The sequence below is a fragment of the Aeromonas sp. SCS5 genome, assembly GCF_001887375.1.
In the GTDB taxonomy this organism is placed as follows: domain Bacteria; phylum Pseudomonadota; class Gammaproteobacteria; order Enterobacterales; family Aeromonadaceae; genus Aeromonas; species Aeromonas jandaei.
In genome coordinates this window covers 114,052-168,093 of record NZ_LFCS01000011.1, presented here as the reverse complement: position 1 = coordinate 168,093, position 54,042 = coordinate 114,052, and the positions used below count along the sequence as shown (strand labels likewise).

Genomic DNA, 54,042 nt, shown 5'->3' with positions numbered 1-54,042 from the left:
TTTATTACGCTCAAATTTTTCTTTAGACATGATCGTCCCTCTAAACTAACGCTGAGTACGCGGTGGCAAGCTAACCACAGAACAGTTTATATGATGGATTTGAATCTGGTGGGGAAGAGAGGCTGGTGCTGACAGACAGGTTCGACTGCCGACTTCACCCTGAGGGCGTAGCTCTTGGTATCGCCTGAGCCATATCAGCATCTTGGAGCGGGCAGCGGGAATCGAACCCGCATCATCAGCTTGGAAGGCTGAGGTAATAGCCATTATACGATGCCCGCATTTCTCTAACCCAAAGAACTCAAACCGCAGAGAAATATGGTGGAGGGAGAAGGATTCGAACCTTCGAAGGCAGAGCCGTCAGATTTACAGTCTGATCCCTTTGGCCGCTCGGGAACCCCTCCAGATGCCAGATTGTCACAGTGGTAATTCTGCTTGCACCCACTGTTTTTTATCGCTTTTGCCGAGCAAACAGGCGACAGACATCCAAGCGTCGCGCATTTTATTGTAAGGATTTGGGGGATGCAACCATTGCACCTTGCAAAATGTGGATTATTGCCGGGATCCGGGCAAAAAAGTGGAGGGATTCAGGCCAATCTGGATGCGTCCCTTGTCGCTCTCCACCCCTTGGTGTATGGTCGCCGTGCCAAAGAAACAGTGATGACACCATGACGACAGAGCATAACCCCTATCTGCAATTCACCCGCGAAAAATGGGCGTTATTGCGCGATTCGGTCCCCCTGACCCTGACCGAACACGATCTGCAAACCCTGCGCGGGATCAACGAAAAGGTGTCATTGAAGGAGGTAGAGGAGATCTATCTGCCCCTCTCCCGCCTGCTCAATCTCTATGTCAAAGCCAAGCAGCGCCGCAGCCGGGTACTGGAACAGTTCCTCGGCCAGTCACGCGGCAAGGGTACCTATATCATCAGCATCGCCGGCAGTGTGGCGGGGGGCAAAAGCACCACGGCTCGTATCCTGCAGGCGTTGCTGGAGCGCTGGCCGGAACACCCGCGGGTGGAGCTGGTCACCACCGATGGCTTCCTCTATCCCAACAAGGTGCTGGAGGAGCGTGGCCTGATGCGCCGCAAGGGGTTCCCGGAATCCTACGACATCCGCCATCTGGTGGAGTTTGTTGCCAATATCCGGGCTGGCCACGAGAAGGTGGAAGCGCCGGTCTACTCCCACCTTATCTACGACATCATCCCTGACGAGAAGAAGGTGGTGGAGCAGCCGGACATCCTGATCCTGGAAGGGCTCAATGTACTGCAGAGCGGTATGGATTATCCGCAGGAACCGCACCGGGTGTTTGTCTCCGATTTCGTCGACTTCTCCATCTATGTGGATGCCGAAGCCGATCTGCTGCGCACCTGGTATATCGAGCGCTTCCTCAAATTCCGCAGCGGTGCTTTCTCGGACCCGGACTCCTACTTCCACCACTACGCCAAGCTGACCGAGAGCGAAGCGACCCAGATCGCCAACAACATCTGGCAGGATATCAACTATCTCAATCTGCAGGAGAACATCCTGCCGACCCGGGAGCGGGCCAACCTGATCCTGACCAAGGGCAACGAGCACGCCATCGAACAGATCAAGCTGCGCAAATAAGCACGGCAGTTCGCACCGTTGCAGATAGCCGGATAACAGAGAGGGGACCCGCAGGTCCCCTCTCTTTTTTGTCGCTAACGATTATCGTCAGGCGCAACGCTCAATCACCCCGGCGCAGGGAGAGTTCGCCACCCAGATAGAACTTGGTCCCCTCCTCCGTCTCCAGCCGCAGGGCGCCGCGATCGTCGATACCACGGGCGATACCGCGGATCTCCTGCTCCCCCATCAAGAGACGGACGGGGCGACCGGCAAAGTGGTCGAGCCGGTTCCACTGATCGACAAAGCTCGCCAATCCACTCTGCTCGAAGGTCTGCATCGCCCGCTGCAGATAGGCGATCATCCGGGCAGCGAGCTCATTGCGATCAACCAGCTCGGGATTGATGTGGCGCAACTCGGCCCAGGCCTGATCGATCTTCTCCCCTTCACGGGCCGGCATCGCCAGATTGAGGCCGATCCCGATCACCAGATGGCAACTGGCACCGGCGCTGCCGCTCATCTCCACCAGAATGCCCGCCAGCTTGCGCCCCTGATAGTAGAGATCGTTGGGCCACTTCAACTCGACACCGTGATAACCGAGCGACTCCAGCGCCTCTACCACGGCAACACCAACCGCCAGACTCAGCCCCATGGCGGCAGCCATCCCCTGCTCCAGCCGCCAGTACATGCTGAGGATCAGCTGGCAACCGAACGGCGAGACCCAGGGCTTGCCACGGCGACCGCGCCCGGCAGTCTGGCACTCGGCAAGGCAACTCTCGCCAGAGCGCAGTTGATTGACCCTGTCCAGCAGATGCTGGTTGGTCGAACCGATCACCGGGAAGCAGTGCACCGGCGCCATCGGTGCCAGTGCCTGCAGCTTCGCCTCGTCATAGAGCGCCATCGGCACCGCCAGCCGGTAGCCCTTGCCGGTCAGGCTAAAGAGATCCAGCCCCAGCTCTTTGAGTGCAGCCATGTGCTTGCTCACTGCCGCCCGGCTGATACCGAGCTGCTCGCCCAGCTGTTCGCCGGAGTGAAACTGGCCATCGCTGAGCAGGGTGATCAGGGTCTGTCTGATGGGAGTCAACGTCATGAGAGCACCTCATCGAGCCAGGTTTCACCCTGCGCGCCCATGAAGCGCACCTCGTGTTCCAGCACCACACCAAACTTCTGCTCCACGCTGTCGCGCACGTGTGCCGCCAACGCGATCAGCTCCATGGCGCTGGCGCCCCCCAGATTGACCAGTACCAGCGCCTGCTCCTGATGAACGGCGGCGCGGCCGATGGCAAATCCCTTGAGACCGCACTGATCGATGAGCCAGCCAGCCGCCAGCTTGGCTTGCCCCTCCCCGGCCGGATAACAGGGCATCTGCGGATATGTCAGTTTGAGCGAATCGGCCAGCGCGGCGGGCACCACCGGATTCTTGAAGAAGCTGCCGGCGTTGCCGAGTACGGCGGGATCCGGCAGCTTGGCAATGCGGGTGGCGCAGACGGTGTCGAAGATGGCCTGCGCGCTCGGCTGGTCGCCAAGCGCAGCCAGCGGGCCATAGCCCAGCACCGGCTGCCATGCTTTGGGTAGCTTGAGGCCGACTGCGGTGATCAGATGGGAGCCCTGATACTCGTGCTTGAAGATACTGTCGCGATAGCCGAAGCGGCACTGCTGCGCCTCGATCCGCTCGATCTCACCGCTCTGCCAGTTGAAGGCCTCGACATAGGCACAGAAGTTCGCCAGCTCGACCCCGTAGGCGCCGATGTTCTGCACCGGGGCCGCACCGACCGTGCCGGGGATAAGCGCCAGATTCTCCAGTCCGTACCAGCCCTGTTGCAGGGTATGGCAGACCAGTTGATGCCAATCCTCACCCGCTGCGACATGGAGCAGCCAGTGATCGCCCTGATCCTGAGCGGTAATACCCTTGAGGCGGTTGAGCACCACCAGACCGTGGAAGTCGGTCGTAAACAGCACATTGCTGCCACCACCCAGGTTCAGACGGGGCAACGTGTTCAGCTCGGCATCACTTCGCAGGGCAGCCAGATCCGCGATCAGCTCCACCTCGGCCAACCAGAGGCAGTAAGCATCGAGGGCGAGGGTGTTGAGTTTCAACAAGGAGGCGTTGGCATTCAGTTTCATCTGTCTATCCCGGCTTGGTGCAAGGACGCAGTCTACCTCAAGTTGCCGGTGACGAAAAATCTGTGCTCTTTTCGGACGAATAACAGTGGTTTAGAGTAGTCAGCTTCAACTGTTGAGGAATAACTCATGAACAACCAGTTTGCCGTCATCGGCCTGGGCCTGTTTGGCAGCGCGCTGTGCGAAGAGCTGCAGCGGCAGGATGCCGAGGTGCTGGCTATCGATATCGACGAGAGCAAGACCCGCCAAATCGCCACCCTCTGCAACCACGTTGTCGTGGCTGATGCCACCGATGAGGCTACCGTCGCCGAGCTGGGGCTGGCCAACTTCGACATCGTCTTCGTCGCCATCGGTGACAACCTGGAAACCAGCATCCTCACCACCCTCGTATTGAAAGAGGCGGGTGTGAAGAAGGTGTGGGTCAAGGCACGCGACAAGTTCCACGCCAAGATCCTGCAGAAAGTGGGCGCCGACAAGGTGATCAACCCCGAGTGGGACATGGGCCGCCGGGTCGCGCAGAGCATGCTCGACAACCGCCTGTTCGACTATCTGGAGCTGGGTCACGACATGGTGCTGACCGAGTTCGTCATCGGCTTGCAGCAAAATGGCAAGGCGCTCAGCGACTTCCACCTGTTGCAGCAGAACGACTTCCAGCTGCTCGCCATCAAGCGCGGCGAGGTGCTGCACAACGTACTGACCGGCAAGATGGAGCTGCAACTGGGTGACATCCTCATCCTGGCAGGCAACAAACACGCGATCGACCACTGGCTGGAAACCCTATGACCCGTTGGCGCAACAGCTTTGCCTTCGCCCTTCACCGGGAGGATGACTCCCGCTGGAGCGAGGCCAAGCTGATCCTTGGCAGCTTTCTGATCATCCTGCTGATAGGCACTATCTTTCTGGTGCAGCCCTCCAGCCATAACGGCGAGGTGAGCTTCATCAACGCCCTGTTCACCGCCACCTCGGCCATCTGCGTGACAGGTCTTGGCGTGGTGGACACCGGCACCGCCTTCACCCTGCAGGGGCAGATCTTTCTGATCATGTTGATGGAGATTGGCGGGCTGGGGCAGATGACCATGACCCTGCTGCTCATCGCCATCTTCAGCAAGCGGGTCGGCCTGCGCCAGCAGGTACTCGCCAAGGAGGCGCTGGGACAGGAGGGCTCGGTCAACATCATCCAGCTGGTGAAGCGGATCGTGCTGTTCGCCTTCATCGCCCAGCTGATCGGCACCGGCCTGATGGCCATTCGCTGGGTGCCCGAAATGGGTTGGAGTCGCGGCCTCTATGTCAGCTTCTTCCACGCTGTCTCAGCCTTCAACAACGCAGGTTTCTCGCTGTTTGCCAACAACCTGATCAGCTACCGGGATGACCCCCTCATCTGTCTGACCATCGCCGGCCTGCTGATCCTCGGCGGTATCGGCTTTACCGTTATCGTCGATCTGGTGCGCAACCGTCGCTGGCGCAAACTGAAGCTGCACAGCAAGCTGATGATCCTGATGACGCCGGCCCTGCTGCTGCTGGGGACCGTGGTCTTCTGGCTGCTGGAGCGCAACAACCCGGGCACTTTTGGCAACGCCGGTATTGGCGGCCAGCTGCTGGCGGCCTTCTTCCAGTCGGCCAGCGCCCGTACCGCAGGTTTCAACTCCATCGACATCGGCCAGATGGTGCCCGCCTCGCTGCTGTTCATGATGATGCTGATGTTTATCGGTGCCGGCGCGACCTCCACCGGTGGCGGTATCAAGGTGACCACCTTTGCCGTGGTGCTGCTGGCGACCAAGGCGTTTTTGACCAAGCGCCCTCACGTCACCGCTTTCGGCCGTACCCTGTCGCCCCAGATCGTCACCCGCTCGCTGGCCATCATCATCGTCAGCACCATGGTGCTGATGCTGGCCATGTTCCTGCTGATGATCACCGACGCCCTGCCGTTCGACAAAATCATGTTCGAAACCATCTCGGCCTTTGCCACCGTCGGCCTCTCCACCGGCATCACCCCGAGCCTGAGCGGCCCGGGCAAGTTCATTCTGGTACTGGTGATGATCTGCGGCCGTCTCGGCCCGCTCACCCTCGCCTTTATGCTGGCCCGCCCGAGCGAGACCCGCATCAAGTATCCGGAAGAGAGCGTCTACACCGGCTAATGACCGCTGGCCGTTACGCCGACAAAAAGAGAGGGGCCATCATGGCCCCTCTCTTTTTTCCTGCAGACACCCCATGGTCAGGCCGCCTGGCTTTTGGTCGTCCGCTTGCCCGTGCTCCTGCCTGCACTTTTGCCTGAACTCTTGCGAGGCGCAGCGCCGCCAGCAGCCGGACTCTTGCGCTTGGCAAAGCGCCGCTTGCCGGCGCCCGGCGCCTCCTTGGGCAGGGCGCTGAAGCTGGCGCCAGAGTCCTGCCGCGCCCCCTCAATCAGACCGTGCAGCTGCTCGGTGAGCGGCCCCATAAACTGCTGGTAGCTGCCGTGACGCTCGGCGATCTGGCCGAGGCTCTGCTCCCACAGCGCCGTCATATCCGGCGTGGTGGCGGTGGCTGGCAGCGCCTGCACCAGTGCCCGCCCGGTCGGGGTCGCCTTGATGCTCTTGCCCTGACGCACCAGAAAGCGGCGCTTGAACAGCAGATCGATGATACCGGCCCGGGTCGCCTCGGTGCCGAGGCCGTCGGTGTCGCGCAGGGTTTTGCGGATCTCGGGATCCTGCACATAGCGGGCGATGCCGGTCATGGCCGCCAGCAGGGTGGCATCGGTGAACGACTTGGGAGGCTGGGTCATCTTCTCCTGCAGCTCGCCACGCTCGCACAGCAGTTGTTCGCCCTCCTTCAGAGCCGGCAGCGTGCCCGCCTTCTCTTCGTCGTCATCCTCCTCCACTCCGAGCAGCGCCTTCCAGCCCGCTTTCAGAATGCGCCGAGCCTTGGCCTGAAACAGGCCACCGGCGATGCGCAGCAACACCTTGCTGTCGTTGTATTCGAACGGGGGATAGAACTGCAGCAGGTACTGGCGGGCAATCAGGCCGTAAAGCTTCGCCTCGTCGGCCCCCAGCGTGGCGGGGTTGCCCTGCTTCTCGGTGGGAATGATGGCGTGGTGGGCATCCACCTTGCTGTCGTTCCACGCCTTGCTGCGGATCTTGCCGTCCGCCTCGGCAACTGCCCTGGCCAGCGCAGGAGCCGTAGTGGCGATGGCGCCGCGCACCTGCTCGGCCCGGTTGAAGTGATCGCTCGGCAGATAGCGGCTGTCGGAGCGCGGATAGGTAATGAGCTTGTGGCGCTCGTAGAGGCTCTGGCAAATATCGAGCACCCGCTTGGCATCCATGCCGAAGCGCTTGGCGGCATCGATCTGCAGGCTGGAGAGGTTGTAGGGCAGCGGCGCCGCCTGCTTGCGGGCCTGCTCCTCCACCGACTCAACCTGAGCGGGTTGGCCATTGATCCGGCTCACCACCTTGTCGGCCAGCGCCCGGTTGAGCACCCGCCCCTCCTCGTCCTGCCACGGCAGACAGGCTTCGGACGGCAGCCACTTGGCGGTGAAACGCTCGTTGCCGTCGGTCAGCAGATGGGCCAGCACCTCGTAGAAGGGTTTGGGGACAAAGGCCTCGATCTCGAGATCCCGCCGCACCACCAGCCCGAGCAGCGGGGTCTGCACCCGACCGACCGAGAGCAGCTCGCTGCAACCGGCCTTGCGCCCGAGCAGGGTGTAGGCGCGGGTCATGTTGATGCCGTAGAGCCAGTCGGCCCGACTGCGAGCCAGCGCCGAGACCGCCAGCGGCACGAACTCCTTGTTGTCTCTGAGCTTGTCGAGGGCGCGGCGCACCGCAGGCGGGTTGAGATCGCTGATGAGGCAGCGCTGCACCGGCCTGGTTTTCGGGTAGCCGAGAAAGTCGATCACCTCGTCCACCAGCAGTTGTCCTTCCCGGTCCGGGTCACCGGCGTTAACCACGCAGTCGGCCTGCTTGATCAGCCGCTTGATGACGGTGAGCTGGGTTTTGGTCTTGGGCTTGGCCACCAGCTGCCACTGGGTGGGGACGATGGGGAGATGCTCCATCCGCCACTGCTTGAAGGCGGCGTCATAGGCATCGGGCTCGGCCTGCTCCAGCAGGTGACCGATACACCAGGTGACCACATCCCCCTGGGCGGTCTCGATAAAACCGTCGCCCTTCTTGTGGGGCTTGGGCAGGGCATCGGCAATGGCGCGCCCCAGAGTGGGCTTCTCGGCGATGAAGAGTCGCATCGGTGACTACCTGAAACACTGTATATGCAGACAGTATACAGCGCCCACCGATAAAGCCCAACCGCGACTACTCGTCGAACGGATTGTCGTGAATGGCGGCAAACAGCCGCGCCTGATTGAGCACGGGGGCATAGTGGAAGGCGTTGTCGCCATCCTCCGCCAGCAGGTAGTCGGTCAGCTGCTCGCGCACCGCCTCTTGCAGGGTCTCCAGCTTCCACGGCTTGGCGAGGTAGTAGTGCAATCCGCCGCGGTTGACCGCCTCTATGGTCGCCTCCAGCCCCGCCTGCCCGGTCAGCAGCAGCTTGCGGCTGGCCCGGGTCGCGCTACGCCGGTTCAGCTCTACCAGAAAGTCGACCCCCAAGGTTCCCGGCATGATGTGATCGCAGAGGATCAGCGCCAGCCTGCCCCCCTCCCGCTCCCACTCGTGCACCACCTCGCGCGCCTCATCGACGCTCTCGGCGCCATCCAGCTCGAAATGGCTGCGAAACGGTGCGAGGTCGTGGAGCACCGCCTCCAGCACCTCCCGCTCATCGTCCACGCACAGGATCAGATAGTGTTTGTTCATTGCTCCTCCTTGGCGGCGCACCACGGCACGCCCTCTGTTGGCAGATGCGTCCGCTCAGGCCGCATGCTCGTTGTGGCGGGGCTCTCCCCCGTAGTCGGCCATCCCGATATCCCCCAGCGGCAGGCAGACCCGCATCCGGGTGTAACGCCCCGGCTCGGAGGCCACCTCGATCCGGCCGTGATGCTGCTGCACGATCTGCAACGAGACGCTCAGGCCAATGCCGAGGCCAAAGTGCCCCTCCCGCTTGGTGGTGAAGTTGAGATCAAAGATCCGCTGCCACAGCTCGGGCTCGATGCCACAGCCGCTATCCTCCACCTCCACCATCACCCAGCCGGGCTCCGGCAGGCCGGTGCGCACCGTCAATCTTCCCGGCTCGCTCATGGCATCCAGACTGTTGGCGATGAGGTTGGTCCACACCTGCTGCAGGGCGGCGGGATGGCAGCGCACCAGCGGCAGGGGTTGGTACTCCTTGCAGAGCTCATGCTGCTTGAGGCGGTTCTCGAACATCAGCAGGGTATCTTCCAGCCCCTCGTGCAAGTCCACCAGCGAGGGCTCGTCCCTGTCCTGCCGGGCATACTGCTTGAGACTCTTGACCAGATCGCCGATGCGACGGGCACACACCTCGATATTGCGCAGGAAGCTGCCGGTCTGCTGGAACAGCTCCAGCTGCACCAGCAGAGCTTCCCGCTCACTGGCGGTGCGCCCGGCAAACCAGCGTTGCCAGCTCAGCTCGTCATCCAGATTCATCTGCACCGCCAGCCGCGCCTGCTGACGCTCGCCAAAGCGCCGTTCGGCCTGCCGGGTCTTGTCGCGGATCTCGCTGGTCGAGACCGGCTGGGAGGAGAGCGCCTGACAGAGGGTCTGATTGCCCAGCCCCTTGAGGGCAGCGGGCAGTTCGAGGTTGATGAGATCAGGGATGGCGGCACGCAGGGTCTCGCTGCCGCGGATAATGGCCGCCACCGGGTTGTTGAGCTCGTGGGCGACACCAGCCACCAGCTGGCCCAGCATCGCCATCTTCTCGCTCTCCATCAGCTGGGCATGAGCCGCTTCGAGGGAATCGAGGGTCTGTTGCAACCGCATCTCGGTGCGGATGCTGTTCTGCAGGCGGCGGTTGAAGTGACGCAGCAGCAGGTTGGTAAAGGAGGGGAGCAGCTCGCTGCGCGCCTCCATGACGCGGGAGAACTGCAGCTTGTCGAGCTTGATCACCTCGGCGCCGGTCAGGGTCACTCCGGTGGTAAAGGCGGGTTCGCCGGTGACGAAAGACATGCCCCCCACCAGCGCGCCGGAGCGGTAGTGCACCACCTCCTGATCGACCCCGTGGGCGTCGCGCTTGCGCAGCACCACCTCCCCCTTGGCGATAAACCAGAGGAAGCTGTTGGGCTCCCCCTCGCGGGTCAGCACATGGCCCGGACTGTAGTGGCGGCAGACCCGCGCCTCGTCGTTGCCTTCGAAAAACTGGTAGAGGCCGTCGATCACCACCCGCGACAACTCCTCGTCGCTGCAGCGGGTGTAATCCATAAAGCCCTGACGATACTCGGCCAACTGGCGATCGACATGAGCCCGCAGCAGTCGCTGGTTGTCGAGCACGGTTGCATAGCTCAGCAGATCCGCCTCCGGGCAGTGCAGCACGAACTGGCTCGCCTGCTCGATGACGGCGCGGCGCAGGCTGCCATCGCGCCAGGGGCGCTGCAGGTAGTAGTCGAGGCGGCCGAGGTTGACCGCCTCGATGATCGATTTCATCTCGGGCTGGCTGCCCAGCAGGATCTTGCGGCACGCCTCGTGCTGGCTGCCGAGGCGGATCAGAAAGTCGGCCCCGCGACCATCCCCCAGATCGCTGTCGCACACCACCACGGCCGGCGGCTGCCCCTTGCGCTCCAGCTCCTCAAGCGCCAGCTCGGCCGACTCCTGCCCGGTGGCGACCACCAGCACAAAGCGGCTGAGCAGCGGAGCCAGCTCCTGTTCGAACTCGGCCAGCAGCTGAACATCGGCGGCGACACACAGCAGGGAGAAAGGGCTCATCAGCGACACTCCGTTGAGGCTCGATCCCGACTATATCAACGAATCCGTCAGGGTTTTGCGAGGGGGCTAACAGCGGCAGAAGAAAGTAAAATAATCATTAAATCGACAATTTACAGAACTAAATTCGATAAATCAGTCAATAACAAAACATTAATCACAATGTGACGCACATCTTAAAATTCAAACCATGATTGAGGTCAACGCCCCCTGCGCCTCCGATGACTACCATGTACCTACTACTATGTTGGTATTCATCGACCACAGGACACAGCCCCCATGATTGGAAAACTGATAAGAAAAACCTGGTTCTGGCTCCTGCTGCTGGGCGCCATGTTGGGTATCGCCGCCCTCGGCGTCACCGTGACCGTGCTGCACAAGACCAGCTCCACCGAATTCTGCGTCTCCTGCCACTCCATGCAGACCCCGCTGGCCGAGTATCAGGGCAGCGTCCACTTCCAGAACACCAAGGGGATCCGCGCCGAGTGTGCCGACTGCCACATCCCGGGCGACCCCACCTCCTATCTTTGGACCAAGATCCGCGCCGTTAAGGATATCTATCACGAGGCGATCGGCACCCTCGACACGCCGGAGAAATACGAGGCCCACAAGCTGCGGATGGCCCAGACCGTGTGGGACGAGCTGAAAGCCAATGACTCCGCCACCTGCCGCAGCTGCCACAGCTACGCGGCCATGGACATTCTGGCCCAGCGCCCCAACGCCCGCGCCGAGCACCCCATCGCCATCAAGGATGGCCAGACCTGCATCGACTGCCACCGCGGCGTCGCCCACATCATGCCCGACATGAGCGGTCTGGCTGCCGCCGGTGCCAGCGAGCTGGCGCAAGCCGCTGCCCAGACCCCGGCCAGCGTCACCACCCGCTACGCCATCGCCACCACCCCGCTCTATCTGGATGCCAACGCCAAGACCGATGAAGGCACCCTGATGCCCTCCACTCAGGTTGAGATGATGGGCAAGGAGAATGGCCGCGCCCGGGTGCGCATCGATGGCTGGCAGCAGGATGGCGTGAGCGAAGTGTTCTACGCCGCTCCCGGCAAACGGATCCTCAGCGTGCTGGTCGGCGATGCCGCCAAGAAAGCGCTGGTCACCGGCAAAAGCGAAACCGACAGCGCCACCAACCTCACCTGGCATCAGGTCAGCCTGACCGCCTGGGTAGACGAGAGCCAGCTCATCGGCGATCAGGGCAAGCTGTGGCAGTACGCCTCCACCCTGATGTCCAACAACTGCACCGGTTGCCACGGCCTTACCGCGCTGGATCACTTCAACGCCAACCAGTGGATCGGCGTCATCAAGGGGATGGAGTCTCGTACCTCCCTCACCCCGGAACAGGCACGCATGCTGACCCAGTATGTCCAGAAACACGCCAGCGACATGAGCGCGGCCCACTGAGGCTGGTAGAGGAGAATCCCAATGACCCGTTTTAACGACAAGAAGACCAATCTCTCCCGCCGCAACCTGCTCAAGGGGCTCGGTGCCTGCGCCGCCCTGCCCCTGCTCGGCGGCATTTTCCCGAAAAGCGCGCTGGCGCAAGCCATCAGCACCGCACTGAGCCAGTTCCCGACCCTTGTTCAAGCCCAGAAGGGCATTCTGACCGGCGCCCACTGGGGTGCCTTCGAGGCGATCGTCGAGGATGGCCGCATGGTGCGCGTCCAGCCGGTGGCCGATGATCCGGCGCCGAACGATCTTATCGATATGGCTCCGTTTCAGGTGCACGCCAAAAACCGCATCAAGTACCCCATGGTACGCAAGAGCTGGCTGGAGCACGGCCCGGGCGCCAAGCCAGAGCTGCGCGGCGCCGACGAGTGGGTGCGGGTGAGCTGGGAGAAAGCCATCGAACTGGTGGCCGGCGAGATCCAGCGCGTCCAGTCTGATTTCGGCCCGCAGGCGATCCACGCCGGTTCCTACGGCTGGAAGAGTGTCGGCATGTTCCACAACAGCCGCACCCTGCTGCACCGCCTGATGAACCTCTCCGGCGGCTTCACCGGTTATGCCGGTGACTACTCCACCGGCGCGGCTCAGGTGATCATGTCCCACGTGATGGGCTCCATCGAGGTGTACGAGCAGCAGACCGCCTGGCCCAACGTGGTGGAGAACGCCGAACTGGTGGTGCTGTGGGGGGTCAATGCTCAGGTGACCCTGAAGAACAGCTGGAACATGCCGGATCACGAAGGCCAGGCTGGCTTCAAGGCGCTGAAAGAGAAAGGCACCCGCGTCATCAGCATCGATCCGGTCTACAACGAGACAGCCAAGCTGGTCGGCGCCGAGTGGATTGCCCCGAACGCCTACACCGACGTGGCCATGATGCTGGGTGTGGCTCACACCCTCTACAGCGAGAAGAAGCACGATCAGGCCTTCCTCGATCGCTACACCGTCGGCTTCGACAAGTTCCTGAACTACCTGCTGGGCAAGGATGACGGTCAGCCGAAGAGCGCCGAGTGGGCGAGCAGCGTCTGCGGCGTCGATGCCAGGGTGATCCGCCAGCTGGCCCTCGACATGGCCGCCAAGCGCACCATGATCATGGCCGGTTGGGGCATGCAGCGTCAGCAGCATGGCGAACAGCCGAACTGGATGCTGGTCACTCTGGCCTCCATGCTGGGCCAGATCGGCCTGCCGGGCGGCGGCTACGGCTTCAGCTACCATTACTCCTCCGGTGGCAGCCCCACCGCCAAGGGCGGCATTCTGGCGGGCATCTCCGCCGGCAACGCACCGAAGAACAGCCCGGCCCCGATCCCGGTGGCCCGCATCGCCGACTGTCTCGCCAACCCGGGCAAGACCATCGACTTCAACGGCCGCAAGGTGACCTATCCGGACATCAAGCTGGTCTACGTGGCGGGCGGCAACCCCTTCCACCACCATCAGGACACCAACAACCTGCTGCAGGCGTGGCGCAAGCCGCAGACCGTGATCGTCCACGAGCCCTACTGGACGGCGACTGCCAAGCACGCCGATATCGTGCTGCCGGTCACCACCAGCTACGAGCGCAACGATCTGGAGATGGGCGGCGACTACTCCCAGCGCTATGTGTTCCCGATGCACCAGTGCGTGCCGCCCCAGTTCGAGGCCCGCAATGACTTCGACATCTTCAGCGCCATCGCCGCCAAGCTGGGCGTGCAGGAGCAGTACACCGAAGGGAAGGACGAGATGCTGTGGCTCAAGCAGATGTACGACGGCATGGCGGCGCAGGCCCGCGGCGCCCGGGTGGCACTGCCGCCGTTCAACATGTTCTGGGAGTCCAACAACTACATCCGCTTCCCGATCCCGGAGGCCAACCGCCAGTGGATCCGTCACGCCGATTTTCGCGAGAACCCGCTGCTCAACCCGCTCGGCACCCCGTCCGGCAAGATCGAGATCTTCTCCAACACGGTGGCGGGGATGGGTTATGCCGACTGCGCCGGTCATCCCAAGTGGTATGAGCCCAGGGAGTGGGTGAAGAGTGAAGTGGCGGCGCGCTATCCGCTGTCGCTCAACACCTCCCACCCGACCCAGCGGCTGCACTCCCAGCTCGACAACACCCCGCTGCGGGACAAGTTTGCCATCGCCGACCGCGAGGCGATCATGATCCATCCCGCCGACGCCAAGGCCCGTGGCATCGCTCAGGGGGATCTGGTGCGTGCCTTCAACGAGCGCGGCCAGATCCTGGTGGGCGCCCTGCTCTCCGAGGATGTGCGCCAGGGGGTAGTGCGGATCTGCGAAGGGGCCTGGTACGACCCGGCCAAGCCGGGCGAAGCGGGCAGCATCTGCAAGAACGGCAACGTCAACTGCCTCACCTTCGACGAGGGCTCGTCCAGTCTGGCGCAGGGCAACTGCGGCCACATGGCCCAGCTGCAGATCGAGAAGTACACAGGCCCGATGCTGGCCAACACCGCCCACGCGGTACCGGCCAACGGCTAAGGCGGTTGCTACCGGACAAAACGGCGCCATGATGGCGCCGTTTTTTTATCCCGGTTGTGGCGGGGAGATCCCTTGTCGGGATAAGTGCCAGCGCCAATAGCGAAGATCGGCAGATCCCCTCGCACAGCGCTGGCGGCGCGCGCAGGCACCGTGAGGGGCCTGATTATCCTGCATAAATTTAATTTATGACTTTTCCGATAATGACCCGATTTTTACTTATACCAATGACCAAGCGCCCCATGGCGGCCCTGCCCGGCTCTTATGCCGCCCCACAGGGCACCGCCCGATCACCATAAGGACGCGCCATCCGCGCCAATAAAAACGGCGCCCGAAGGCGCCGATTCTTTATCGCTGCGATGACAGGAGAGAGGGAAATCAGAACTCGCCCTCTTCCATATACTCCTGCGCGCACTCTACCAGTTGCGGCCAGAGCTCTTCCGGCACCCAGGCATCCGGGTCATCTTCGTCGCCATCGTACTGGCTCCAGAAGTAGCGGCGCAGGCCGGAGGCAAAGTCGTCGCTGATCTCGGCAAGCTCCGAGAGCGGCCCCAGCCAGGCGATGCGACGCAGGCCGGAGGCGAGATCGTTGATGGCATCCATCAGGGTGCGATCGTCGAAGCTCTGCTCCACCAGCAGGGTGAAGCGGTCGCGCGCCTGCTCGGTCTGCTCCTCTTCCAGCTCGCCCACGTCGGCCAGCAGATCGACATAATCCTCCAGCAGGTAGGCAATCAGGCCATCCCGATCTTCAAACCACTGGATCTGGGCACCATTGATCCCCAGAACCGAAGCATCGAATGAGTCGTCGAGGTGACACAGTGCCCATGGATCATCAGTCATGGTTCTCTTCCTCAGGCTAAAACAGGTGCCATATCTTATGCCTAGCTCTCCACTCTTGCCACCTTGGGCAGCGAGAGAGAGGCCGCCAGCCCGCCCAGCTCGGCGCGCCCCATGATGAAGCTGCCGCGGTAGGCTTCCGCCAGATCGGAGACGATGTTGAGGCCAAGGCCGGAGCCCGGCACCTTCTCGTCGAGCCGCACCCCGCGCAGCACCGCCTTGGCGATCTGATCCTCGCTCATGCCGGGGCCATCATCCTCGATGCGCAAGGTGATCCAGCCCCCCAGCTCGGCGCTGGAGATGCGCAGCTCGCTGGCAGACCACTTGAAGGCGTTCTCCAGCAGGTTGCCCACCATCTCGTCGAAGTCCTGCTCCTCCACCCCGACCGCCAGTTCGGCCGGCACCTGCAAGTCCACCGTCTTGCCCGGATAGAGGCGGGAGAAGGCGCGGCAGATGTACTCCACCCGCGCCCGCACCGGGGTCGAGACCCCGAGGATCTTGGCGGCGCCGGTCACCCGCGCCTTGCCGAGGTGGTAATCGATATGGCGCTGGATCTGGTCGAGCTGCTCGCCGATTGCGGCCTGATCCTCGGGCGAGAGCTGGGCCACCTGATTGCGCATGATGCTGAGCGGCGTCTTGAGGGCGTGAGCCAGATTGCCGGTGTGGGAGCGGGCCCGCTGCAACAGCTCGCCGTAGTGGTGCAGCAGCCGGTTGATATCCTCCACCAGCGGCTGGATCTCCAGCGGATAGCGCAGCCGGAACCCCTCCTGATGGCCCTGATGCACCCGCCCCAGCTCCCGCCGCAGCAGGTTTAAGGGGCGCAGGCCGTAGACAATCTGGAACATGAAGCCCAGCACCAGACCGGTCGCGGCAAAGCCAAGGCCGAGGAACAGGCTGATGCGGGTCTTGTTGAGGGTCTGGGTCAAGGCACTGCTGTCTTTCGCCATCACCAGGGTAAACAGCCGATCCGAGCCGGGCAGCAGCACGGCGCGGGTCATGATCAGCAGCGGCTCCTTGTTGGGTCCCTTGCCAAAGAAGAGGTCGGGGTCGCCAAAGGCGGACTTGAGGCCGCGGCTCTCCAGATGGGTATCCCACAGGGAACGGGAGCGCCCCACTACCTTGTGATCCAGCTCCAGCTGCCAGTAGTAGCCGGAGTAAGGCTGGCTGAAACGGGGATCTGACATCGGCTCGGTCACTACCGGCAAGCCGGTTTTCGCCACTTCCAGCCGGGAGAGCAGGTCATAGAGCTGCAACCGCAGGCCGTCGGCTTCCGCCTCCTGCCAGTAGTTGCGCATCATGGTCTGCAGGCTGAAACCGGTGGCGAACAGAAACAGCCCGCACCACACCAGCGCGATGGCGAGCAGTCGCCCCCGCAGGGTTCTCACCAGCCTCATTCGTTGATCCGGTACCCGAGGCCGCGCACTGTCTCAATCAGATCGGGGTTGGTCTTCTTGCGGATCCGGCCGATGAACACCTCAACGGTGTTGGAGTCGCGGTCAAAATCCTGAGCGTAGATGTGGTCGATCAGCTCGCTGCGCGACACCACCTTGCCCCGATGCTGCATCAGGTAACCGAGCACCCGGAACTCGTGGGCGGTCAGCTTGATGGGGGTCCCTTCGTACCACACCTGCGACGCCGCCATGTCGAGGCGCACCCCGCCAATCTCCAGAATGGAGCTGGCGTTGCCCGCCGCCCGGCGCACCAGCGCATGCACCCGCGCCACCAGCTCGGCCACCTGAAACGGCTTGGTGAGGTAGTCGTCGGCACCGGCGTTGAGCCCCTCGATCTTCTCGTGCAACTGGCCACGAGCGGTCAGTACCAGCACCGGAGTATCGATCCCCTTGCTGCGCCACTCCTTCAGCACACTCAGGCCATCGCGCCCCGGCAGACCGAGGTCGAGAATGATGGCGTCGTAGGGCTCGGTCTCGCCGAGAAAACCGGCCTCGTTGCCATCGTGGCAGAGGTCGGTGACAAAGCCGGAGAGGCGCAGCTGTTCAGCCAGCTGGCCAGCCAGAATTTTTTCGTCTTCAACAATCAGAATTCGCATGAACAGGCTTCCACAAAGAGGTTACTCATCATCCTCGACCAGGGGCTTGGGTGGCTCGAACAGCCGCTCCAGATGGTGGCCCTTGGCCCACACCATCTCCAGGTTGTCGGCCCGATAGGCCACCTTGAGCACGCTGTTCTCCCGATCGATCACGCGCAGTTCATAGAGCCAGATACCATCCTCTTCCCCCAGATCGACCCGCAACACCCGCACCGGCAATCTGGATGCCACCTCCATCATTTCGTGGAAGGGCCGAACCCGTCCCTCATGGACAGCTTGCTGCAACAGGGCTTCGTCAGGCGTCAGCGCCTGCGCCAGCACTGGCAACAACAACCCGATCAGAGGGAGCGCTCTATTCATGGATGATTCATCTCCAAAAACCTAACATAATGGCGTTTATAGTCTGCCAGCCATGAATCCGGAATGAATATGATCCCGCGCAGTTTCCTGCTGATCCTCTGCCTGCTGAGCGCCTCAAGCTGGGCTGCCCAGAGCCGCCTCGACATGGCCGGGCTGGTCAAACTGTTGCTGGCGCAAGGGTATCACGACATTCGCGAAGTGGAGCTGGAAGGGGACAAATTCGAGGTCAAAACCCTCGACCGCCAGAATGAAAAGGTACATCTCATCGTTGATGCCTACACTGGCGAGATCAAAAAACAAGAGGCCGACTAGGCCTCTTTTGCTTTCCAGCGCAGCCGCCACGGGCGCAGCAGCTTCTCCCGCCGCGGCCAGAGCAGGGCGCAGGCCAGCAGCAGGTAGATGAGCGGCTCCAGCCAGCCACTCTTGAGCGACCACCAGTAGTGCACCGGCACCAGCAGGGCTACCGCATAAACCCAGTTGTGCAGCTTCTGCCACGCCGGCCCCAACCGCCGCTGCAACGCAGGCAGCGAGGTGATTCCCAGCACCAGCAACAGCAGCAGCGCCACCATCCCCACCACGATATAGCGGCGCTTGACCAGTTCGCCACCAATCAGCCCCCAGTCAAACTGCAGATCCAGCCCCAGCCACACCATGAAGTGGAGCAGCGCCCAGACCATGCACCAGAGCCCGAGGGGGCGGCGCAGCTTGATGAGCTGCCCCTGCCGCCAGCGTTTGGCCAGCGGCGAGACCAGCAGGGTGAGCAGCAGCAGGTTGAGCGCCCCCTTGCCAAGGTAGTGGATAAGCTCGGGCACGGGGTCACCCCCCAGCAGACCGGCCGGCAGGGCGTAGCCCAGCCAGAGCAGAAAGCCGAGGGAACCCAGATGCACCAGCGCCCGCAAGCCGCTGATATGTGAAGCTTTCAGTACCATTGGCGCAGATCCATCCCCTGATAGAGCGAGGCGACCTCATCGCCATAGCCGTTGAACATCAGGGTCGGCTGGCGCTTGGCACCGAACAACCCGCCCTCGCCGATGAAGCGCTCGCTCGCCTGACTCCAGCGCGGGTGATCCACCTGCGGGTTGACGTTGGCGTAGAAGCCATATTCGTTGGGGGCCAGCAGATTCCAGGTGGTGGGCGGCATCTCCTCCACCAAGCGGATGGAGACGATGCTCTTGATGCTCTTGAAGCCGTACTTCCACGGCACCACCAGCCGGATTGGCGCCCCGTTCTGGGCGGGCAGAGTATTGCCGTAGAGCCCCATGGCGAGGAAGGAGAGCGGGTGCATCGCCTCGTCGATGCGCAGCCCCTCGACATAGGGATAGTCGATACCACCGCCCAGCGAGGCTGAGGCCTGACCGGGCAGCTGTTTCGGATCGAACAGGGTTTCGAAGGCAACAAACTTGGCGCGGCTGGTCGGTTCGGCACGGCGGATGATCTCGGCCAGCGAGATGCCGTTCCACGGCAGTACCATGGACCAGGCTTCGACGCAGCGCAGCCGGTAGATCCGCTCCTCCAGCTCGGTTTTGTTGATGAGATCCCACACATCCAGAGTGAAGGGTTTGGCGACCTCCCCCTCCACCTTCAACGTCCAGGGTTCGGGTTTGAGGTAATGGCCGTTGCGGGCCGGATCCGTCTTGTCGGTACCGAGCTCGTAGAAGTTGTTGTAACTGGTCGCCTTCTCTTCCGGTGTCAGCACCAGATCGGCTGGCCGCGGGGCCTGCTTGCTGTTGAGCGGCTTGGTGGCTAGCTGGGGCGCATCCTCTTTACCGCGCAGCAGGTCGAGCACACCGGCCTGAGTGGGGAAAGCGAGGGTGGCGGCGCCCAGACCCAGCCCCTTGAGAATGAGGCGGCGATCCTGATAGACGGCTTCCGGGGTGACATCCTGTTCGGTGAGATGATGGGGGGCACGACGTTTGATCAACATGAAAAACTCCCGGGGCAGTTAGAGGCGACAGAGATAAGACCCGCCCCGGCAGATTTTTATTTCACACCGGATTACATCAGGTGGTACAGGGGCAGCGCCTTGGCCATGGTTCCGACCAGAAACAGCACTACGAATACCAACAGGGGAACGATCACATTTGGCACCATCAGACTCACTCCATGAGCAGGACAGGGCCTCTAACTATGGTCGAGGGTTTGGCCGGTCACCAATGAATTTTTTTCGCGAGCGCAAGCGTATTCCTGAGTTGAAAAAGGTGATGGAGATCACACACAATTCCGCCCCCGCTTGCCGCCCCGATTGCCAGGGGTAGGCTGCCCGTTTTCGTGAAGCCAACTGAAGAGTCACGCCATGAGCCCACTGATCGCCATCGCTATCACCACAGGTATTCTCTCCGCCGTATGGGGCTGGCTGGCCGTCGCGCTAGGCCTGCTCTCCTGGGTCGGCTTCCTCGGCTGCACCAGCTATTTCGCCTCCAGCGGCGGTTACAAGGCGCTGCTGCAGACCATCTTCTGCAACGCCAGCGGCATGCTGTGGGCGCTGCTGCTGATCCATGGCGGTGACCTGTGGGGTGCCGGCGTGGCGGGTTATGTGATGACGGGTGTGGTGGCGACCCTGATGTGCGTGCAGGCCAAGCAGCAGTGGCTCGGCTATATTCCCGGCACCTTCGCCGGCTGCTGCGCCACCTTCGGGGCGGCGGGCGAGTGGCGACTGGTGCTGCCCTCGCTGGTGATTGGTGCCCTGTTCGGTTATCTGATGAAGGCGAGTGGCCTCTGGCTCTCCCAAAAGACCCTGAAGCCCCGCAACGCGGATGGCGTCACCGACCCCGCCTGAGCGATATCCACTGCGAAGCGGCCCTCCCATTCAGGGCCGTTTCACACAGCGTTACCCTTTCGATTTGAAGTTTGCCGCCTCGATGCCGTGCCGGTTCAATAGCTTGTAGAAATCGGTACGATTCCTCCCCGCCATGTTGGCTGCCAGGGTCACGTTGCCCTCCGTGGTGCGCAGCAGCCGGATCAGATACTCCTTCTCGAACTCGGCCCGCGCCTCGTTGAACGAGGGGATGCCACCGCCACCACCGCTCAGGGCAGACTCCACCATGGATACCCCGATCACCGGGCTGCAGCAGAGGCTGGCCAGCTGCTCCACCACGTTGCAGAGCTGGCGCACGTTGCCCGGCCAGGCCGCCGCTGCAAGCATCGCCAGCGCCTCGGGTGAAAAACCCATGGCGGCGCAGTCGCCGTTGCGGCTGCGGTAGTCATCGAGGGCCTGACGGGCCAGCAGGGGGATATCCTCGCTGCGGGCGCTGAGGGATGGCAGGGTAATATTGGCGACGTTGAGGCGGTAGAAGAGATCTTCGCGAAAGCGCCCCTCCTCCATCGCCCTGACCAAATCCTGATGGCTGGAGCTGAGCACCCGCACCTCTGGTGTGCCCTGACCATACTCCTCCATCACCTGCAGCAACTTGGCCTGCAGCGACTCCGACAGGCTGCCGATCTCGTCGAGAAAGAGGGTCGCCCCCTTGGCCTGCTCGAACAGACCGGAGTGACCATCTTCCCCGAACAGCTGCAGGTCGAGGGCTGCCCAGGGAATGGCGGCACAGTTGATGGTATGCAGCGGCCGCTCGCGCCGCTGGCTCGCCTGATAGAGCGCCTGCGCCATCGCCCCCTTGCCGGAACCGGACGGCCCCATGATCAGCACGGGCACCTCCATGGTGGCGATGCTGTGCGCCTGGATCAGCAGCTGCTCCAGCTGGGGATTGCGGGTCAGGATCAACGACTGCCACTCCAGCTGCTGCTTCGGGCGGGTCAAGCTGAGGGCCTGCTCTATGGTGGCCAGCAGCTCATCCTTGTCGATGGGCTTGGTCAGAAAGCTGAACACCCCGGAACGGGTCGCCTGAATGGCATCGGGAATGGTGCCGTGGGCGGTCATGATGATGACCGGCAAGCCGAGCCACTGGGCCTGGATCCGCTCGAACAGCGCCAGTCCATCCATGCCACCCATGCGCAGATCGCTCAGCACCAGATCGGCGCGCTGCTGCCGCAAACGGTCGAGCGCCCCCTCCGCACTGTCGGCGGTATCCACTTCATAACCCTGACTGCGCAAGCGCATGCTCATCAGTTTGAGCAGGCTGACGTCGTCATCCACCAGCAAGATCCGGCTCATGGTACTACCTCGCGATGTTCATTCAGCTTGCGCTGGTTGAGCTGCTCGTCGATGGCCGAGAGCTGCTCGATCTGGCGGCGCAGCTTCTGGATCTCCTGACTCTGGTCATCGCGCCGGCTATCGCGGGCCAGCAGCTCCTCGCCAAGGGCGATCCAGCTGCGCAAAAACGCCTGAGCGTCGAGCCCCAGCTCCGGCAGCATCTTCTTCAGGCGCGCCAGACCGGCGCGACGAGTGGCTACTGCCTCGGCGGGGTGAGAATCAACCATCGCCAGACTGACCCGGCTCTCGAGGTCGTCAGCCCCCTTGAGACGCTGACGCTCCTGCACCCGCTGCTGGGGATGGCTGGCCAGCAACCAGTCGGAGTATTGCAGGCGCACCTGCATCTCCTTGTTGGCAAACTCCATTCGCTTGGCAAAAGCGATATCGGAGGACTCCTGCCGTGCCTGCGGCGGCAGCCAGGAGCAACCCGCGAGCAGCCCGGCTAGCAGGGCTGGAAATACGCGCTGTATTTTCATAGACCTCATTTCAACGTCAACCTGAAGCAGACATCTGCCTGTTCATCATTCACCAGAACCAACTCCCCTCCCAGGCTGGAGGCAGACTCGCGAGCGATGGAAAGCCCCATGCCAGAGCCTTTCAGGACACCTTGCCGCACTGTGCTGCCCTGCTCGAAGGGTTCAAAAATTCGCTGCCGGTCTGCCTCGGGGATCTCGGGCCCCTCATTGGCAACCTCCAACCAGCTCGCCTGCTCCTCTGCTCCGGCGCGGATCCAGATATTGCCACCCTGGGCACCATAACTGACGGCGTTGGAGAAGAGGTTATCGAGGATCAACCTCAACCGGTAGGGCTCTGCCCACAAGGTAACCGGTTCGGTCGGCAAGTGTACACGGATCTGCTTGGACTCCAATGCCAGCCGATACTCGGCAGAAAGTTCTGCCAACATGGGCAACAGGGGAACCGGCTCCAGCTCGAACGTCTCCTGCTGGGTGAGGCGGTTGAAATCGAGCAGTCGCTCGATAAGAGTCTGCAGCCGCCGACTGTTCTCATCCAGCATCTGGCAGATCTCCAGCTGATCCGGTGTCAAAGGCCCGACCAGCTGCTCGCAGAGCAGATCCGACCCCTCGCGCAGCACCGCCAGCGGGGTCTTCAGCTCATGGGAAACATGGCGCAGGAACTGGTATTTTTGCAGCTCCAGCTCCTTGAGTTTGTCGTGCAGCCAGAGGATCCGCTCCCCCAGCAACACCAGTTCGGCGGGGCCATCCACCGGCTGTGGATCTGGCTCGACCCCCGCGCCCAGACTCAAGATACGCGACTCAATTTGTCGTACCGGATGGGTGATCAGGTAGGTGAAGATAAAGACCAGCAGCAGGCTGATCACCGCCACCACAGCGCTGACCCACCAGAGCTCTTTGGTCAGGGCATCGATGGCCAGACGTACCCGATCCATCTGATCGTCAACCCGGCTGCGGGTGCCCGCCTCGAGCTGCTGACTCAAGCGATTGAACTGGTCGAGGATGTCACCCGCCACCGCCTTTTTGGCCTGCGCCCCCTCCTGCAACGAGCCAAATTGCGCGAGCAACTCATCAAGGCCGCCATAGAGCTGGGGGTCGGAGAGGGAGTTGCGATGCTCTGCCAGCAGGCGGTGATACCCCTCAAGCTGCAGCCGGTAGCTGGCCAGACTGCGGCTATCCCCCAGCACAGCAAAGCGGCGCAGGGTGCGCTCGATATCGATGGACTGGGCGGTAAGCAGGGTGGCGCGGCGGGTGTCCTTGACCGCCCGTTCCATCTCGTCGCTGGTGAGCTGGCTCAGGTGGGTCAGGGCATTGGTGTTGTGCCAGATCATGCCACCGAGCGGCATTAGCACCAGCACAAACCCTATCAATACCACCTGCAGCAGGGAGCGTGGGCGAACCTTGGTCATCGTCTCTTCTCTTGCGTTCTCACCGGTGCGCCAGCATAGCCCTCAGCGCCCAAAAAACAAAACCGGCCAACAGGCCGGTTCGGATTATCTGGATTGTGGTGACTCACGCCAAAGCGACAGAAGCCAGACAGATGGTCAGGATCATCGCCAGCGCGCCCGAGGCGGTCAACAGCGCCCATTTCAGCTCAACACTCATGCAAACCTCCTTTCTGCCAATCAGTGCCGGATCACAATAGATAAGACAATGTTACGCCATAGTTAATCCGATAACCGTGAGCTGCGTATACATTTCAGATGAGCCCCAACCAAGGATGGTGAACATGTTCTATCTGTGTAGCATTGGTTCCAATCTAGACCCAAATAGTCATGTCACCAAGGTGCTGGAGGAGCTGGCCAGCCGTTTTGGCCGTCTGCAGACCAGCTCGGTGATCAGCACCAAGCCGGTGGGGATGCACTCCAGCCATGACTTTCTCAACTGTCTGCTGATCCTGGAGAGCGAGCTGGATGCCTCCGCCCTGAAACAGACCTTTGTGGCGATGGAAGTGGGTCATGGCCGCGACCGCAGCGATCCCCTCTGCAAGGTGCACGACCGCCCGCTCGACATCGACATTCTCGCCAGCAACCCGCACGGCGACTTTGCTGCGGAGCAGGTCGACTCCTACCTCATCGAGCTGCTGGCCGAACTCTACGGACGCGGCGAGGTGCACGATCCCAAGGTTGCGCTGCAGCTGCATCTGCCCGCCGGCTCGGGTAAAACCGTACATATCCAGTCGATAGGTCTGGAGCCAGCCACGGTTTGCATGCCATCAGAGCACAGCCAGAGCGCGCCCCCCATCCACCTTGATGCTGGCCCCGGTCATATAGCTGTTCGCCATCAGTAACTGCACCGCCTGCCAGATAGGCTCCAGCCCTCCCTCCCGCGCCAGCGGCGTTTTCGCCAACACCTGCTGGCGCCACGACTCGTCATGCTCGTCGAGAAACAGGATGGGGCCCGGCTCTATGGTGTTGACCCGGATTGCCGGGGCCAGTTCGCGGGCAAAGCTCATGGCCAGCGAATGGGCTCCCGCCTTGGTGGCCACATAGCTAGCAAAGCGCGGGGCCGGGGCGTGGATGTAAATATCGGTGATGTGGATGATGCTGGCGTTGGCGTTGCTCGCCAATTGCTGTGCCAGCGCCCGGTTGAGCTGGAAGGGGGCCGCCATGTGCACCCGGTAGAACTGGTCAAACTGGGTAAGCTGCGCCGCGGACTCGGCCGCCTGCGGCTCGAACGCCGAGGCGTTGTGGATCACCAGTGCCAGATCCTGATGGGATGCCAGCACGTCGATCAATTTGCCCACCTGCTCTTCACTCGCCAGATCGGCCTGCACCAACTCGACACCCAGAGCCCGCAGCCGCGCCAGCTCGGGTCGCTCGCTGCGATAGCTGCCGGTCACCTGCCAGCCCGCAGCCACCAGCTGCTCACATAGATAAAACCCTAGCCGACGGCCACAACCGGTTACCAATGCACGCATAAAACCTCCCTCTCCTTTTACCCTCATCCATGAGTTGCGCCGTTAACGCAGTATCAGCCGGGTCGCACCGACACCACTTCCAGCAACAGAACTAGATCTGGTAACGCCCCTTGTCACCAATATCAAAATGGAGGGGCATCCGCCACTTGGCCAGCGCCAGCAGGGTAAGCAGAGCCCCGCTCACCAGCGCCACCAGCGCCGCGGCCCATGCCACTTGCAACCACTCCAGCAACCACAACAGCGGCAGCAGCAATGGCACCAGCTTGATCCCGGGGATCGCAAAACAGAACTGCTCCTTGAAGGCCAGACCGGAAAGGGTGACCAAGGCGGCCCCCAGCACCAGTGCATCCGGTGCTCCGATAGACAGCAAGGCCAGTGCGGCCCATCCAGAACCCTGAAGTATCAGTCGAATCCGCTTGTCGTAGATGTGCAGCGAAAAGGCGCAGATAGCGCTTGCCAGCGCCAGCAACATCAACCATTGTGCCGGTGGCAACAGGTCACCATGACTCAGCAAGGCCGCTCCGCGACAGAGTAGCAACAGCGCCGCACCGCTTAAGCCAAGGCGATACAGGAGGACGGTCAATTTGTCTATCCCGTCCAGCGGGCTCTCGATTTCAGGGTTTGCCATACACTGTCGCCTCTACCAATCAGGAGCCACCCAATATACTGGGATCAGGCTCCAAAGTTCTTCATCCGGGTTCAGGAGGGGTAGTTTGCGTGTAACCCATCTGCTTTGGCTACTACTGCTCCCGCTCAGCCTATCCGCCAAAGAGCTGGTAGTCTGCGGCACCATGGAGCCCCCGCTAAAATATCTCGATGCCAATCAGCAGCCTCGCGGGCTCGATATCGACATCGTTACCGCTATCTTTGGCAAACTCAAAATACCCATCAGGATCGAGCTGGCCGACTCCGGCGCCCGCCTCACCCGCAATGCCGAAACCGGCGTCTGCGATGTGGTGATGACCCACTCCTACAAGGCGGAGCGAGAGCGCTATCTCATCTACCCCCAGCAGGCTCATATCCGCCATAGCTGGCACTTCTTTGTCCGCAAGGACGACTTGCTGAAAATCCGCTACGAGACGCTGGCCGATCTGAAACCCTGGCGCATCGGCGTGACCAAAGACTTCTCCTATACCCCTGAACTGGCGGCGGCCATGACCGACCCCTCCTATCAGTTTCAGGAGGTCACCATGAACCAGTTGCAACTGCGCAAGCTGCTGGCCGGGCGGATCGATTCCGTGCCCATGCCGCTGGTCACCGCTTTTGCCCAGATCAGGGAAGAGGGTCTGGAGGGCAAGCTCGACTACCTGCCCAAACCGCTCAAGAGTAGCCCCTACTTCAACACCTGGACTCGCGCCAAAGCGGACAAGAATACCCCAGCCCAGATGGCCGCCTACGATGCCGAACTGCTGCGCATGAAACGGGATGGCCGGCTCAAGGCGCTCTACGACAAGTACGGCATTCCCTATATCGAACCCTGATCAGCCAGTCAGGGCTTCACGTCCCGCAGGATCGGATTCTGCAGCGAGATCAGGGTTTCAGTGGACTGGATCTCGTCGATAGTCTGGATCTTGTTGATCAGCACTATCTGCAGCTCATCGATGGAGCGGGTCATCACCTTCATGAAGATGCTGTAGTGGCCGGTGGTGTAGTAAGCCTCCACCACCTCGTCCAGCGCCTGCAGCTTGGCCAGCGCCGAGGGGTAATCCTTGGCGCTCTTCAGATTGATCCCGATAAAGCAGCAGACGTCATAGCCCAGCTTCTTGGGGTTAACCTGCACCCGCGTCCCCTCGATGATCCCCGCCTGCTTCATCTTCTCCACCCGCACATGGATGGTGCCCGGGCTGACCGCCAGCTGCTTGGCCAATTCGGCATAAGGAATACGCGCATTCTCCATCAGGGCGGTGAGGATGGCCTGATCGAGATTATCGATCCGGTAATTTTCCGGCATTTTTTTGCCCTCCCGTTAGCGATACATCATTAAAAACATCCTTATTTTGAAGAAAAAAACACACAAAGCCTATTTCTATTATCGAATATTGAATTTAGTTGGCAATCCGTTGAAGAATCACCACATCCAACGGGGTTTGAAACAGGAATTCAGCATGAAACAGCACTACATTCGCAGCCAACAGCAGATCAGCTTCGTCAAAGAGATGTTCTCCCGCCAACTCGCCCAGCAACTGGGTCTGATGGAGGTACAAGCCCCCATTCTGAGCCGGGTCGGTGATGGCACTCAGGACAACCTCTCTGGCCACGAGAATGCAGTGCAGGTCAAAGTGAAGACCCTGCCGGAGCACAGCTACGAAGTGGTCCATTCACTGGCCAAGTGGAAGCGCCAGACTCTCGGTCGCTTCGGCTTCGGCCCGGGTGAAGGGATCTACACCCACATGAAGGCGCTGCGCCCGGATGAAGACAAGCTCACCCCCATCCACTCCGTCTACGTGGATCAGTGGGACTGGGAGAAGGTGATGCCGAGCGAGCGCCGCGATCTCGCCTATCTGCAGGAGACCGTGCGCGGCATCTGGGCCGCCATCAAGGCTACCGAGCGCGCGGTCTGCGCCGAGCATGAGCTGACCCCCTTCCTGCCGGCCGAGATCCAGTTCCTGCACAGCGAAGAGCTGCTGGCCCGCTACCCGGATCTCGATGCCAAGGGGCGCGAGCGGGCCATCGCCAAGGAGCTGGGGGCTGTGTTCCTGATCGGCATCGGCGGTACCCTCTCCCACGGTGAACGCCACGATGTGCGCGCCCCGGACTATGACGACTGGAGCAGCCACAGCGAGCTGGGTCTGGCCGGTCTGAACGGTGACATTCTGGTGTGGAACCCGGTACTGCAGGACAGTTTCGAGATCTCCTCCATGGGGATCCGGGTCGATGCCGAGGCGCTACGCCGCCAGCTGGCCATCACCGGCGACGAAGATCGCCTGCAGTACGACTGGCATCAGGATCTGCTGGCAGCACGGATGCCGCAAACCATCGGCGGCGGCATCGGCCAATCCCGTCTGGCCATGCTGTTGCTGCAAAAGGAGCATATCGGTCAGGTGCAGGTCGGTGTCTGGCCGGCCGAGATGAAAGCCGCCGTGCAAGGCATGCTGTAACGAATGAAGGCCATGCCGGCGCCATCGCAGCCGGCATGGCAACAGGCAGGTGGCCGTCGGGGTTGAGCGAGCGCATCCCCGGCAGGCTGTAAGAAGCGAGGCCAGCAGTGGCCGCGCTTCGCAATCGGGGGCTTGCCCCTGCGACCCGCTCAACCCACGTCAGGTCGCTTCACTACATTCCTCTCGGCAATCTTCGGATTGCCGTTTTTTTATTTTCCATCGCCCAGATATGGCAACGCCAGCCCGAGGGCTGGCGTTGCAAACATAGATATGAGACTGGTTACTGGGTCATGGTGAGGCCGTTGCTGTCGGCTCCCAGCAGCAGTTTCTTGCCGGGAACGATGCGGCCGGAGAGCAGGGCCTGCGCCAGCGGGTTCTCCACCTTCTGCTGGATCGCCCGCTTGAGGGGCCGCGCCCCGTAGACGGGGTCGAACCCGGCATGCACCAGCTTCTCGAGCAGCGCTTCGCTCACCTCCACCTCGTAACCCTGAGCCTCGAGACGGCCCATCAGGCTCTTGAGCTGGATCCGGGCGATGGACTTGATGTGTTCCTCGCCAAGCGGATGGAACACCACGGTCTCGTCGATCCGGTTGATAAACTCCGGCCGGAAACTGCGGGTCAGCACATCCATCAGCATAGCCTTCATCTCGTCGTAATCCTTCTCGGAGTGGTGCTCCTGAATCAGATCCGACCCGAGGTTGGAGGTCATGATCACCACCGAGTTGCGGAAATCGACGGTCCGACCCTGACCATCGGTCAGGCGGCCATCATCAAGCACCTGCAACAGGATGTTGAAGACATCCGGATGCGCCTTCTCCACCTCGTCCAGCAGGATCACCGAGTAGGGACGACGGCGCACCGCCTCGGTCAGATAACCACCCTCTTCATAACCCACGTATCCGGGAGGCGCCCCCACCAGACGGGCCACGCTGTGTTTCTCCATGAACTCGGACATATCGATCCGCACCATGGCATCCTGGGTATCGAACAGGAACTCGGCCAGCGCCTTGCACAGCTCGGTCTTGCCCACCCCGGTGGGCCCCAGGAACAGGAAGGAGCCGATGGGGCGATTCGGATCGGAGAGTCCGGCACGGGAGCGGCGAATGGCGTTGGAGACGGCATCGACCGCCTCTTCCTGGCCAATCACCCGGCTGTGCAGCTGATCTTCCATCCGCAGCAGCTTGTCGCGCTCCCCTTCCAGCATGCGGGCGACCGGAATACCGGTCCAGCGGGCCAAGACGTCGGCTATCTCCACGTCAGTGACGCGGTTTCGCAGCAGACTGGTCTCCTGCATCTCGGCTTGAGTGGCGAGATCCAGCTGTTTCTCCAGCTCCGGAATGCGGCCGTACTGCAGCTCGGACATCCGGCCCAGGTCGCCTGCGCGGCGCGCCACGTCGAGATCCTGACGGGCCTGCTCCAGCGCAGCCTTGATATGCTGGGTACCGGCGAGGGCGGCTTTCTCGGCCTTCCACACTTCGTCCAGCTCGTTGTATTCCCGATCTTTTTCGCCAATCTCCTGATTGATCAGTTCCAGACGCTTGCGGCTGGCGTCATCGTCCTCTTTCATCAGCGCCTGCTGCTCCAGCTTGAGCTGGATGATACGCCGCTCGAGACGATCGAGCGCCTCGGGCTTGGAGTCGATCTGCAGCCGGATGCTGGCCGCCGCCTCGTCGATGAGATCGATGGCCTTGTCCGGCAGCTGGCGATCCGCAATATAGCGGTGCGACAGCTGGGCCGCAGCCACGATGGCGGGGTCGGTGATCTGCACATGGTGGTGCAGCTCGTAACGCTCTTTCAGGCCACGCAGGATGGCGATGGTGTCCTCCACGCTCGGCTCTTCCACCAGCACCTTCTGGAAACGGCGCTCCAACGCGGCATCCTTCTCGATGAACTGGCGATACTCATCCAAAGTAGTGGCGCCGACGCAGTGCAGCTCGCCCCGCGCCAGCGCAGGCTTGAGCATGTTGCCCGCATCCATGGCCCCTTCGCCCTTGCCGGCGCCGACCATGGTGTGCAGCTCGTCGATAAAGAGGATGACGTTGCCCTCCTCCTTGGCGAGATCGCTCAGCACAGCCTTGAGCCGCTCCTCGAACTCGCCGCGATATTTGGCACCGGCCACCAGCGCCCCCATATCCAGCGACAGCACGCGCTTGTTCTTGAGCCCTTCCGGCACCTCGCCGTTGATGATGCGCTGGGCCAGCCCCTCGACGATGGCGGTTTTGCCGACACCGGGAGCCCCGATCAGCACGGGGTTGTTCTTGGTTCGACGTTGCAGCACCTGAATGGTGCGGCGGATCTCGTCATCCCGGCCGATCACCGGATCGAGCTTGCCGAGTTCGGCCCGCTCGGTCAGATCGATGGTGTACTTCTCCAGCGCCTGACGGTTCTCCTCGGCGTTGGCATCCTCCACCTTCTTGCCGCCACGCACCTTGTCGATGGCCGCTTCGAGTTTCTCTTTGGTCAGCCCCTGAGCGCGCAGCAACTCGCCCAGCGTGCCCTTCTCGTCGAGGGCCGCCAGCACGAACAGTTCGGAGGAGATGAACTGATCCTTGCGCTGCTGGGCCAGTTTGTCGCAGACGTTGAGCAGGCGGCCGAGGCCGTTGGAGAGCTGCACGTCCCCTTCCACACCGCTGACGCGCGGCAGGCGATCCAGCTCCTCGCCAAGGCGGGAGCGCAGGGCATTGATATCCATCCCGGTCAGGGTGAGCAACGGACGAATGGAGCCGCCATCCTGATTGACCAGTGCGGTCATCAGATGAACGGGTTCGATGAATTGGTGGTCACGACCCAGCGCAAGAGACTGGGCATCGGAAATAGCAATCTGGAATTTGCTGGTAAGGCGATCGAGGCGCATTGCACTCCCCCTTCAAACAGGCAGACGCCGCTTGCGCGGCAAACAACATAACTTTCTGAGATGAAAGATGAGGCCCGTACGGGCTATTTCAAGGGGCGATGCTGGTTATTTTTTCTGCAAGACGGGGCGAGAGCAGGATCCCCGCCCTTGCACTATGCAGGGCGGGGAGCTTCATCAGGACGCCAACCAGATGATGGAGGCCATCCGGCCGGTCTGGCCGTTGCGACGATAAGAGTAGAACTGCTCGCTGTCGCTGAAGGTACAGTATTCGCCACCATAGACGGCGGTGACGCCGGCGCGGGCAAGGCGCAGCCGGGCCAGCTGGTAGATATCCGCCAGCCATTTCCCCTCATTGGGCGATGGGACGAACGCCGCTTCAGCTTCGGCCTGCTCTGCCATAAAGGCCTCGCGCACCTCGCCACCCACTTCAAACGCAGTGGGGCCGATGGCCGGGCCAAGCCAGGCCAAGATCTCGCCCGGCTCGCAACCCATGGCGGCGATGCTTGCCTCCAGCACGCCCTCTTTCAGTCCACGCCAACCGGCATGAGCGGCGGCCACTACTGTGCCGGCCCGATCGCAAAACAGCACCGGCAGACAGTCGGCGGTCATCACAATGCAGGCCTGAGCCGCCTCATGGGCGCAAGCGGCATCGGCATCCGGCGCCTGCTCATAATGGCTGCTGACCGGATGAACGACGGTGCCGTGCACCTGATTGAGCCAGTTGAGGGGCCCCGGGATGGCGGCTACCTGCTGCAGCCGGGCCCGGTTGGCCTCGACCCTGGCCGGATCGTCTCCTACGTGGGCGCCCAGATTGAGACCGGCAAAGACCCCTTCGCTGACACCACCATCACGGGTGGTCGAAAGAGCCCGGACGCGTGCTGGCGCCGGCCAGTCGGGTTCAATCCATTTCATTGCTCACTCCTTCACGCTCTATCGTTCAAATGGAAACGGGGCTCTTGGCTGCAACCAGTCAAGACGCCCCGTTTCAAGGTTCTGTGTGCTACGCGCTGTATCGGCGGGTTACGGCAGAAGTCGTCGCAACACTGCCAGATTTACCACTATTTCCAGACCAGCTCGTCCGGATTGGCCAAAGTATCCGCACGCAGCACTTCCATCAGATCCAGCATGTCCTGCGGCGTGGGGGAGTGCCACTGCATGACCTCACCTGTAATGGGGTGGGCCAGCTGCAGCATGGTGGCGTGCAGTGCCTGGCGACGGAAGCCGCGCAGCGCCTCGGTCAGTTCCGGCGTGGCGTTGCGCAGCGGGCGCAGACGGCCACCGTAGGCCGGGTCACCCACCAGCGGATGCTTGATGTGAGCCATGTGGACACGGATCTGGTGGGTACGACCGGTTTCCAGACGCAGACGCAGACGGGTGTGGCCACGGAACTTCTCGTGCACCCGGTAGTGGGTCACGGAAGGACGGCCATTGGGCACGACGGCCATGTGGGTACGCTGGGTCGGGTGACGGCCGATAGGGGCATCAACGGTGCCGCCGGCAGTCATGTGACCGATGGCGATCGCTTCGTACTCACGGGTGATCTGGCGCGCCTGCAGCGCTTCCACCAGATGGGTCTGGGCCGGAACTGTCTTGGCAACCACCATCAGACCTGTGGTGTCTTTATCCAGACGGTGCACGATACCGGCACGGGGTACCTCGGCAATGCCGGGGTAGCGGTGCAGCAGGGCGTTGAGAATGGTGCCATCCGGCGTACCGGCGCCCGGGTGGACAACCAGACCGGCCGGCTTGTCGATCACCAGAATGTGTTCGTCTTCGTAAACGATGTTGAGCTCGATATCCTGCGCATCGAAGCGAGTGTCATCTTCCAGCTCTACATCCACATGCACCTGTTGCCCAGCAATCACCTTCTCGCGCGGGGTGTTGGCAACCTGACCATCCAGGGTCACTTTGTCCTGTAAAATCCACTCCTTGATGCGGGTTCGGGAGTAGTCGGGAAACAATTCGGCCAGGGCCTGGTCGAGTCGCTGCCCGAATTGGTGATCCTGGAATTCGCCTGTCAGTTCAATATGCTGGCTCATGTATGGTCTCTTGAGCGGGGGGTATCAATTCGAAATAATCCGGGTATTCTAGCTTTTCTTTTAGCCAAGCATAACGGATACTTTGCCAATTTCGTGGAAATGGACCGGATGTTGTTGATGGGAAAGAAGTCTCACCTGCTGATGTCGCTCGCCTTGGTCGCTACCTTGATCACAGGCTGTTCCAGCACCAAACCCAAGGTACCCGACGAACCGCCGGAGACCCTGTACCAGAAAGCACGCCTCAAACTGGACGTTGGCAATTACGTGCAAGCCACTGAATTGCTGGAGGCTTTGGACTCTCGCTACCCGTTCGGCGCCTACTCCAACCAGGTGCAGCTTGACCTCATCTATGCCTACTACAAGCAGGATGATACCGCTCAGGCGATCGCCAATATCGACCGTTTTATCCGCCTCAATCCGGCGCACAAGAACATCGATTACGTCTTCTATATGCGCGGCCTGACCAACATGGCGGCGGATTACAACTTCTTCCAGAGCCTCTTTGGCATCTCCCGCGATGACAAAGACCCGGCCTATGCCCGCCAGGCATTCCAGGACTTCAAGACCCTGTTGCAGAACTACCCCAACAGCGTCTATGCCGCCGATGCCCGCGCCCGCATGATTGGTCTGAAGAACCGTCTGGCCAAATATGACCTGAGCGTCGCCGAGTATTACGTGAAGCGCGATGCATTGGTCGCGGCCGCCAACCGGGCCAAGCTGATTGTCGAAACCTACCCCGACACAGCCGAAACCGAAAAAGCGCTGGAGATCATGGTCGAGTCTTACGACACCCTGAAGATGCCGGAGCTGGCCAAGCATGCTCGCGAAGTGCTGGCCAAGAACTACCCGGAAAACCGCCTCGCCCGCAGCTGAGCTGCGAATAAACCGGTAACAGTAAAAAACCGATGCCAAGGCATCGGTTTTTTTATATCTGCAATTAGCCCGGCCGGGGAAAACCCGTCATCAATAGCGGTAGTGAAACCCCACCCCGCGGGCATCCCCCTGCATGGCAACCGGCGCTACCACCACATTGCGCGATAGCGGTGTCGTAAACAGATAGCTTATCCCGGTCGCGATGGCCGCTCCGGCGATGATATCGCGCCAGTAGTGCTGCTCGGCATTCTCTCTCGACCAACCCACAGCACCTGCTGCAATGTACGCCGGCAGCCCGTAGTGCCAGCCATAGCGGATCTGCAGATAGCTGGCGCCGCTGAATGCCGCCGCCGTATGGCCGGAGGGAAAACTCTGGCCAGAGCCGGATGGTCGCTCTGCATCTATGGTGAACTTCATCCCCTGCACCAGCGCCGTGGTGGTGGCAAAAGAGTAACCGAACTGCTTCAGCCCCTCGATATCATCCTCCCCCCATGAGATGAGTGCCGCCGCCACCGGAATCACGACCTGGCCGATATCGCCATAGGTTTCAAAACCACTGCCAGCGTGGCCGGCAGGAACCTTGAGCAGGAAAAGTGGAACAATTACCAAACGTACATACTGCGTCATCCGACAATCCTGAAGTGGAAATAAATAGATCAATGGCACTGCTCTGCGGCAACCAGCGTCAGCAGCTGCCCCTTGTCCGAACGAAGCGAGGTCTGTGCCAGCTGCTGATAGGGGATCCCCTCCAGCAGATTTGCCATCTCCTGCGCCGTACCGTTGACCAGCACCGCATCGAATCTGGCATCGTGACAGGCAAGCACATCCCTCACCCCCTGCCCGTCCAGATTCACTACCTGCATCTCTTCATAGACAGAGAGCAGACCTAGCTCGGTTTCACCCAGCTGCCAGCCGGCGATGCGATCCCGCGTCTCGAGCGGTATCCCATCCAGCAGATGAGTCATCTTGCCCGCCCCCCCCTTGGCGGCATCGATCAGCGGGTAGACCAGCGCAAAAGTGAGCAGAAACATGATGGCCACCGAGCTGGTGACATGAATGGCGCCATGTACCTCTTTGCGCCGCAACAATAGCTCCAGCGCCATCACGAACAGGATGATGGCGGGAATGTACCGCCACCCCAGCTTGCTGGCGGCTAGCTGCACTTCTGCCGGAATCTGGCTGGCAAATGGCAGCGGCAGACCCAGCAGAGGGAGCGCAATGATGGCGACGCAAAACAGCAGCATGAAGTAGAGCCACCCCCGACCATAACGGGCAGTCCACACCGGCCAGCTCAGACTGACCTGACCCAGCATGATGGCAAATACCGGCAATAGCGGGAAAAGATAGAGAGTTCGCTTGGTCGAAGAGATTGTTAACAATAAAAGGGTTCCCAGCGCCCAGCACAGCAAAAATAACCGCTCACGACTCAACTCCCGCTGTTTCACCGTTTGCCAGCCCCAATAAAAAATGAATGGCAACCATGGGATGGTATATTCCACCATGCCCCACAAATAATAGAGGTAGGCACCTTTCTTGATATGACCCAGTTCGGTCGAAGTGCCGGTAAGACGGCCAACCTGATTCTGCCAGAACCACTCATGCCACAAGGCATCGCCATCAGCATGATTAATTAGCTCACGAACCCAGGCTGCGATTGGCAATATAAAAAACAACAACACCAGCAAGTGTTGGAATATAAAAACAGGAACACTTTTCTCGTTTATTGCTTTGCGGGAAGCAAAGAGAAAAAGGGGCAACCAGCCGAAAAATACCGTCAACGGCCCGATCGGTCCTTTTGCCATAAAACAGCCAGCCAGACCCAGTCCGGCAATAATCGCCATCAAGTTGCGATGCGCCAGATAATATTCGGCGAATGCCCAGAGGGTAAATACGACAAAGAAGGCGAGCGCACTGTCCGTCCTGATCCAGTGCGTATTGATAATGAATCCCTCCATGGTGCCCAGCGCGATGACCGACCAGAGTGCCGCCGACCTGTTGCCAAGCAGGCGATAGGCCAGCAGGCCGGTGAAGAGCAGCATGCCTGCCGCCCAGACCACGCCCGCCAAACGCAGGGTGTTAGTTATCCCCAGCCAGGATGCAAACCCATCAAGAAACGGCAGAGCGGCCATGTAGAAGAGCGGTGGCTTCTCGATAAAGCTGCGCCCGCCCAGGGTCGGCACCACCCAGTCACCACTGCGGTACATTTCGAGCGCAATGGCCGCTTCGCGGGGCTCATCAGGCGTCCAGAGCTGATGATCAAACTGGCCAAACAGCAGCACCAGAGTCACCAGCAGCAACATCCAGCCGAGCTTGCGCCCCGAGATTTCAGGGCGTGGCATGGCTCATTCCTTCTGCAATGGTCTCCCCGCGTCCGATGGCGTAGTAGGAGAAGCCCTGGCTTTTCATCTTGTGCGGGTCATAGAGATTGCGACCGTCGATGATGAGCGGCATGGCCAGCATCTTCTTGAGCTGGGCAAAGTCAGGCGCTTTGAACTCGTTCCACTCGGTGCAGATGACCAGTGCATCGGCCCCCGCCAGCGCGGCCTCCTTGGTGCCCATCAGCGACAGCTCGGGCTGGCAACCATAGATGCGCTGCGCCTCCTTCATCGCCACCGGGTCAAAGGCCTGCACCCGCGCCCCCTCCTGCCACAGCGCCTCCATCAGCACCCGGCTCGGCGCTTCGCGCATGTCATCGGTATTGGGTTTGAAGGCGAGCCCCCAGATAGCGATGGTCTTGCCCGCCAGCGACTCGCCCCGCTCTTGAAAGTGAGTGGCCAGCGTATCGAAGAGCTTGAACTTCTGCCGCTCGTTGACCCGCTCCACCGCACGGATGAGCGGTGTGTCGTAGTCGAGGGCCGCGGCTGTCGCCAAAAACGCCCTCACATCCTTGGGAAAACAGGAGCCGCCATAGCCGCAACCGGGATAGATAAACTGGTAGCCGATGCGCTGATCGGCACCGATCCCCTGCCGCACCAGCTCGATATCGGCACCAACCCGCTCGGCCAGCCCGGCAATCTCGTTGATGAAGCTGATCTTGGTAGCCAACATGCAGTTGGCGGCGTACTTGGTCAGCTCGGCACTGCGCACGTCCATGAACAGAATACGGTCGTGATTGCGGTTGAAGGGTTCGTACAGCTCGCGCATCACGGCTCTGGAGCGCTCCTTGCCGGTGCCGATGACGATGCGATCCGGGCGCTGGCAATCACGGACGGCCGCCCCCTCTTTGAGAAACTCGGGATTGGAGACCACATCGAACTCGAACTGCTTGCCGAGCTCTGCCTGCTGCTCCCTGACCCAGTGGAATACCTTGTCTGCCGTACCGACCGGCACGGTGGATTTGTTGACGATGATCACCTCGTCGGCACGATGTTGAGCAATCGATCTCGCCACCGCCCTGACCGCACTCAGATCGGCCGAGCCATCCTCATCAGGGGGCGTACCGACGGCGATGAATTGCACGTCACCGTGGGTAACCGCCATGGATATATCCGTGGTGAATTTCAGCGAGCCATTTTGTAGCGTCTGGTGCAGTAATGAATCCAGCCCGGGTTCATAAATAGGTAATTCACCACGGGACAAACGGCTTATTTTTTCTGCATCGAGATCAATACAAACAACCTGATGGCCAACGTCAGCCAATACAATTGCTTGTACCAGGCCAACATAGCCACTGCCAAAAACGGTGATATTCATAACGACTGTTCCATAATGCGTGATGATGGAAGCTTTACATCGTTTATTAAATTGCACTACGGGCAATTTGTAACAAGCAATGTCAACACAGTATAACTCCAGGCCAATCCGGCAATGTCAGCGACTAGAATAATCACTCTAAATAGAGCCGAGCATCAAATTAAATTAAAGGAAAGTGTTTTTTTGTTACGAGATATTTCTATTTAAGGCTTCAAATAAAATCACCTGCAATTGTTACCAAGTGTTGCTGTGCGCTTGAATAAAAACTCGCTATTCAGTTACCTTCGAAAATATATCGAAGGATATAAATTTCTGCGCCATGCATATTTCCAGTGAAAATCGGCAACACCGGTTTTCATTGCTATTTGATCTCTTGCGACATTAAGACTGGAGTCGTATGAAAAACTTTCTGCCATTCTCGAAACCCGCCATGAGCGAGGCCGAGATCAATGCCGTCAGCGAGGTTTTGCAATCGGGCTGGATCACCACGGGCCCGAAAAATCATGAGCTGGAGCAGCGCTTCTGCGAGACCTTTGGCTGCCAGCATGCGGTGGCGCTCTGCTCCGCAACGGCCGGTATGCATGTCACCCTGATGGCACTGGGGATTGGCCCGGGTGACGAGGTGATCACCCCCTCCCAGACCTGGGTCTCCACCATCAACATCATCACCCTGCTGGGGGCCACCCCCGTCTTTGTCGATGTGGACAGGGATACCCTGATGGTCAGCGCCGGGCAGATAGCGCCGCTCATCACCCCCAACACCCGGGCCATCATCCCGGTTCATTACGCCGGGGCGCCGGTCGACCTCGACCCCATCCTCGCCCTGGGTCGCCAGCACGATATTCCGGTCATCGAAGATGCCGCCCATGCGGTCGGCACCCGCTATCGCGCCCGCTGGATCGGCGAGACCGGCACCGCCATCTTCTCCTTCCACGCCATCAAGAACCTCACCTGTGCCGAAGGGGGCATGCTGGTGACCGATGACAAAGCGCTGGCCGACAAGGTGCGGATGCTGAAATTCCACGGTCTGGGGGTCGATGCCTTCGACCGGATGACGCTGGGCCGAAAGCCGCAGGCCGAGGTGATCATGCCGGGCTTCAAGTACAACCTGGCCGACATCAACGCCGCCATCGCGCTGGTGCAGTTGGCCCGCCTGCCCGAGCTCAACGCCCGGCGCGCCATCCTGGTTGCCCGCTATCGGGAGTTGCTGGAGGGATTGCCGTTCGAACCGCTCGCCATCCCCGATTATGCCCATCTGCACGCCTGGCACCTCTTCATGGTGCGGGTCGATCCGGCCCGCTGCGGCCTCGATCGCGATCAACTGATGCAGGCGCTGCTGGAGCGTGGCATCGGCACCGGCCTGCACTTCAAGGCGGCCCATACCCAGAAGTACTACCGGGAGCGCTACCCGGCACTCTCGCTGCCCAATACCGAGTGGAACTCGTCACGGCTCTGCACCCTGCCCCTCTTCCCCGACATGACGCTCTCCGACGTGGATCGGGTCGTGGCAGCCCTGACCGACATACTGGAGTAACGACACGTGAACCATAACGACATCAAGCGGGTCTCCGTCATCATCCCCGTCTACAACGAGGAGGAGAGCCTGCCCGAGCTGCTGCGGCGCGTCACCGAATCCTGCGAGCAGCTGAGTCAGGATTACGAGGTGATCCTGATCGACGATGGCAGCCGCGACCGCTCCGCCACCATCATCAGCGAGGCAGCGGCCCGCGAAGGGAGCAAGCTGGTTGCTGTGCTGCTCAACCGCAACTATGGCCAGCATGCCGCCATCATGGCCGGCTTCGAGACCGCCAAAGGGGATCTGGTGATCACCCTGGATGCCGACCTGCAAAACCCGCCGGAAGAGATCCCGCGGCTGGTCGCCACCGCCATGGAAGGGTATGACGTGGTCGGCACCATCCGCCGCAACCGGCAGGACTCATGGTTTCGCAAGACGGCCTCGCGCTTTATCAACAAGTCGGTACAGCGGGCGACCGGCGTCCAGATGAGCGACTACGGCTGCATGCTGCGCGCCTATCGTCGCCACATCATTGACGCCATGCTCTGCTGTCAGGAGCGCAGCACCTTCATCCCCATTCTGGCCAACAGCTTTGCCCGCCGCACCACCGAGCTGGAGGTGGGCCACGCCGAGCGCGCCCACGGCGAATCCAAATATGGCCTGATGCACCTCATCAACCTGATGTACGACCTGGTCACCTGCATGACCACGGCCCCGCTGCGCCTGCTCAGCATCGTTGGCAGCGTGGTGGCGGGGATCGGCTTCACCTTCTCGATCCTGCTGATCCTGCTGCGCCTGCTGATGGGCGCCGACTGGGCAGCAGACGGCGTCTTCACCCTGTTTGCCATTCTCTTCACCTTTGTCGGCGTGCAGCTGATCGGGATGGGGCTGCTGGGTGAGTACATCGGCCGCATGTACACCGATGTGCGTGCCCGCCCCCGCTACTTCATTCACCAAATCGTTCGCTCCACCCCGGATGCTTCGCAACAGGAAACTCAATCATGAAAGTTGTCGTCTTTGCCTATCACGATATCGGCTGCACCGGTATCGAGTCCCTGCTTCAGGCCGGCTATCAGATCCAGGCGGTCTTTACCCACGCCGACGATCCGGGCGAGAACCGCTTCTTCGACTCGGTCGCCCAGCGCTGTGCCGAGCACGACCTGCCGGTCTTCTCCCCCGAAGACGTAAACCATCCGCTCTGGATTGAGCGCATTCGCGAGCTGGCACCCGAGGCCATCTTCTCCTTCTACTACCGCAACATGCTCAAGCAGGAGATCCTCGATATCCCGACCGTCGGGGCCTTCAACCTGCACGGCTCCCTGCTGCCCGCCTATCGCGGCCGCGCGCCCATCAACTGGTGTCTGGTCAACGGCGAGACCGAGACCGGCATCACCCTGCACCGGATGACGGCCAAACCCGATGCCGGCGATATCGTCGCCCAGCAGGCGGTGGCCATTGCCGACGACGACACCGCGCTGACCCTGCATGGCAAGGTGCGTCAGGCGGCCCATGCCCTGCTGGAAGGTGAACTGGTCAAACTCAAGCGCGGGGAGAGCCGCTTCACCCCGCAGGACGAGAGCAAGGCGAGCTACTATGGCCGCCGCACCCCGGCCGATGGCGAACTGCACTGGCACCGTCCGGCCCGCGAGCTCAACAATCTGGTACGCGCCGTCACCCAGCCCTATCCGGGGGCCTTCAGCTTTGCCGGCGATCGCAAGCTGACGGTCTGGAAATCGCAGCCGCTGGCGATCCAGAGCGACCAGCAGCCGGGCACCATTCTCTCCCACGATCCACTGCGCGTGGCTTGTGGTGAGGGCGTGCTGGAGATCCTGGCCGGTCAGGCCGAAGGGGGGCTCTATGTACGCGGCACCCAACTGGCCCGCGAACTGGGGCTGGTCGAAGGAATGAAGATCGGCGCCAAGGCGAGCAATGCCCTGCGCAAGGCGCGCCTGACCCGGGTGCTGATCCTCGGCGTCAACGGCTTTATCGGCAACCACCTCACCGAGCGTCTGCTCAAGGATGGCGGCTACGAAGTGTATGGCCTCGACATCGGCTCCAGCGCCGTGGATCGCTTCATCGGCCACCCCAACTTCCACTTCGTGGAGGGGGACATCAGCATTCATACCGAGTGGATCGAGTATCACATCAAGAAGTGCGACGTGATCCTGCCGCTGGTGGCCATCGCCACCCCCATCGAGTACACCCGTAACCCGCTGCGCGTGTTCGAGCTCGATTTCGAGGAGAACCTCAAGATCGTCCGCTACTGCGTCAAGTACAACAAGCGCATCATCTTCCCCTCCACCTCAGAGGTGTACGGGATGTGTGACGATCACAGCTTCGACGAGGATGAATCCCGCCTCATCGTCGGCCCCATCAACAAGCAGCGCTGGATCTACTCCGTCTCCAAACAGCTGCTGGATCGGGTCATCTGGGCCTACGGCAAGAAAGAGGGGCTCAACTTCACCCTGTTCCGCCCCTTCAACTGGATGGGGCCGCGCCTCGACAGTCTGGACTCTGCCCGCATCGGCAGCTCCCGCGCCATCACCCAGCTCATTCTCAATCTGGTGGACGGTACCCCGATCCAGCTGGTGGATGGCGGCGCCCAGAAGCGCTGCTTCACCGATATCGAGGATGGCATCGAAGCCCTGTTCCGCATCGTCGAGAACAAAAACGATCGCTGCAACGGCCAGATCATCAACATCGGCAACCCGGACAACGAGGCGAGCATTCGCGAGATGGCGGAGGTGCTGCTCGCCAAGTTCGATGCCCACCCGCTGCGCGACCACTTCCCGCCGTTCGCCGGCTTCAAGCTGGTGGAGAGCAAGTCCTTCTACGGCGACGGCTATCAGGATGTCTCCCACCGTCGTCCGAGCATCCGCAATGCCCGCAAGCTGATCGACTGGGAACCGACCATCGAGATGGAAGAGACCATCGGCAAGACGCTGGACTTCTTCCTGCAAGGGGCGGTCACCACAGGAGTCGAGCATGACTGAAGTGGGTCTGCGGATCGACGTCGATACCTTCAGGGGGACCCGTGACGGGGTTCCCCGCCTGCTGCAACTGCTCGACCGGCATCAGGTGAAGGGGAGTTTTTTCTTCTCGGTCGGTCCCGACAACATGGGGCGCCACCTGTGGCGCCTGCTCAAGCCCCGCTTCCTTCTCAAGATGCTGCGTTCCAACGCAGCATCCCTGTATGGGCTCGATATCCTGCTGGCCGGCACCGCCTGGCCCGGCAAGCCTATCGGCAGAGAGCTGGGTTCCCTGATGCGCGACACCGACAGCGCCCGCCACGAGGTGGGGCTGCACGCCTGGGATCACCACGGCTGGCAGGCCAACACCGGTCGCTGGAACGAGGCCGAGCTGATCCGCCAGACCCGGCTCGGAGTCGATGCCCTGAGCGAGATCCTGGGGCACGCGGTGGATTGCTCCGCCGCCGCCGGCTGGCGGGCCGATCCGCTCACCACCCAAGCCAAGGAGCAGTTCGGCTTTCGCTACAACAGCGACTGCCGCGGCTGCGGCCTGTTCCGCCCCATTCTGGAGGATGGACGGCCCGGCACCCCGCAGATCCCGGTCAACCTGCCCACCTTCGACGAGGTGGTGGGGCATCAGGTGACGGTCGACGGTTTCAACCACTTCCTGCTGAAGCAGCTGACCGCGACACCGCAACCGGGACCCCATGTCTACACCATCCACGCCGAGGTGGAGGGGATCGTCATGGCGGATCAGTTCGATGCCCTGCTCGGCGAGGCCAAAACGCGCGGCATCCGCTTCGTCCCCCTTGGCGAGCTGCTCCCGTCCGACCCGACTCAACTACCGACCGGTCACCTGCTGCGCGGCACCCTGCCGGGGCGCGAAGGGTGGCTCGGCTGCAAGGCAACCCCATGAACCAGCTCACCAGATTGCAACCGAGGATCTCATGAAGATGACCCGATGGGCCCTGCCCCTTTTCTTTCTGCTCTTTTACCTGCTGCCGCTCAACCAGCGGATGCTGTGGAGCCCGGACGAAAACCGTTACGCCGAGATCAGCCGGGAGATGGTCACCACGGGTGACTGGGTGGTGCCCCACTTCCTCGGCCTGCGCTACTTCGAGAAACCCATCGCCGGTTACTGGTTCAACAGCCTCAGCCAGCTGATGTTCGGCGAGAGCAACTTTGCCGTCCGCTTCGCCTCGGCCGCCTCGACCGGGCTGAGCGCGTTACTGGTCTTCTGGTTTACCCTCCAGCTCTGGCAGTGCCGGCGCAAGGCGTGGTTCGCCAGCCTCATCTATCTCTCGACCCTGATCGTCTACGGCATCGGCACCTACAGCGTGCTGGATGCCATGGTGACCCTCTGGCTCAACGCCGCCATGGTGAGCTTCTACCTCATCCGGCAGGAGGGGCCGCCCGGCCGCAGGATGGCGGGCTATCTGCTGTTTGGTCTCGCCTGTGGTATGGGCTTCCTCACCAAGGGGTTCATCGCGCTGGCGGTGCCGGTCATCGTGCTGGTCCCATATATGCTGACCCAGGGACGCCTGCTCGAACTGGTGCGCTTCGGGCCGCTGGCCATCCTGAGCGCCGCCCTGCTGGCCGCCCCCTGGGCCATTGCCATCCATCAGCGGGAGCCGGACTACTGGCACTACTTCTTCTGGATTGAGCACATCCAGCGCTTCGCCTCGGAAGATGCCCAGCACAAGTCCCCCTTCTGGTACTACCTGCCGATGGGGCTGCTCGGCACCCTGCCCTGGCTGGGGCTGCTGCCGGGCGCACTGAAGCAGGGGTGGCAGGAGCGCAAGATCGGCCAGCAGACTCTCTATCTGCTGGCCTGGCTGGTACTGCCCTTTATCTTCTTCAGCATCGCCAAGGGCAAGCTGCTCACCTATATCCTGCCCTGCTTCGCCCCGCTGGCCATCCTGCTCGCCAACAGCGCGGTCAATGCCCTCAGGGAGGGGCGCGATCAGCCATTTCGCCTCAACGCCTGGATCAACGGCCTGTTCGGTCTCATCTGCGTAGGGGTGCTGGCGGTACTGGCCTTCTCGCCACAACATGCGGTCTACGGCCGCTACGAGATGGGCAAGCTGGCCATTGCCATGGCGATCTTCGCCAGCTGGTCGCTGCTCGGCTTTATCCAGCTGGTGGCTCCCGTCCGCAGCTGGCAGCTGAGCGCCCTCTGTCCCATGGTGCTGGCCGTTGCCCTGCCGCTGGCGCTGCCGTTATCGCTGGTGGACTCCAAACTGCCGGAGCACTTCATCAAGGCCAACCGGGAGATCCTGATGGAATCCCACACCCTGCTGGCCAACGAGGTGGGTACCGCCTCCTCCATCGCTTGGGAGACCAAGCGCAGCGAGGTCAACCTGTTCGACAGCATGGGCGAGCTGAGATATGGCCTTGGCTATCCGCAGGGCAAGGGGCGCTATGTCACGCAAGAGGAGTTCCCGAACTGGCTGGCACAGGCTCGCCAGGAGGGGCAGGTCGCCCTGCTGCTGCGCACCGATGATGACGAGCAGATCGCCGCGCTGCCCCCGGCAGACCAGACCATCCGCAGTCACCGCTTCACCCTGCTCGTCTACCACGGGAATCGCTGATGGATATCCTGCTCCTCCTGCTGGTCAGCCTCCTCACCAGTGCGGGCCAGATGCTGCAAAAGCAGGCGGTCATCAGCTGGCAACGCACACCGCAAGGCCACTGGCAGAAGCTCGCCTCTCCCTGGTTGCTGGGGAGCATTGCAGCCCTTGGCAGCGGCATGCTGCTCTGGATCTATCTGCTGCAGCGGCTGCCGCTGAGCATGGCCTACCCCATGCTCAGCCTCAATCTGGTGCTGGTGCTGCTCGGCTCGCGCCTCTTTTTCCGCGAGCCGGTGAGCAGCCGCAACTGGCTGGGGGCTGCCGCCATCATTGTCGGCGCCCTGCTGCTGGGAGGTCTGCTATGAAGGGTTATCTCTACGTACTGGGCAGCATAGTGCTGGTGACAGTGGCGCAGCTCTGCATGAAGTGGGGGGCGATAAGCCTCCCTGAGTGGCAAGCCGATCCCGCCGTGATGCTGGCTCACCCCCTGCCGCTCCTCACCATCGCCATCGGCATCCTCTGCTACGGGCTGTCGCTGCTCTGCTGGCTGGCGGCGCTGCACTCGACGCCGCTCAATATCGCCTACCCGCTGCTCAGCACCAGTTACGGGCTGGTCTATCTGCTGGCGGTAAGCATGCCGGCCTTTGCCGAACCGCTGGTGACGAGCAAGGCGGCAGGCGTTGCACTTATCTTCTTCGGCGCCGTGCTGGTCGGCAGCAAACCGGCGACAGGCAAGCCGGAGCGGCAAGATCCCCCTGCCGATCCCTGAGGCAGTTTTAAGCAAAAAGAAGAGGCGGCACCCTGTGCCGCCTCTTCTCATTTTCCGCCTGAGCAGCGCCTGTTACTTCGCGACGTTGCCCGCCACGTTCAGGGCATCCCAGGTGCGGGAGAAGGGCGGCGCATAGGCAAAATCCAGCATGCCGAGCTGCTCGGTGGTCACCCCCATGGTGATGGCCACCGCCAGTGCATCAATGCGGTGTACCGCCCCCTTGCGACCGAGGATCTGGCCGCCCAGCAAGCGCTTGCTGCCCGCCTCGTAGACCAGCTTGACGTGAATGTCGGACTGACCCGGGCAGTAGTTGGTGTGGCACTTGTCCTTGATCACCACGGTGCGATAGTCGATCCCCATCGCATTGGCCTCCTGCTCGGAGAGACCGGTACGGCCCGCCTCCAGCCCCAGCACCTTGAGCGCGGCAGAGCCGAGGGTGCCCGGGAACTCTTGCTCTGCACCGGCCAGGTTCTCACCAACCATGCGGCCCAGCTTGTTGGCGATGGTAGCGAGCGGCACATAGACCTGCTGCTGCTTCACGGCGTGCCAGACGCTGGCACAGTCGCCGGCCGACCAGACATTGGCCAACGAGCTGCGTCCCTGCCGATCCACCTTGATGGCACCGTTGCCGAGCCGCTCGATGCCGGTATCAGCCAGAAACTCGGTGTTGGGCTTGACCCCGGTACAGACCACCACGATATCAGCTTCGTACTCGCCCTGACTGGTTCGCACGCCGGTCACCCGGCCATCCCCCAGCAACGCTTCGACCCGCTCGCCAAGATGGAGAGAGACCCCCTGCTCACGCAACTCGGTTTCGATGTGCTGGGTGATCTCGCCATCAAACGCATCGGGAATAACCCGATCCGCCAGCTCGATGAGACGCACCTCTTTGCCCTGATGCACCAGCGCCTCGACCACCTCCAGCCCGATAAAGCCGGAACCGATCACCACGGCGCGGCGATTGTTCTTGTCTTGTACCGCCGCCTTCAGCGCCAGTCCGTCGGCCATCCGGCGCAGACCGAATACCCCTTGCAGCTGCAAACCGGGGATGGGTGGCATCACTTCGCGGGCGCCGGTGGCGATCATCAGCCGATCGTAGCGATCGGTGAAGGTGTCGCCGTTGTGCTCGACAGTCAGCGTCTGCGCGGCAGCATCCAGACTCAGCACCCGGTGGCCAATCTTGACCTCGATCCCCTTGGCGGCGAACTGCTCTGGGGTGAACTCGGCCATGTAGCCGGGCTCCTGAAACTCGTCGCCGACGAAGTAGGGCAGGCCGCAGGCACCGAAGGAGATCACCTCGGATGCTTCATACACCACGATTTCGGCCTCTTTGGCCAGTCGGCGTGCTTTGGCGGCCGCACTCATACCGGCGGCTTCGCCACCGATGATCACGATTCTCATAGTTGCTCCTGTCAATGACGCAGGGAGGGCATGCCCTCCCTGTGGTTGATGGCGGGAAGGTTGCCCCTCCCGCAGCGGATCAGATGGTGGACTCTTCGCCGTCCAGACTCACTTCGTGATCGCTGTTGAATACGTTCATGTCGGTTTCCCCCAGCAGGCGGCTGGTGACCGTGCCCGCGGTGATGGAGCCGGAGACGTTCAGCTCGGTACGGCCCATGTCGATCAGCGGCTCGATGGAGATGAGCAGACCGGCCAGCGCCACCGGGAAGTCCAGCGCGGAGAGCACGATCAGCGCGGCAAAAGTAGCGCCGCCGCCAATGCCGGCCACCCCGAAGGAGCTGACGGTGATGATGGCGATCAGAGTCATGATGAAGCTCGGATCCATCGGGTTGACCCCGACAGTCGGTGCAATCATCACAGCCAGCATGGCCGGATAGATACCGGCGCAGCCGTTCTGACCGATGGTGGAACCGAAGGAGGCGGCGAAGTTGGCGATCCCCTCCGGAATACCCAGCGACTTGGTCTGGGTCTGCACGTTCATCGGGATGGAGCCCGCACTGGTACGGGAGGTGAAGGCAAACGCCAGCACCGGCGTGATCTTCTTGAGGAAGCGGGCCGGGTTGATGCCGACCATGCCGACCAGCAGCAGGTGCACGGCGAACATGATGGCAATAGCGCCGTAAGAGGCCATAACGAAGCTGAGCAGATTGATGATGTCAGCGTAGTTGGAACCGGATACCACCTTGGTCATCAGGGCCAGCACACCGAACGGGGTCAGGCGCAGCACCAGGGTCACCATCCGCATCACGATGGCGTGGGCCACGGCGATGAAGTGGCTGAAGCTGGCGAAGATCTCCGGCTTCTTGCGGGCAATCCCGGTAGCCGACAGACCGATGAAGATGGAGAAGATCACCACGGCAATGGTGGAAGTCTTGCGACCGCCGGTCATGTCGAGGAAGGGGTTGGCCGGAATGAACTCCAGCACCATCTTGGCAAAGGACATGCTCTCGACGCTACCGAGGGTGCTCTGCAGCGCCGCACCACGAGCGCTTTCCGCAGCACCGGCAGTGAGCCCTTCCGCAGTCAGACCAAACAGGTTGGACATCAGGATGCCAGCCCCTGCCGCGATAGCGGTGGTGAAGATCAGCACGCCGATGGTCATGGCACTGATCTTGCCAAGGGCGGTACCGCCGTTGAGCTTGAGGATGGCGCTGATGATGGAGACCATGATCAGCGGGATGATGATCATCTGCAGCAGCTTCACATAGCCGCTACCGACGATATCGAGATAGTCGATGGTCTGGCCAATCACCGCAGAACCCGCTCCGTAGAGCAGCTGCAGGGCGGCCCCGAACAGGATACCCAGCCCCAGACCGGCAAACACCCGGCGGGTGAAGCTCACATGTTTTTGCTGCAACCGATAGAGGAAGAACAGCAAGAAGGCCGCAATGGCCAGATTACCGATAACGCTAAGTGTCATGAGATGACCCCCCAAAAAGCGGGCAATGCCCGGGAAACAAGAGCAAGCACGACGCATGCCCTGGCAACCGTGTCTGACGGCCTGACCCGTCACGACATAAACAAGGGGGTCTGAGCCCCCTTTGTTTTACAAACTTATGGCTTCTGCTGTTTCGCTCGCATGATGTTGATGATCTCGATATCGGTATCCAGCATCCCCTCTTTGGAGAGCCGGCCCAGATTGGCGATGGTCTGGTCCACATCGTCGGAGACGATCCCCTCGCTCTGGGGCACATGCAGGTTGTTGATGGCCATCAGCGAGGATTTCACCGCCGCCGAGGTCGAGGTCGAGACCTTCATGGAGCAGGCGCTGCCGGCGCCGTCACAGATGATGCCGGAGACATCGCCAATCATGTTGTTGATGCAGTGGCTGATCTGCTCGAACTGGCCGCCCAGCAGCCAGGTGATGGCCGCGCCGGAGCCCATGGCGGCGGTGCTGGCGGCGCAGAGAGCCGACAGCTTGTTCTGGTAAGTCTTGATGTAGATGGCCACCAGATGGCTCATCACCAGCGCCCGGGTCAGCTGCTCGTCGTTCGCCTTGAGGAAGCGGGCCGCCGCGACCACCGGCATGGTGGCGGCAATACCCTGATTGCCGGAGCCGGAGTTGGACATGGCGGGCAGCATGGCGCCATCCATCCGCGCATCGGAAGCAGCGGAGGAGAGGCGCATCGCCAGTGTCATCAGGTCATCGGAGAGCAGCTTGCGCTCCACCTGTTCGGTGAGGATCTTGCCGATGCGCAGGCCGTAACCCTGCAGCCCTTCATCTGCCAGCGCCTGATTCATGGTGGCGGCCTCGCGGATGAAGTCGATCTCCGCCAGCGGCACTTCCAATGCAAAATCGACGATCTCGCGCAGGGTCATGGTCGGTTTGGCGGATTTGGCTGGCTGGATCTGCACGCCGGGAGCGTTGTCCTGCTGCATCAGCACCTCGCCATCCTTCTCCATCAGGATGATGCGGGTGTGGTCGGTACAGATCACCACCCGGGCGCTGTGGCCCTCCACCTCGGCCAGTACCTCGGCGTAGAGCACGTCCGGCACATCCTTCACGTCCACCTTGATGGCGGGCAGCAGCGCCTTGGCCGCTTCCACCTGCTCTGACGTGAGAGTCTTGAGCACCTCCAGCCCGGCATCCGGGTTGCCCCCTGTGATGCCGACCGCAGCGGCCACCGGCAGGCCGATCATGCCGGTGCCCGGCACCCCGACTCCCATGCCGTTCTTGAACAGGTTGCCGCTGACCCAGACACTGATACGGGTCGGATCCTGCCCCAGCAGCTTGCGGCAGTTGGCCGCAGCCAGGGCGACCGACATCGGCTCGGTGCAGCCAAGGGCCGGCACCACTTCACGCTTGAGCAGGGTAATAAAGTCGGTCCATTGTGCTTTCATCTGTGCAATCTCATCTTGGTGGCGCAATGCCTGTCATCGCCACAGGCAACAGCATGGCAAAAAGGGTGACCGGGGGTCAGCATCAATTCGGGGCGCGCCGCAACGGCGTCGCGAGAGAGGTAGCCGCCTGATGGCAGCTCCATGCAAATCAACTGAATTTGATTCTAATATCAATAAAATCAAATTAAGTTGCGCAATATCGCTTTTTTCAGCGCCATTATGCCCGTCTTTTAACAAAGTGCGACAAATTGTGAGGCAACGCACAGCGGGCGGGCCCGCCTAGAGGTGATAGCGGGCCAGCAGCTGCTTGTAGGCGGGGGTCTGCTTGAACAGTTTCAGGGCGGCAGAGAAACGGATAGCCAGCTGATCGTGGCCGGGTTTGTGGGTAAATCCGAGAAAGTTGCGGCTATCGTCGGTCAACATATAGGAGCCGTGGCTCACCTGATCCTGCAGCCCCTGGGTGTGCAGCAGATACCGTCCGACCAGCTCGTTGAGCACCACCCCGTCCAGCCTGCCCGCCATCATCAGGTGGAGCTGCTTGACGGCATTCCCCTCCCCCGTCATCGGCACCCGGATCACCCCGGTATCGGTCAGAAAGGATTTACTGTAGGCATAGTCGGCCTGAATGCCGACCCGCAACCCCTTGAGGTCGGCCAGCCGGGTGACATGGAGCGGACGATCCACCGGATAGAAGAGCACCTCGCCGCTGTAGGAGAGCGGCTCATCGGGATAGTAGAGCCAGCTCTTGCGAGCCTCGGCATAGAAGATGTCGATCACCGCATCTCCTTCGCGCAGCATCGCCTGCTGCAATACCCGCTTCCAGGGGAGCACCCTGATTTCGGTGCGATAGCCAAGCTGCTGCAGCACGGTACAAGCCAGATCGAGATCGGCTCCCACCAGTCGACCTCCATCATCACGCATCACGTAGGGCGGCCACAGCTCGGTCAGCAGCGTCAGGGTCGGCGGTTTGTCCGCCGCAGCCGCCAAACCGGCACCAAACAGCGAGGCCAGCAACCAACCGTAACACCCGATCCTTCGCCAACCCTGACACCACATCATGGAGATCCCTCATGGTCCGTATGGATTGAGGATATACAAGGGATGGGCAATAAAAAAGGAGGCCGAAGCCTCCTTGATATCCCATCTCTGAATGGCACTTACAGTGCTTTCAGGATTGCCTCGACGCTGGCCTTGGCATCGCCAAACAGCATCTGGGTATTCTCTTTGAAGAACAGCGGGTTCTGGACACCGGCATAACCAGTGTTCATGGAGCGCTTGAAGCCGATGACGTTCTGCGCTTTCCACACTTCCAGCACCGGCATGCCGGCGATCGGGCTGCCCGGGTCTTCCATCGCAGCCGGGTTGACGGTGTCGTTGGCACCGATCACCAGCACGGTATCGGTATCGGCAAAGTCCTCGTTGATCTCGTCCATTTCCAGCACGATGTCATACGGTACTTTCGCTTCCGCCAGCAGCACGTTCATGTGGCCAGGCAGACGACCGGCAACCGGGTGGATACCGAAGCGCACCTTGACGCCGCGGTCACGCAGCTTCTGGGTGATCTCGGCAACCGGATACTGAGCCTGTGCCACCGCCATACCGTAGCCCGGGGTGATGATGACAGAGCTGGAGTTTTTCAGCAGGTCAGCCACTTCCTCGGCGCTGGTTTCGCGGTATTCGCCCATCTCCTGATCAGCCGTGGAGGCCACGCCATCGGAGCCGAAGCCACCGGCTATCACGGAGATGAAGGAGCGGTTCATCGCCTTGCACATGATGTAAGAGAGGATGGCACCGGAGGAACCCACCAGCGCACCGGTGACGATCAACAGGTCATTGGAGAGCATGAAGCCCGCCGCCGCTGCCGCCCAACCGGAGTAGGAGTTCAGCATGGAGACCACGACCGGCATGTCGGCACCACCGATGGAGGCAACCAGATGCCAGCCAAAGGCGAAGGCGATCAGGGTCATCACCAGCAGAGCGAAGGTGGAGCCACCGGCGTTGACGAAGTAGACCATCAGGGCCAGAGAGGCGACCACAGCCAGCAGGTTCAGCTTGTGGCGGTGCGGCAGCATCAGCGGCTTGGAGGAGATGAGACCACGCAGCTTGCCGAACGCCACCACGGAACCGGTGAAGGTCACCGCACCGATGAAGACGCCGAGGAAGATCTCGACCAGGTGGATGTTCAGCATGGCGCCGGTCAGGTGCTCGACCTGGGCAACGCTGGCTGCCTGCTCGAACGCCGCACGGGCGGCTGCCAGAGTGGCATCCAGGTTGGAACCAACGGAGACAACCACTTCAGCAGGTGCGGAGGGGTGCAGATCGATGAAGCTGTTGAAGCCCACCAGCACTGCCGCCATACCCACGAAGCTGTGCAGCACGGCCACCAGCTCGGGCATCTCGGTCATCTCGACCTTGAGCGCCAGACGCACGCCGATGGCACCACCGATCACCATGGCCAGAATGATCCAGTGAACGCCACTGGTCTCCGGGTTGAACACGGTCGCGATCAGGGCGATGGCCATACCCGCGATACCGAACAGGTTGCCATGTTTGGCCGTCTCTTGCTTCGACAGTCCCGCGAGACTGAGGATGAAGAGCACGGCGGCAACGATATAGGATGCTGTTACCAGTCCTTGAGACACGTTAAACCCCCTTAATCCTTACGGAACATCTTCAGCATGCGCTGAGTGACGGTGAAGCCGCCGAAGATGTTGATACTGGCAATCAGCACGGCGATGAAGGCCAATGCGGTAACCAGAGTCGACCCTTGCCCGATCTGCAGCAGGGCACCGACCACGATAATGCCGGAGATGGCATTGGTGACCGACATCAACGGCGTGTGCAGGGCGTGAGAGACGTTCCACACCACGTAGTAACCGACCACACAGGCCAGGATGAATACGGTGAAGTGGGAGAGGAAGGCTGCCGGGGCAACGGACGCAATCCAGCCGAAGGCGGCGATGCCAAGGGCACCGAACACGAACTTCTTGTTGGAAGGCTTGGCCTCTTCCTTCTTGGCGGCCGGTTTGGCGGCGGCCGGTTTCTGCGGGGCAGCAGAGACGGAGATGGCGGGCGGCGGGAAGGTCACTTCACCGGCCTGGATCACCGTCATGTTGCGCTGAACCACGTCTTCGAAGTCGATGGCAACGTTGCCGTCCTTCTCCTTGCACATCAGCTTCATCAGGTTGACCAGGTTGGTACCGTAGAGCTGGGAGGATTGGGCAGGCAGGCGACCCGGCAGATCGGTGTAACCAATCACCTTGACGCCGTTGGCGGTGACATGCAGTTCGCCCGGCACTGTGTATTCACAGTTGCCGCCGGCCTGAGCGGCCATGTCCACGATGACGGAGCCCGGCTTCATGCTGTCGACCATCTCTTTGGTGATCAGCTTGGGAGCAGGCTTGCCCGGGATCAGGGCGGTGGTGATGATGATGTCCACCTCTTTGGCCTGCTGGGCAAACAGCTCCATCTCGGCCTTGATGAACTCTTCGCTCATCACTTTGGCGTAACCATCGGAGGAGGAACCATCCTCACCGCCGAAGTCGAGCTTGAGGAACTCGCCACCCATGGATTCGATCTGCTCGGCCACTTCCAGACGGGTATCGAAGGCACGCACGATGGCACCGAGGGAACCGGCAGTACCGATGGCAGCCAGACCGGCTACGCCGGCACCGATCACCAGTACCTTGGCAGGCGGCACTTTACCGGCAGCAGTGATTTGGCCGGTGAAGAAGCGACCGAACTGGTGCGCAGCTTCAACGACGGCACGATAGCCACCGATGTTGGCCATGGAGGAGAGGGCATCGAGGGACTGGGCACGGGAGATCCGCGGCACCATATCCATCGCCATTACATTGATGTTGCGCTCGGACAGCTTCTTGACCAGCTCGGGGTTCTGGGCAGGCCAGATGAAGCTAATCAGAGTGGCGCCATCTTTAATTTGTGCGATCTCGGCATCGGTCGGCGCATTGACCTTGAAGATAAGGTCGGCTTGCCAGACATTCGGCACCACGCTGGCACCGGCAGCCTCGAAGGCGGCATCATCGAAGCTGGCCGACAGGCCTGCGCCGGTCTCGATGGCGACCTCGAAGCCGAGCTTTTTCAGCTGCTCGACGGTAGCCGGGGTCGCTGCGACCCGGGTCTCACCGACGAGACTCTCTCTCGGTATTCCAATCTG

Annotated in this window: 48 protein-coding genes and 2 tRNA genes (1 of these 50 only partly in view); 18 read left to right on the top strand and 32 right to left on the bottom strand. The window is 61.5% G+C overall.

The features are described 5' to 3' along the window. Positions 1–203: 203 nt before the first annotated feature. Positions 204–278 (bottom strand) — tRNA-Gly (locus BS300_RS15690). 38 nt (positions 279–316) lie between these two features. Continuing rightward, positions 317–401, bottom strand: a tRNA-Tyr gene (locus BS300_RS15685). 264 nt (positions 402–665) lie between these two features. Here BS300_RS15685 and coaA point away from each other — a divergent pair. Beyond that, a complete protein-coding gene (gene coaA, locus BS300_RS15680) occupies positions 666–1,604 on the top strand; it encodes a type I pantothenate kinase (protein ID WP_033114855.1) in 939 nt (312 codons plus the stop codon). Positions 1,605–1,704: 100 nt separating this feature from the next. Here the strand turns inward: coaA and birA are convergent, their stop codons facing one another. Together birA and murB are read right to left on the bottom strand one after the other, a co-directional pair. After that, on the bottom strand, positions 1,705–2,670 hold the full coding sequence (gene birA, locus BS300_RS15675) for a bifunctional biotin--[acetyl-CoA-carboxylase] ligase/biotin operon repressor BirA (protein ID WP_071913862.1): 966 nt from the start codon (positions 2,668–2,670) through the stop codon (positions 1,705–1,707). Beyond that, a complete protein-coding gene (gene murB, locus BS300_RS15670) occupies positions 2,667–3,704 on the bottom strand; it encodes a UDP-N-acetylmuramate dehydrogenase (RefSeq protein ID WP_071913860.1) in 1,038 nt (345 codons plus the stop codon). Before murB ends, birA begins: the two co-directional genes overlap by 4 nt. A gap of 126 nt (positions 3,705–3,830) precedes the next feature. On the opposite strand from murB, the gene BS300_RS15665 reads away from it, so the two are divergent. Both BS300_RS15665 and BS300_RS15660 read left to right on the top strand, forming a co-directional pair. Further along, positions 3,831–4,484, top strand: a complete 654-nt coding sequence (locus BS300_RS15665; protein ID WP_043850763.1) for a TrkA family potassium uptake protein — start codon at positions 3,831–3,833, stop codon at positions 4,482–4,484. Further along, a complete protein-coding gene (locus BS300_RS15660) occupies positions 4,481–5,836 on the top strand; it encodes a TrkH family potassium uptake protein (protein WP_071913858.1) in 1,356 nt (451 codons plus the stop codon). Before BS300_RS15665 ends, BS300_RS15660 begins: the two co-directional genes overlap by 4 nt. 77 nt (positions 5,837–5,913) lie before the next feature. On the opposite strand, the gene BS300_RS15655 is transcribed toward BS300_RS15660, so the two are convergent. From BS300_RS15655 to BS300_RS15645, 3 genes are all read right to left on the bottom strand, one after another. Further along, positions 5,914–7,908 carry a DNA topoisomerase III gene (locus tag BS300_RS15655; RefSeq protein WP_071913856.1) on the bottom strand — a complete coding sequence of 665 codons (1,995 nt, stop codon included), beginning with the start codon at positions 7,906–7,908 and terminating at the stop codon, positions 5,914–5,916. A gap of 67 nt (positions 7,909–7,975) precedes the next feature. After that, positions 7,976–8,473, bottom strand: a complete 498-nt coding sequence (locus tag BS300_RS15650) for a response regulator (protein ID WP_071913853.1) — start codon at positions 8,471–8,473, stop codon at positions 7,976–7,978. Positions 8,474–8,527: 54 nt separating this feature from the next. Continuing rightward, positions 8,528–10,492, bottom strand: a complete 1,965-nt coding sequence (locus BS300_RS15645) for an ATP-binding protein (protein ID WP_043850760.1) — start codon at positions 10,490–10,492, stop codon at positions 8,528–8,530. 276 nt (positions 10,493–10,768) lie between these two features. Between BS300_RS15645 and BS300_RS15640 the strand changes: the two genes are divergently transcribed. After that, complete coding sequence (locus BS300_RS15640; protein WP_071913851.1) at positions 10,769–11,899, top strand: NapC/NirT family cytochrome c; 1,131 nt, start codon at positions 10,769–10,771, stop codon at positions 11,897–11,899. 21 nt (positions 11,900–11,920) lie between these two features. Continuing rightward, positions 11,921–14,401 (top strand): trimethylamine-N-oxide reductase TorA, encoded by a 2,481-nt coding sequence (gene torA, locus BS300_RS15635; protein WP_071913849.1) that lies wholly within the window; start codon positions 11,921–11,923, stop codon positions 14,399–14,401. Positions 14,402–14,776: 375 nt separating this feature from the next. On the opposite strand, the gene BS300_RS15630 is transcribed toward torA, so the two are convergent. The 4 genes from BS300_RS15630 to BS300_RS15615 are packed head-to-tail and all read right to left on the bottom strand — an operon-like array spanning position 14,777 to position 17,642. Then, positions 14,777–15,238, bottom strand: a complete 462-nt coding sequence (locus BS300_RS15630) for a hypothetical protein (protein ID WP_071913846.1) — start codon at positions 15,236–15,238, stop codon at positions 14,777–14,779. A gap of 41 nt (positions 15,239–15,279) precedes the next feature. After that, on the bottom strand, positions 15,280–16,629 hold the full coding sequence (locus BS300_RS15625; RefSeq protein ID WP_042031866.1) for a sensor histidine kinase: 1,350 nt from the start codon (positions 16,627–16,629) through the stop codon (positions 15,280–15,282). Further along, on the bottom strand, positions 16,626–17,282 hold the full coding sequence (locus tag BS300_RS15620; protein ID WP_005339826.1) for a response regulator transcription factor: 657 nt from the start codon (positions 17,280–17,282) through the stop codon (positions 16,626–16,628). Before BS300_RS15620 ends, BS300_RS15625 begins: the two co-directional genes overlap by 4 nt. Positions 17,283–17,303: 21 nt before the next feature. Beyond that, entirely contained in the window at positions 17,304–17,642 is a 339-nt protein-coding gene (locus tag BS300_RS15615; protein ID WP_071913844.1) for a hypothetical protein, read from the bottom strand. A 63-nt stretch (positions 17,643–17,705) separates the two neighbouring features. Between BS300_RS15615 and BS300_RS15610 the strand changes: the two genes are divergently transcribed. After that, on the top strand, positions 17,706–17,954 hold the full coding sequence (locus BS300_RS15610) for a PepSY domain-containing protein (protein ID WP_041209565.1): 249 nt from the start codon (positions 17,706–17,708) through the stop codon (positions 17,952–17,954). On the opposite strand, the gene BS300_RS15605 is transcribed toward BS300_RS15610, so the two are convergent. Together BS300_RS15605 and msrP are read right to left on the bottom strand one after the other, a co-directional pair. Further along, positions 17,951–18,571, bottom strand: coding sequence for a protein-methionine-sulfoxide reductase heme-binding subunit MsrQ (locus tag BS300_RS15605; RefSeq protein ID WP_071913842.1), 621 nt, complete (start codon positions 18,569–18,571; stop codon positions 17,951–17,953). The genes BS300_RS15610 and BS300_RS15605 overlap by 4 nt on opposite strands. Further along, positions 18,562–19,566, bottom strand: coding sequence for a protein-methionine-sulfoxide reductase catalytic subunit MsrP (msrP, locus tag BS300_RS15600; protein ID WP_071913840.1), 1,005 nt, complete (start codon positions 19,564–19,566; stop codon positions 18,562–18,564). The genes BS300_RS15605 and msrP overlap by 10 nt, the downstream gene beginning before the upstream one ends. A 369-nt stretch (positions 19,567–19,935) precedes the next feature. Between msrP and BS300_RS15595 the strand changes: the two genes are divergently transcribed. Further along, positions 19,936–20,418 carry a DUF1097 domain-containing protein gene (locus BS300_RS15595; protein ID WP_041209562.1) on the top strand — a complete coding sequence of 161 codons (483 nt, stop codon included), beginning with the start codon at positions 19,936–19,938 and terminating at the stop codon, positions 20,416–20,418. Positions 20,419–20,469: 51 nt separating this feature from the next. Here BS300_RS15595 and BS300_RS15590 read toward each other — a convergent pair whose 3' ends face one another. The 4 genes from BS300_RS15590 to BS300_RS21155 all read right to left on the bottom strand — a co-directional run bounded on the left by BS300_RS15590 (position 20,470) and on the right by BS300_RS21155 (position 23,867). Further along, positions 20,470–21,750 carry a sigma 54-interacting transcriptional regulator gene (locus tag BS300_RS15590; RefSeq protein WP_071913838.1) on the bottom strand — a complete coding sequence of 427 codons (1,281 nt, stop codon included), beginning with the start codon at positions 21,748–21,750 and terminating at the stop codon, positions 20,470–20,472. Next, positions 21,747–22,265 (bottom strand): hypothetical protein, encoded by a 519-nt coding sequence (locus tag BS300_RS15585; RefSeq protein ID WP_043850753.1) that lies wholly within the window; start codon positions 22,263–22,265, stop codon positions 21,747–21,749. Before BS300_RS15585 ends, BS300_RS15590 begins: the two co-directional genes overlap by 4 nt. A gap of 5 nt (positions 22,266–22,270) precedes the next feature. After that, complete coding sequence (locus BS300_RS15580; protein ID WP_071913836.1) at positions 22,271–23,671, bottom strand: ATP-binding protein; 1,401 nt, start codon at positions 23,669–23,671, stop codon at positions 22,271–22,273. A 103-nt stretch (positions 23,672–23,774) separates the two neighbouring features. Next, entirely contained in the window at positions 23,775–23,867 is a 93-nt protein-coding gene (locus tag BS300_RS21155; protein ID WP_005341891.1) for a YnhF family membrane protein, read from the bottom strand. Positions 23,868–23,991: 124 nt separating this feature from the next. Between BS300_RS21155 and BS300_RS15575 the strand changes: the two genes are divergently transcribed. Continuing rightward, positions 23,992–24,552 (top strand): 2-amino-4-hydroxy-6-hydroxymethyldihydropteridine diphosphokinase, encoded by a 561-nt coding sequence (locus BS300_RS15575; protein WP_071913834.1) that lies wholly within the window; start codon positions 23,992–23,994, stop codon positions 24,550–24,552. Here BS300_RS15575 and BS300_RS15570 read toward each other — a convergent pair. Beyond that, complete coding sequence (locus BS300_RS15570; RefSeq protein WP_071913832.1) at positions 24,478–25,182, bottom strand: SDR family oxidoreductase; 705 nt, start codon at positions 25,180–25,182, stop codon at positions 24,478–24,480. The genes BS300_RS15575 and BS300_RS15570 overlap by 75 nt on opposite strands. A gap of 91 nt (positions 25,183–25,273) precedes the next feature. Next, entirely contained in the window at positions 25,274–25,810 is a 537-nt protein-coding gene (locus BS300_RS15565) for a DUF2301 domain-containing membrane protein (RefSeq protein ID WP_071913830.1), read from the bottom strand. 85 nt (positions 25,811–25,895) lie between these two features. Between BS300_RS15565 and BS300_RS15560 the strand changes: the two genes are divergently transcribed. Further along, a complete protein-coding gene (locus BS300_RS15560) occupies positions 25,896–26,663 on the top strand; it encodes a transporter substrate-binding domain-containing protein (RefSeq protein WP_071913828.1) in 768 nt (255 codons plus the stop codon). A gap of 8 nt (positions 26,664–26,671) precedes the next feature. Here BS300_RS15560 and asnC read toward each other — a convergent pair whose 3' ends face one another. Then, complete coding sequence (gene asnC, locus BS300_RS15555; protein ID WP_005339783.1) at positions 26,672–27,133, bottom strand: transcriptional regulator AsnC; 462 nt, start codon at positions 27,131–27,133, stop codon at positions 26,672–26,674. Positions 27,134–27,287: 154 nt separating this feature from the next. Here asnC and asnA point away from each other — a divergent pair, with 154 nt between their 5' ends. Next, complete coding sequence (gene asnA / locus BS300_RS15550) at positions 27,288–28,280, top strand: aspartate--ammonia ligase (protein WP_041209554.1); 993 nt, start codon at positions 27,288–27,290, stop codon at positions 28,278–28,280. A gap of 280 nt (positions 28,281–28,560) precedes the next feature. Here asnA and clpB read toward each other — a convergent pair whose 3' ends face one another. The 3 genes from clpB to rluD all read right to left on the bottom strand — a co-directional run bounded on the left by clpB (position 28,561) and on the right by rluD (position 33,173). After that, the gene (clpB, locus tag BS300_RS15545) at positions 28,561–31,134 is read right to left on the bottom strand and encodes an ATP-dependent chaperone ClpB (protein WP_071913826.1); all 2,574 of its coding nucleotides are present in this window, start codon (positions 31,132–31,134) and stop codon (positions 28,561–28,563) included. Between the two features lie 174 nt (positions 31,135–31,308). Further along, a complete protein-coding gene (gene pgeF, locus BS300_RS15540; protein ID WP_071913824.1) occupies positions 31,309–32,046 on the bottom strand; it encodes a peptidoglycan editing factor PgeF in 738 nt (245 codons plus the stop codon). Positions 32,047–32,192: 146 nt separating this feature from the next. Then, positions 32,193–33,173 (bottom strand): 23S rRNA pseudouridine(1911/1915/1917) synthase RluD, encoded by a 981-nt coding sequence (rluD, locus tag BS300_RS15535; protein WP_041209551.1) that lies wholly within the window; start codon positions 33,171–33,173, stop codon positions 32,193–32,195. 117 nt (positions 33,174–33,290) lie between these two features. Between rluD and BS300_RS15530 the strand changes: the two genes are divergently transcribed. Continuing rightward, on the top strand, positions 33,291–34,046 hold the full coding sequence (locus BS300_RS15530) for an outer membrane protein assembly factor BamD (RefSeq protein WP_033114826.1): 756 nt from the start codon (positions 33,291–33,293) through the stop codon (positions 34,044–34,046). A 90-nt stretch (positions 34,047–34,136) separates the two neighbouring features. Here BS300_RS15530 and BS300_RS15525 read toward each other — a convergent pair whose 3' ends face one another. Genes BS300_RS15525 through BS300_RS15515 form a run of 3 tightly spaced genes read right to left on the bottom strand, consistent with a single transcriptional unit; the run spans position 34,137 to position 37,739 of the window. After that, positions 34,137–34,673 (bottom strand): phosphatase PAP2 family protein, encoded by a 537-nt coding sequence (locus tag BS300_RS15525; protein ID WP_071913822.1) that lies wholly within the window; start codon positions 34,671–34,673, stop codon positions 34,137–34,139. A gap of 29 nt (positions 34,674–34,702) precedes the next feature. After that, the gene (locus tag BS300_RS15520; RefSeq protein ID WP_071913820.1) at positions 34,703–36,385 is read right to left on the bottom strand and encodes a phospholipid carrier-dependent glycosyltransferase; all 1,683 of its coding nucleotides are present in this window, start codon (positions 36,383–36,385) and stop codon (positions 34,703–34,705) included. Continuing rightward, positions 36,372–37,739 (bottom strand): UDP-glucose/GDP-mannose dehydrogenase family protein, encoded by a 1,368-nt coding sequence (locus tag BS300_RS15515; protein WP_071913818.1) that lies wholly within the window; start codon positions 37,737–37,739, stop codon positions 36,372–36,374. The genes BS300_RS15520 and BS300_RS15515 overlap by 14 nt, the downstream gene beginning before the upstream one ends. Positions 37,740–38,136: 397 nt before the next feature. On the opposite strand from BS300_RS15515, the gene arnB reads away from it, so the two are divergent. From arnB to arnF, 7 genes are read left to right on the top strand one after another with little or no spacing between them, the layout of a single operon-like run. Further along, the gene (gene arnB, locus BS300_RS15510; RefSeq protein ID WP_071913816.1) at positions 38,137–39,273 is read left to right on the top strand and encodes a UDP-4-amino-4-deoxy-L-arabinose aminotransferase; all 1,137 of its coding nucleotides are present in this window, start codon (positions 38,137–38,139) and stop codon (positions 39,271–39,273) included. A 6-nt stretch (positions 39,274–39,279) separates the two neighbouring features. Beyond that, entirely contained in the window at positions 39,280–40,260 is a 981-nt protein-coding gene (arnC, locus tag BS300_RS15505; RefSeq protein ID WP_042031885.1) for an undecaprenyl-phosphate 4-deoxy-4-formamido-L-arabinose transferase, read from the top strand. Then, positions 40,257–42,248, top strand: coding sequence for a bifunctional UDP-4-amino-4-deoxy-L-arabinose formyltransferase/UDP-glucuronic acid oxidase ArnA (gene arnA, locus BS300_RS15500; protein WP_071913814.1), 1,992 nt, complete (start codon positions 40,257–40,259; stop codon positions 42,246–42,248). The genes arnC and arnA overlap by 4 nt, the downstream gene beginning before the upstream one ends. Beyond that, positions 42,241–43,140 (top strand): 4-deoxy-4-formamido-L-arabinose-phosphoundecaprenol deformylase, encoded by a 900-nt coding sequence (gene arnD, locus BS300_RS15495; RefSeq protein ID WP_071913812.1) that lies wholly within the window; start codon positions 42,241–42,243, stop codon positions 43,138–43,140. Before arnA ends, arnD begins: the two co-directional genes overlap by 8 nt. A 31-nt stretch (positions 43,141–43,171) precedes the next feature. Continuing rightward, a complete protein-coding gene (arnT, locus tag BS300_RS15490; RefSeq protein ID WP_071913809.1) occupies positions 43,172–44,815 on the top strand; it encodes a lipid IV(A) 4-amino-4-deoxy-L-arabinosyltransferase in 1,644 nt (547 codons plus the stop codon). Then, positions 44,815–45,159 carry an EamA family transporter gene (locus BS300_RS15485; protein ID WP_071913807.1) on the top strand — a complete coding sequence of 115 codons (345 nt, stop codon included), beginning with the start codon at positions 44,815–44,817 and terminating at the stop codon, positions 45,157–45,159. The genes arnT and BS300_RS15485 overlap by 1 nt, the downstream gene beginning before the upstream one ends. Then, entirely contained in the window at positions 45,156–45,563 is a 408-nt protein-coding gene (gene arnF, locus BS300_RS15480) for a 4-amino-4-deoxy-L-arabinose-phosphoundecaprenol flippase subunit ArnF (RefSeq protein WP_071913805.1), read from the top strand. Before BS300_RS15485 ends, arnF begins: the two co-directional genes overlap by 4 nt. A 72-nt stretch (positions 45,564–45,635) precedes the next feature. Here arnF and BS300_RS15475 read toward each other — a convergent pair whose 3' ends face one another. From BS300_RS15475 to pntA, 6 genes are all read right to left on the bottom strand, one after another. Further along, positions 45,636–46,964, bottom strand: a complete 1,329-nt coding sequence (locus BS300_RS15475) for a CoA-disulfide reductase (RefSeq protein ID WP_071913803.1) — start codon at positions 46,962–46,964, stop codon at positions 45,636–45,638. 79 nt (positions 46,965–47,043) lie between these two features. Continuing rightward, a complete protein-coding gene (locus BS300_RS15470; RefSeq protein WP_071913800.1) occupies positions 47,044–48,444 on the bottom strand; it encodes an L-cystine transporter in 1,401 nt (466 codons plus the stop codon). 134 nt (positions 48,445–48,578) lie between these two features. After that, the gene (locus tag BS300_RS15465; RefSeq protein ID WP_071913797.1) at positions 48,579–49,865 is read right to left on the bottom strand and encodes an L-serine ammonia-lyase, iron-sulfur-dependent, subunit alpha; all 1,287 of its coding nucleotides are present in this window, start codon (positions 49,863–49,865) and stop codon (positions 48,579–48,581) included. A 279-nt stretch (positions 49,866–50,144) separates the two neighbouring features. Beyond that, positions 50,145–50,924 carry a transporter substrate-binding domain-containing protein gene (locus BS300_RS15460; protein WP_071913795.1) on the bottom strand — a complete coding sequence of 260 codons (780 nt, stop codon included), beginning with the start codon at positions 50,922–50,924 and terminating at the stop codon, positions 50,145–50,147. Between the two features lie 98 nt (positions 50,925–51,022). After that, positions 51,023–52,507, bottom strand: a complete 1,485-nt coding sequence (gene pntB, locus BS300_RS15455; protein WP_041209536.1) for a Re/Si-specific NAD(P)(+) transhydrogenase subunit beta — start codon at positions 52,505–52,507, stop codon at positions 51,023–51,025. An 11-nt stretch (positions 52,508–52,518) separates the two neighbouring features. Next, positions 52,519–54,042 carry the 3' portion of a Re/Si-specific NAD(P)(+) transhydrogenase subunit alpha gene (gene pntA / locus BS300_RS15450; protein ID WP_042031897.1) on the bottom strand. 3 nt of this gene lie beyond the right edge of the window, so 1,524 of the gene's 1,527 nt are visible here — the last part of the coding sequence; its start codon lies off the right edge, out of view; the stop codon is at positions 52,519–52,521.

What these genes read in the sequence shown, in the direction of transcription:
- BS300_RS15525 (WP_071913822.1), bottom strand. Translation starts at nt 34,673, where the DNA reads ATGACGCAGTATGTACGTTTGGTAATTGTTCCACTTTTCCTGCTCAAG.
- BS300_RS15570 (WP_071913832.1), bottom strand. Translation starts at nt 25,182, where the DNA reads ATGCGTGCATTGGTAACCGGTTGTGGCCGTCGGCTAGGGTTTTATCTA.
- BS300_RS15520 (WP_071913820.1), bottom strand. Translation starts at nt 36,385, where the DNA reads ATGCCACGCCCTGAAATCTCGGGGCGCAAGCTCGGCTGGATGTTGCTG.
- BS300_RS15655 (WP_071913856.1), bottom strand. Translation starts at nt 7,908, where the DNA reads ATGCGACTCTTCATCGCCGAGAAGCCCACTCTGGGGCGCGCCATTGCC.
- pgeF (WP_071913824.1), bottom strand. Translation starts at nt 32,046, where the DNA reads ATGAAATGGATTGAACCCGACTGGCCGGCGCCAGCACGCGTCCGGGCT.
- BS300_RS15485 (WP_071913807.1), top strand. Translation starts at nt 44,815, where the DNA reads ATGGATATCCTGCTCCTCCTGCTGGTCAGCCTCCTCACCAGTGCGGGC.
- BS300_RS15665 (WP_043850763.1), top strand. Translation starts at nt 3,831, where the DNA reads ATGAACAACCAGTTTGCCGTCATCGGCCTGGGCCTGTTTGGCAGCGCG.
- BS300_RS15465 (WP_071913797.1), bottom strand. Translation starts at nt 49,865, where the DNA reads ATGAAAGCACAATGGACCGACTTTATTACCCTGCTCAAGCGTGAAGTG.
- BS300_RS15650 (WP_071913853.1), bottom strand. Translation starts at nt 8,473, where the DNA reads ATGAACAAACACTATCTGATCCTGTGCGTGGACGATGAGCGGGAGGTG.
- BS300_RS15580 (WP_071913836.1), bottom strand. Translation starts at nt 23,671, where the DNA reads ATGACCAAGGTTCGCCCACGCTCCCTGCTGCAGGTGGTATTGATAGGG.
- BS300_RS15530 (WP_033114826.1), top strand. Translation starts at nt 33,291, where the DNA reads ATGGGAAAGAAGTCTCACCTGCTGATGTCGCTCGCCTTGGTCGCTACC.
- BS300_RS15575 (WP_071913834.1), top strand. Translation starts at nt 23,992, where the DNA reads ATGTTCTATCTGTGTAGCATTGGTTCCAATCTAGACCCAAATAGTCAT.
- arnB (WP_071913816.1), top strand. Translation starts at nt 38,137, where the DNA reads ATGAAAAACTTTCTGCCATTCTCGAAACCCGCCATGAGCGAGGCCGAG.
- BS300_RS15470 (WP_071913800.1), bottom strand. Translation starts at nt 48,444, where the DNA reads ATGACACTTAGCGTTATCGGTAATCTGGCCATTGCGGCCTTCTTGCTG.
- BS300_RS15460 (WP_071913795.1), bottom strand. Translation starts at nt 50,924, where the DNA reads ATGATGTGGTGTCAGGGTTGGCGAAGGATCGGGTGTTACGGTTGGTTG.
- BS300_RS15630 (WP_071913846.1), bottom strand. Translation starts at nt 15,238, where the DNA reads ATGACTGATGATCCATGGGCACTGTGTCACCTCGACGACTCATTCGAT.
- BS300_RS15660 (WP_071913858.1), top strand. Translation starts at nt 4,481, where the DNA reads ATGACCCGTTGGCGCAACAGCTTTGCCTTCGCCCTTCACCGGGAGGAT.
- torA (WP_071913849.1), top strand. Translation starts at nt 11,921, where the DNA reads ATGACCCGTTTTAACGACAAGAAGACCAATCTCTCCCGCCGCAACCTG.
- BS300_RS15590 (WP_071913838.1), bottom strand. Translation starts at nt 21,750, where the DNA reads ATGAGCCGGATCTTGCTGGTGGATGACGACGTCAGCCTGCTCAAACTG.
- BS300_RS15475 (WP_071913803.1), bottom strand. Translation starts at nt 46,964, where the DNA reads ATGAGAATCGTGATCATCGGTGGCGAAGCCGCCGGTATGAGTGCGGCC.
- BS300_RS15610 (WP_041209565.1), top strand. Translation starts at nt 17,706, where the DNA reads ATGAATATGATCCCGCGCAGTTTCCTGCTGATCCTCTGCCTGCTGAGC.
- BS300_RS15595 (WP_041209562.1), top strand. Translation starts at nt 19,936, where the DNA reads ATGAGCCCACTGATCGCCATCGCTATCACCACAGGTATTCTCTCCGCC.
- BS300_RS15585 (WP_043850753.1), bottom strand. Translation starts at nt 22,265, where the DNA reads ATGAAAATACAGCGCGTATTTCCAGCCCTGCTAGCCGGGCTGCTCGCG.
- msrP (WP_071913840.1), bottom strand. Translation starts at nt 19,566, where the DNA reads ATGTTGATCAAACGTCGTGCCCCCCATCATCTCACCGAACAGGATGTC.
- BS300_RS15515 (WP_071913818.1), bottom strand. Translation starts at nt 37,739, where the DNA reads ATGAATATCACCGTTTTTGGCAGTGGCTATGTTGGCCTGGTACAAGCA.
- BS300_RS15645 (WP_043850760.1), bottom strand. Translation starts at nt 10,492, where the DNA reads ATGAGCCCTTTCTCCCTGCTGTGTGTCGCCGCCGATGTTCAGCTGCTG.
- BS300_RS21155 (WP_005341891.1), bottom strand. Translation starts at nt 23,867, where the DNA reads ATGAGTGTTGAGCTGAAATGGGCGCTGTTGACCGCCTCGGGCGCGCTG.
- BS300_RS15640 (WP_071913851.1), top strand. Translation starts at nt 10,769, where the DNA reads ATGATTGGAAAACTGATAAGAAAAACCTGGTTCTGGCTCCTGCTGCTG.
- BS300_RS15605 (WP_071913842.1), bottom strand. Translation starts at nt 18,571, where the DNA reads ATGGTACTGAAAGCTTCACATATCAGCGGCTTGCGGGCGCTGGTGCAT.
- arnD (WP_071913812.1), top strand. Translation starts at nt 42,241, where the DNA reads ATGACTGAAGTGGGTCTGCGGATCGACGTCGATACCTTCAGGGGGACC.
- BS300_RS15625 (WP_042031866.1), bottom strand. Translation starts at nt 16,629, where the DNA reads ATGAGGCTGGTGAGAACCCTGCGGGGGCGACTGCTCGCCATCGCGCTG.
- birA (WP_071913862.1), bottom strand. Translation starts at nt 2,670, where the DNA reads ATGACGTTGACTCCCATCAGACAGACCCTGATCACCCTGCTCAGCGAT.
- BS300_RS15620 (WP_005339826.1), bottom strand. Translation starts at nt 17,282, where the DNA reads ATGCGAATTCTGATTGTTGAAGACGAAAAAATTCTGGCTGGCCAGCTG.
- BS300_RS15615 (WP_071913844.1), bottom strand. Translation starts at nt 17,642, where the DNA reads ATGAATAGAGCGCTCCCTCTGATCGGGTTGTTGTTGCCAGTGCTGGCG.
- arnT (WP_071913809.1), top strand. Translation starts at nt 43,172, where the DNA reads ATGAAGATGACCCGATGGGCCCTGCCCCTTTTCTTTCTGCTCTTTTAC.
- arnF (WP_071913805.1), top strand. Translation starts at nt 45,156, where the DNA reads ATGAAGGGTTATCTCTACGTACTGGGCAGCATAGTGCTGGTGACAGTG.
- arnA (WP_071913814.1), top strand. Translation starts at nt 40,257, where the DNA reads ATGAAAGTTGTCGTCTTTGCCTATCACGATATCGGCTGCACCGGTATC.
- asnA (WP_041209554.1), top strand. Translation starts at nt 27,288, where the DNA reads ATGAAACAGCACTACATTCGCAGCCAACAGCAGATCAGCTTCGTCAAA.
- rluD (WP_041209551.1), bottom strand. Translation starts at nt 33,173, where the DNA reads ATGAGCCAGCATATTGAACTGACAGGCGAATTCCAGGATCACCAATTC.
- BS300_RS15565 (WP_071913830.1), bottom strand. Translation starts at nt 25,810, where the DNA reads ATGGCAAACCCTGAAATCGAGAGCCCGCTGGACGGGATAGACAAATTG.
- coaA (WP_033114855.1), top strand. Translation starts at nt 666, where the DNA reads ATGACGACAGAGCATAACCCCTATCTGCAATTCACCCGCGAAAAATGG.
- murB (WP_071913860.1), bottom strand. Translation starts at nt 3,704, where the DNA reads ATGAAACTGAATGCCAACGCCTCCTTGTTGAAACTCAACACCCTCGCC.
- asnC (WP_005339783.1), bottom strand. Translation starts at nt 27,133, where the DNA reads ATGCCGGAAAATTACCGGATCGATAATCTCGATCAGGCCATCCTCACC.
- clpB (WP_071913826.1), bottom strand. Translation starts at nt 31,134, where the DNA reads ATGCGCCTCGATCGCCTTACCAGCAAATTCCAGATTGCTATTTCCGAT.